Origin of the sequence: Haloechinothrix salitolerans (genome assembly GCF_042662605.1) — a bacterium.
Lineage (GTDB): Bacteria > Actinomycetota > Actinomycetes > Mycobacteriales > Pseudonocardiaceae > Haloechinothrix_A > Haloechinothrix_A salitolerans.
The window spans coordinates 4,276,923-4,333,883 of record NZ_JBHSXX010000001.1 but is presented as its reverse complement, the minus strand read 5'-3'; the positions used below and the strand labels follow the sequence as shown (position 1 = coordinate 4,333,883).

Below are 56,961 nucleotides of genomic sequence, written 5' to 3'. Positions count from 1 at the left end.
GTGCCGAAACGCGCCAACGCGCTCGCCACCGGGCGGAAATGCCGAACACAACGGCAGGAATGTCAGACACGGTGTCGGGAACGTCGGACACAACGTCGGGAACGTCGGACACGGTGGCGTGGGTGGGGGACACGGCTGGGCTTGAGGCAAAATGGAGGCGTGAGTACTCAGGTTCTTCCCGATGTCGATACGCGGCCGGAAGGTACGGACGTCACCGACGACGACTCGCCGGAGATGTTCCACTACGTGAAGAAGAACAAGATCGCCGAAAGCGCGGTCATGGGCAACTTCGTGGTGGCGCTCTGCGGTGAGACGTTCCCGGTGACGAAGTCGGCCAAGCCCGGCTCGCCGGTGTGCCCGGAGTGCGAGAAGATCTACAAGGGCTTGCCACCCGGCGGCGACGACAACGATTGAGCCCGCGCGTCCGGGTTCGCGCTGGGCGTCACCGGCGCGGACCCCGCCCCGGGCTTCGTGGCTGTGGGACGGTCATCCTCGCCGTCCCGCGCTGGCGGTTGCCCGTCGCCAGCGCGAGACGGGTCGCGGTCAGACTGGCCATCGTGAGATTCGCCACGAGACCGCTCGCCGCGCGAGTCTCCCTCTGGATGGAGCGCGCGATTCGCCCGCTCCAGCTCCAGTCGCCGCCACTTGCGTTGCTGTCTGCGGGTCGGCTTGGCTGGCCATAGCTCCTCGATGGCGGCGTTGAAGTACGCCCCGCCGACCACGGCGAGTCCGATGAAGAACAGGAACAACAGGAACGCCACGGGCGTGGCCAGCGCGCCGTAGGTGTAGCCGGTCGCCGAGATCCCGCCAAGGTAGAACCGGAGCCCGGCACTGGTCAGCAGGAAAATCGCCATCGCGAGGATCGCGCCGGGCACACCCCTGTGCCAGGGCAGCTTGCGCGGTAGTGCCACCTTGTACAGGGTGGCGAGCGCGACGACGAGCAGCACACCGAGGGTGGGGTAGTACAGCACCCGCACCCAGAAACCGATCATGTCCTGCCAGGACTCCGGGAAGAACCGGGGCAGCAGGTCGGGCCCGATGGCGATCAGCGGCAGCCCGACGATCAGCAGCACGAGACTGCCGATGTAGAGCAGCAGGGCGAAGAGCCGCTGCCACACCTCGTTGCGGATGCCGTGCTGATCGTGCGCCACCGTGATGGCGTCAACGAACGATGACATCGCCGAGGACCCCGCCCACAGCGCGATCACGAAGCCCACCGAGGCGATGGCCCCCTTGCCTTCGGTGAGCATGCCCTCAACGGTCGGTTTGACCATGTTCTCGACGACCTCGGCGCTGAACGCCTTATCGCTGAAGCTGATGATCTGCTCACTGGCGCGTGCCGCGACGCGGTGGCCGAACCAGTCGCTGACGTATCCGAGCAGGCCTAACAGCCCGAGCATGAGTGGCGCCAGGGACAGCGCTTGCCAGAACGCGGCTTCCGCGGACTCGGAGAAGATGTTGCCGCGCCAGGCTTTGCTCAGGGTACGCCCGATCAGGCGCAACGGTCCTTTCCTCGGCCGCTCGCCCCTGGGGCCCGTCGCGTTGTCGTGAGCAGTCATGTCACTTCCCAGCATGGTCTATTTCCGTGATTTTGGCTTGTCGCTCGCGTGGTGTGTCTCTGTGCCCGGTCACCCGCACCCGCCAGGTACCCTCAACGGGCGCCCTCACCGCGTGCCGCGACGCTTGCGGCATGGCTCTCGTGTGGGCGCATTCGTCTGTCCTGACCGTGCGGTGGTCCGCCGTGCCGACAGCGGAGAGAGGAGCCTCGAGTTGCCGGAGACGTTCGTCGCGCCAGAGCCGGAACAGGACGCGACAGCGAAGCCGCTGCGTGCGTGGCAGCGGAGGGCGCTGACGAAGTACCTCACGCGCAAGCCGCAGGACTTCCTCGCGGTGGCTACACCGGGTGCGGGTAAGACCGTGTTCGGCCTGCGTATCGCCGCTGAGCTGCTGTCCGACCGCACGATCGACAGTGTCACGATCGTCACTCCCACTGAGCACCTCAAGCACCAGTGGGCAAGCGCGGCGGCGAGCGCGGGCATCGCGATCGACTCGAACTTCCGCAACGCCGACGGCGCCGTTTCACCGGACTTCCGAGGTGTCGCGCTCACCTACGCGCAGGTCGCGGCGCATCCGACGTTGCATCGGGTGCGCACGGAGAACCGCAAGACGCTTGTGATCCTTGACGAGATCCACCACGGTGGCGACGCGAAGTCCTGGGGTGACGCGATCCGCGAGGCCTTCACCCCCGCCACGCGACGGGTGGCGCTGACCGGGACGCCCTTCCGCAGCGACGACTCGCCGATCCCGTTCGTCACCTACGAAGAGGACGGCGACGGCGTCCAGCGCAGCAAGGCCGATCACTCGTACGGCTACTCGGACGCGCTGGCGGACGGCGTCGTGCGCCCTGTCGTGTTCCTCGCCTACTCGGGTGAGGCGCATTGGCGGACCAACGCGGGGGAGGAGTTCACCGCTCGGCTCGGGGAACCCCTGACGGTGGAGCAGACAGCGCGGGCGTGGCGCACCGCGTTGGACCCGAGTGGTGAGTGGGTACCGTCGGTGCTGCACGCCGCACACGTGCGGCTCACCCAGCTGCGCTCCGGCGGAATGCCGGACGCCGGTGGCCTTGTCATCGCCAGCGACCAGGACGCGGCCAGGGCGTACGCCAAGATCTTGCGCGATGTCACCGGCACCGAGCCGGTGGTCGTGCTGTCCGACGACCCGCAGGCGACCAAGCGCATCGGCGAGTTCGCCGAGTCGGACGACCACTGGATGATCGCCGTGCGGATGGTCTCCGAGGGCGTGGACGTGCCCCGGCTCGCGGTGGGTGTTTACGCGACCAGCGCCTCGACGCCGCTGTTCTTCGCGCAGGCCATCGGTCGGTTCGTGCGGGCACGACGGCCGGGGGAGACCGCGAGCGTGTTCCTGCCCAGCGTGCCGACGTTGCTCGAACTGGCCAGCCAGCTGGAAGCCGAGCGTGACCACGTGCTCGGCAAGCCAGATCGCGAGAAGGACGGCTGGGACGACGAACTGCTCGCCGCCGCCAACCGCACCGAGGACGAGCAGACCGACGACGACAGAGGTTTCCAGTCGCTGCACGCCTCCGCTGAGCTGGACCAGGTGATCTACGACGGCAACTCGTTTGGCACCGCCGTCTTCGCCGGATCGGAGGAGGAGCAGGAGTACCTGGGGCTGCCCGGCCTGCTGGAGCCAGAACAGGTGCGGGCGTTGCTGCGCAAGCGGCAAGAGGAGCAGCTCGCCGATGAGAAGCGCAGGAAGCCGAAGGAGCCGGAACCGGAGCCGAGGCAGCAGGCCGCGCCCGCCAGCATGCGGGAACGGCGTGCCGCGCTACGCAAGGAGCTCAACGCGCTCGTCGGCATGTATCACCACCGCACGAACAAACCGCATGGCGCGATCCACAACGAACTCCGCCGGGTGTGTGGCGGCCCGCCGACCGCGATGGCGACGGTGGAGCAACTGGAGGAGCGCATTGCGACATTGCGCTCCTGGTGAACACCGCACGATGGGTTCCTGACGGGCGTCGTTGCCGAATCGTGTCCTGACGTCGGGAACTAAATCGATACAGATGGTCTTCCGCATCCTCGTGCTCGGGAATATGTTGTCGCTCACAACATTTACGAGTGCGGGACCTCGGCGCAGCCGGGTAAGCCGCCAGCTTAGACCGAAAGGTTCCCAGTGATGCGGACCAAGAGACTTCTCGCGACCGCCGCGGCGGCCAGCGTGTTCGTGCTCAGCGCGTGCGGGGCGAACACCGCACCGAGCGACGACGGCGCCGCCGCCGACACCGGTTCGAACGAAGCGACGAAGGGCACGGTGGGCGTGATTCTGCCGGAAACGGCCACGTCGTCACGGTGGGTGGGCTTCGACAAGCCCCTGCTGGAGAAGGCACTGCGCGCGGAAGGCTTCGAAGCCGACGTGCAGAACGCCCAAGGCGAGGTACAGAAGTTCACGACGCTCGCCGACGGCATGATCGCCAAGGGCGTCGACGTCCTCGTGCTCGCCGCGATCAACAGCGAGGTGGGCAGCGCTGTCGTGTCCAAGGCCGAGGCCGCTGGCATTCCCACCATCGATTACGACCGGCTCAACCTGGGTGGCGGTTCGGACTACTACGTCTCCTTCGACAACGTCCGCGTCGGCGAACTACAAGGCGAAGGGCTCGCCGAGGCGCTCGAGGGTGAGAAGGGCGCCGAGGTCATCGAGATCGAGGGCGCGCCGACCGACAACAACGCGACACTGTTCCACGAGGGACAGCGCAACGTGCTGCAACCGCTCTACGACTCGGGCGAGCTGGAGCTCGTGCAGAGCCAGCCCATCGACAACTGGGACAACCAGAAGGGCGGCACGGTCTTCGAGCAGATCCTGACCAGCAACGGCGGCACGGTCGACGGCGTCGTGGCCGCCAACGACGGCCTCGCGGGCGCCATCATCACCGTGTTGAAGAAGAACGGTCTCGCGGGCAAGGTCCCGGTCACCGGCCAGGACGCCACGCCCGATGGTCTCAAGGCGATTCTGCGTGGCCACCAGTACATGACGGTGTTCAAGCCGATCGAGAAGGAGGCGGAGGCCACCGCGAAGCTGGCGGCGGCGCTCGCCGAGGGTGACACGGCCGCGGCCGACGAACTGGCATCGGACACCGTGCACGATCCGGAGGGCGACCGCGACGTCAAGTCGGTACTGCTCGACCCGGAGCTGATCACCAAGGAGAACGTCAAGACCGTGATCGACGCGGGCTACGTGCCAGCCAGCGACGTCTGCGTCCGCGACGTCAAAGACGTCTGCGACAAACTCGGCATCTCCTGACCGACCTCGACCCGCTGGGGCTGGCGGCGCGGCCAGCCCCAGCACCACGGAGACAACCATGAGTGAGCCCCTCCTCGAACTGCACGGACTCAACAAGAGCTTCGGGCCGGTACACGTGCTGCACGACGTCGACCTGAAGGTGCGCGCCGGTGAGGTCACCGCGCTGGTCGGTGACAACGGCGCTGGGAAGTCCACGCTGGTGAAGTGCATCGCGGGAATCCACGCCGCCGACTCAGGCGAAGTGTTGTTCCAAGGCGAGCGGGTGCACATCCGCAGCCCTAAGGACGCCGCGAGGCTCGGCATCGAGGTCGTGTACCAGGACCTCGCGCTCGCCGACAACCTCGACATCGTGCAGAACATGTTTCTCGGCCGCGAGCGGGGCAACGGCTGGCTGCTGGACGAGGCGAGCATGGAACAGGCCGCGAGGGAGACGCTGGCATCGCTGTCGGTGCGCACGGTGAAGTCGGTGCGCACGCCGGTGTCATCGCTGTCAGGTGGGCAGCGCCAAACCGTGGCGATCGCCAAGTCGGTGCTCTGGGACAGCAAGGTCGTGCTGCTCGACGAACCGACCGCCGCACTCGGCGTCGCGCAGACGCGCCAGGTGCTCGACCTGGTGCGCAGGCTTGCCGAGCAGGGGCTCGGCGTCGTGCTGATCAGCCACAACATGGCCGACGTCTTCGAGGTCTCCGACCGGGTCGCCGTGCTCTACCTCGGCAGGCTCGCCGCCGAGGTGAACACCAAGGACGTCACCCATGGCCAGGTCGTCGAACTGATCACCGCGGGCCGTTCCGGGGAGCTTGGCCTCGCCCGCCCCGACACCGCCGTCGTGTGAGCGAAGTGAACAAGGAAGAAACCACCATGACGCAGACCTCTTCCGCGCCGTCCGGTGCGGCGATCACCGACTTCGGCATCGACACCACCGCGATGTCGACCACCGAGGCGATCGGCGACTACTTCGCCCGGCTGCGAGGTGGGCAGCTCGGCTCGCTGCCCGCCGCGCTCGGCCTCGTCGCGCTGTTCGTGCTTTTCTCGTCGCTGTCCGACGTCTTCTTCTCGCTGCACAACGTCGCGAACCTGCTCGCCCAGGGCGCGGGGCAGACCATGCTCGCCATGGGCATCGTCTTCGTGCTGCTCGTGGGCGAGATCGACCTGTCGGCGGGCACGGCTTCCGGCGTGGCAGGTGCGGTGCTCGCGATGCACTACGCCGAGAACGGCAACCTGCTCGGTGGCATGGGCACCATGGTGTTCATCGTGTTCAACGCCGTGCTTGTACTCGCCGCCGTGCTCGCCGCGCTGCTGCGGATCTGGCCCGGGGTGGTGATGTCACTGGTCGCCGTGGCCATCTCACTGTCGGGCATGGCCGCGAACCCGTGGCTGGAGATGCTGCTGGCGCTCTCGGTCGGCACCGCGATCGGCTGCATCACCGGTTTTCTCGTCGCTAAGATCGGCATGCCGTCGTTCGTCGTGACATTGGCCCTGTTCCTCACGTGGCAGGGCGTGATCCTGCAGTTCATCGGCGAGGGCGGTGTGATCGGCATCAGCACGTCGGACGTGCTGAACAAGGTCGCGAACGGCAACCTGTCCACTGTGGGCAGTTGGTTGCTTTTCGTTGTCGCGGCGGGCGGATTCGCCGCGATAACGCTCGGCCAGCATTTCCGCAGGCTCAAACGGGGCCTCGTCACCCAGCCGACGCCGCTTGTGCTGTTCAAGGTTGGCATCGTCGCGGTGCTAGGCCTGGTGGCGACGGCACTGCTGACGGTCAACCGCTCGCCCAACGAGAGCATCGAGATCTCCGGCGTGCCGTACGTCGTGCCGATCGTGCTCGGTTTGCTCGTCATCGGCACCTATGTGCTCAACCGCACCCGCTACGGCCGCCACATCTACGCCGTCGGCGGCAACAAGGAGGCCGCGCGCAGGGCGGGCATCGACGTCACCAAGGTCAAGGCGAGCGCCTTCGTGGTGTGCTCCTCGATGGCCGCGCTCGGCGCGATCGTGTACTCGTCGAAGGTCGGTTCGGTGGACCCGCAGGCCGGTGGTCTCAACACGTTGCTGTTCGCCGTCGGCGCCGCCGTGATCGGCGGGGCGTCGCTGTTCGGCGGCAGGGGCAAGGTGATCGACGCCGTCATCGGTGGCACCGTGCTCGCGACCATCGCCAACGGACTTGGCTTGCTGCAGCAGCCCGCCGCCGTGGTCGCCATCGTGACCGGCCTTGTCCTGCTGCTCGCCGCGACGGTCGACGCGCTCTCGCGGAGGCGCGCGGTGACGGCGGCACGGTGATGCCGCACGGGGGAACCGGTACCGGCGGTGCTGGCCATGGTGTGCTGGGGGGCACCGTGGCCGGCGCTGTGGCCGGCACTGTGGTTGGTGCTGTGACGGGTGGTGGCACAGGGAGTGAGACGATGCTCTCGTGACCAGCACATCCGTTGCCCGACCCGACGAGGTGCGCCGGTATAACCGATCCAGCCTGCTCCGCCTGCTGCACGTCACCGGGCCGTGCACGCGGGCGGTGCTCGCGACGGAGCTCGGGCTCAACCGCAGCACGATCAAGACGCTGGTCGACGGGCTCGCCGAGTCGGGCGTCGTCGAGGAGCGCGTCCCGCGCTCAGGCAGGGGAGCGGCGGGCCGTCCCTCCCTGCTGGTGCTGCCGCAGCCGCAAGCCGCTGTTGTGCTCGCCGTCGACGTCCAGGTCGAGCATGTCGCGATCGCGCTGGTCGGCCTTGGCGGGCAGATCCTTGGCCGCAATCGGTGGAACCTGCATGGCCGCATGGGCGAGCCGAGTGAGGTCATCACGCACGTGATCGAGTCGACACAGCTGCTCGCGGCCGACCTCGGTGTACGCCCGGTGGCGGCGGGCATCTCTGTGCCCGGGGTCGCCCGGCGTTCGGACGGCTACATCCACGAGGCGCCAAACCTACGTTGGCAGGGCGTGCCGCTCGGTGAGTCCATGAGCGCGGGTCTCGGCATCCCCGTCACGGTCGGCAACGACGCGGAGTTCGCCGCGCTCGCCGAGCACCTGCGCGGGGTGGCGCGTGACTCCGACGACGTGGTGTTCGTCTCCGCCGACGTCGGCGTCGGCGGCGGGGTGATCGCTCAGGGATCGTCGCTGCGCGGTGGGGGCGGTTACGTCGGCGAGATCGGCCACATGATCGTGCGGCCCGGGGGCAGACGGTGTTACTGCGGCAACGTCGGTTGCTGGGAGACCGAGGTGGGTGAGGCCGCGCTGGCGCGAGCGCTCGACCTGCCCGACGACAGCCCACGCGGAGCGATCGTCGCTGAGCTGCGGCTGCTCGGGGAGGCGGGCACCGCTGGCGAGCACCTGGCGGAATTCGCGGAGTGGCTCACGCTCGGGCTCGTCAGCATCGTGAACGTGCTTGGTCCGGAGCTGGTCGTCCTCGGTGACCTGTTCGCCGCGCTGCCGCGACCGGTGCTGGACGACGTCGGCGAGCAGGTGCGCCAGCGCAGCATGGTCAGCCGCGCCGTTGGGGGAGTGCGGGTGGTCACCTCCGCGCTCGGCGCCGACGTGAAGCTTCTTGGAGCGGCGGAGTCGGCGTTCGAGGGCGTGCTGGACATGGTGTGAGGTGTCAGGCTCCTGACGTGTTGATCTGACGACGTTGTGGTCGTTGTGACGACCGAACTGTCTTCAGATCAACTCCTCACGTGGGTCCACCGTCCTTAGATACACCTCGGGCGGGAATCCCGGCTGTGGATTCCCGCCCGAGGGCGTCTAGGGGGCAAGCTACGCCTTACTCGGTCTCGTCGCGTTGGATCTCGGCCTCAAGCTCCTTGAGCCTGTTCTCGTGCTGGCGGGCGTGGTGACCGCAGAAGAGCAGTTCACCACCGGTGGGCAGGATCGCACGGACCTGTGCCGCCGCGCTGCAGCGATCGCAGCGGTCCGCCTTGGTCAACTCGGGGCGGGTGAGCGTTGCGCTCATTGGAGTCTCCCTCCGTCCCAGCATCGTGAGCCCGATGCCACTCGATTCAACGCCGTTATGCGTTGCTTCTACTGTTGCAGACGATTCCACCACCGCAAGTGTTCCCGCCAAGCTGGGATGTCAGTCACGCCGAATTCGTCCGGATGTCGCAGCCGAAGATCACGATCAAGTAGCCGACCGTCATGGAAACTCGTTTGCGCACGTCAGGCACTATGGCATGGTGACTGGATCGCGTGTGGCACCCCGGCTGGCGCAGGCGCCCGCCCCGGTGCTGTTCGCCATCAGCGGAACGTCGATGTACGTCGGCGCGGCGATGGCGGTATGGCTGTTCGACGATGCCACTCCCTCCGGCGTGGCCTGGCTGCGGTGTCTCGGCGCGGCGCTGGTGCTGCTGGCGTGGCGCAGACCACCGCGCGCGGCGTGGCGCGGCAAGGCGCTGCTGCTCGCTGGCGCGTTCGGCACCGTGACGGCGGGCATGAACGTGGTCTTCTACGAGGCGATCGCTCGGCTGCCGCTCGGCACGGCGGTCGCCCTTGAGTTCGTCGGACCGGTGGTGGTCGCCGCGTTCGGCTCCCGGACCCGCCGAGATATCGCCGCGCTGTTGATGGTCGCGCTCGGCGTGGTGCTCATCGCCGACGTCCAGCTCGCGGGCGAACCCCTCGGCGTGGCGTTCGCGCTCGCGGCGGCGGCTGCCTGGGCGGGCTACATCGTGCTCGGCAACCGGGTCGCGCTCGCCGACACCGGTGTGTCGGGTTTCGACAGCCTCGCGGTCGGTTTCGCGGTGGCCACCGTGGTGCTCTCGCCGCTCGCGCTTGGCACCGGCGAAGTGTGGGGCGCACCTGATCTGTTGGCGCTCGGTGTCGGGGTCGGCGTGCTCTCCACGGTCGTGCCTTACACGCTGGACCAATTCGTGCTGCGCAAGGTCGGTCGAGCCGCGTTCGCACTCTTGCTCGCGCTGCTGCCGGTGACGGCGACCGTGATCGGGCTCGTCGTGCTGGCGCAGGTACCGACCGGTATGGAGGCGCTTGGCATTCTCGCCGTCGTCATCGGCGTGGCGCTGCGCTCGCGTGAGGACGGCCAGCGGACGGCTGAGTCGCCGCAGGAACCGCCGTGAGGTGCCATGAAGGGCATCTTACTGGCGCCTGACGCCAGTAAGATGCCCTTCATGGCACCTCAGGCCGTCAGCTCCGGCGGCCTCCCGCTGCGCTCCACCAGCAGCCGTTTGAGGATCTTTCCCGTGGTGTTGCGTGGCAGCCGCGTCAGGAACGTGACGTCCCTCGGCACGGAGAAGCGGCTCAACCGGTGGTGGATGTAGGAGCGCACCATCGCGGGGTCGAGCCGCGATCCCGTCCTCGGCACGATGAACGCGGCGAGGCGCTGGCCGTACTCGTCGTCCGGTACACCGACCACGGCCACCTCGCTGACCTGCGGCAGCGCTGCCAGGGCCTCCTCGACTGGCCGAGGGAACACGTTCTCTCCGCCGGAGATGATCATTTCGTCATCGCGGCCGGAGACGAACAGCCTGCCGTCCGCGTCCACGTAGCCGAGATCGCCCGTGTCCATGAAGGTGTCCTTGACCTCGGCCGAGTTGCCGTCGGTGTAGCCGTCGAACAGCATCTCGTTGCCGACGAAGATCCTGCCGACCGAGCCGCGCGGCACTCGCAGCCCGTCTTGGTCAAGGATCGCGATCTGCGTGCCAAGCGCGGGATACCCCGCGGTGGTCGGCGCCGCCCGCAGATCCTCGGGAGTCGCCACGGTCGCCTGCGACACCTCGGTGGAGCCGTAGAAGTTGTAGAGGATGTCGCCGAAGGCATCCATGAACCCGGTGACGAGCGGACCAGGCAACACGGAGCCGCTGCTTGCCGCGATGCGCAGGCTCGACGTGTCGTATTTGTCCCTGACTTCGGCAGGCAGGTTGAGAATGCGTTGCAGCATGATGGGCACCGCGATCAGCGTGGTGGCCCGGTGCTGCGAGATCGCTCGCAGGCACTCCTCGGCGTCGAACCTGTCCTGCAGGATCACGGTCGCGCGCAGCGGGGTGCTGAGCTGCAGCGTCGCGAGCCCCCAGCTGTGAAAGATCGGGGCGGCGATCATCATGCGTTCCCCGGTGCGCAGCGGCAGCCGCGACAGGATCGCCGCGATGGTGCTCCAGCCCTTCGCCGCGGGCCGTTTGGCACCTTTGGGTGTGCCGCCGGTGCCTGAGGTGAGCACGACGAGTCTGCCTTGCTGTTTCGGCGGGGTGAGGGTGCGCTCTGGCGTGGAATCGATGATCTCGTCCGTCGTCTCGCGCCGCGTGGCCGTACCGCCTGGCGTGGTACTGATCTGGTCCACTGTCTCCGGCAGGTACTGCACCAGCGGCGCGAACTCGTCGTCCACGAACAGCGTGTGCAGTTCGTGCGCGTCGGCGATGTCCTCGATCTGCCTGCTGGACAGTCCGGTGTTGAGCAGGATCAGCGTGGCGCCGATGATGCCGCACGCCGTCATGCACTCGACCATCGCGCTGTGGTTGCGTGCCATCACCGCGACAGTCGTGCGCGGGCTGACGCCGCGGTCGATGAGGCCCGCGGCCAACAGTTGGGCGCGCTGCCACGTCTCGGCGAACGTACGCGGCTGGTGTTCGTCGATCAGCGCTGGCACGTGTGGGTCGCGGGCGGACGCCTGTGCGTAGCCGCCGACCAGGTTGAAGCCCCACCGGTTCAGCTGGTTGAGCTGCCGGATGCCGACGTTGGGCCGCGTTGGTTTGAGAATGCCGGACGTCACCAGCGTGCGTGCGATGTTGACTCGCGTCGACCCGTCCTGTGGGTGCGTCACGGCCTGGTCGGGGACGCGCCCCAGGTAGTGCGACACGCGGTCGAGCCCTTGCTGAACCCAGCTGCGCAGTACCGACTTGCGCGGCGTGAACTCGGCCGGCAGTCCGATCGGCGTCGACATCACGAACGCGACCTTGGTTCTGCCCGGCCGCGCGTCGCTGAGCGTCACCGAGATCCACTTCCCACTTTCCGGCACCGGCGCGAGCACGAACTTCTCGTGCTTGCGCCGAGTCACCGTTCGCAGTCGCAGATCGGTGGCGCCATATCCCGCCCGCGTGACCCGGACGGTGTATTCAGTCGTTTTGTCGGGGTTGGCGGGCGGGATCTTGGTGCAGACGCTTAGCCCCCGGAAGAAGCGCGGATACAGCTCAGGCCTGCTGAGCAGCTCCCACAACTCGCTTCGGGGGTGGTCGAGAACCGTTTCGTACCTGACGTAGTCAGACGACGTGCCACGCTGTCGTGACTGCTTCACCCTTTACCCATCCCCGCTGTGACGTAGTGTGCCCTCTTGTGTAGCGAGAGGGACAACACATGGTCAAGTACTAGTGCGGGCGGGTTAGTAAATGGCGTCCGTGATGATCCACCGGTACCGCTGAACGGCCGACCGCATACGCCATTCGGCCGAACTCGACGGTACGGCGGAGATGGACGATTCGGGCTTAGTCGAGGTAGTCCCGCAGCACCTGCGACCGAGACGGATGGCGCAGCTTGGACATCGTTTTCGACTCGATCTGCCGGATCCGCTCTCGCGTGACGCCGTAGACCTGGCCGATCTCGTCCAGTGTGCGTGGCTGGCCGTCTGTCAGGCCGAACCGCAGCCGAACCACACCGGCCTCGCGCTCGGACAGCGTCTGCAGCACCGACTGGAGCTGGTCCTGCAGCAGCGTGAACGACACCGCGTCGACGGCGACAACCGCTTCACTGTCCTCGATGAAGTCGCCGAGTTGCGAGTCGCCCTCGTCGCCGATGGTCTGGTCAAGCGAGATGGGCTCGCGAGCGTACTGCTGGATCTCAAGGACCTTCTCCGGCGAGATGTCCATCTCCTTGGCGAGCTCCTCGGGGGTGGGCTCGCGGCCGAGGTCCTGTAGTAGCTCACGCTGGATGCGGCCGAGCTTGTTGATGACCTCGACCATGTGCACCGGTATACGGATGGTGCGCGCCTGGTCGGCCATGGCACGTGTGATGGCCTGCCGGATCCACCACGTGGCGTAGGTGGAGAACTTGTAACCCTTGGTGTAGTCGAACTTCTCCACCGCGCGGATCAGGCCGAGGTTGCCTTCCTGGATCAGGTCGAGGAAGGCCATGCCGCGGCCGGTGTAGCGCTTGGCGAGCGAGACGACCAACCGCAGGTTGGCCTCGAGCAGGTGGTTCTTGGCCCGCTCGCCGTCACGGACGATCCAGCGCAGGTCTCTGCGCATCTGGGTGGCGAGCTTCTCGCCCTCCTCCTCGGCGACGCGCAGCCGCTCCGAGGCGTAAAGGCCTGCCTCGATGCGCTTGGCGAGGTCGACCTCCTCGGCGGCGTTGAGCAGCGCGACCTTACCGATCTGCTTGAGATAGGCCCTGACAGAGTCCGCGGACGCGGTCAGCTCGGCGTCCTTGCGGGCCTGCCGCAGCGCCTCGGACTCTTCCTCGTCCCAGACGAAGTCCCCGTCGGCCTTGACCTTGCCCGCCGGCTTCTGTTCCGCGGCCTCTTCCAGCTCCTCCGTCACGGTCGCGTCGACGACGTCGACCTCGACCGCCTCGAGATCAGCGAGGTCGGGGGAGTCCTTCTCCTCGGCGGCTGCCTCGATGGCCTCGGCGGCGTCAGCGACGGTGCCAGCCTTCTTGCTGGCTTTCTTCTTGCTTGCCGCCTTCGTGCCGCCCTTGCGACCCTTGGCCGTTTTCGGAGCTGACTCAGCGTCGGCGACACCCGACGCCGCGTCGGTCGTGTCGTCGGCGCGCTCTGTCTTCCCTGCCTTGGACCCGTGCCGGGTTGCAGTGTTTGCGGCTGCCACGTATGCCCTTTCGCAGCTCGTGAATCTGCTACGCCGAGGATTAACGACCTCAGCTGCCTTAAGTTTCGGGATAACGGCTCCTGCCTGCGGTTTCGTGTTCCGGAAGCGGGGGCCGTGTTCCATTGTAACGAGGAAGCCGCACTTGGCTCCGAAGCGATCATCGCCGACGCCGATCGTACCGTGTCCTCATCACCCAAACGGACTGGAACACGCCGCCCATCGTCGGGCACGAATCTACTCTCCGTCAGTGCGCGAGGCCCTCATTGGCCGCGACGGCCGCGCCGACGATACCAGCGTGGTTCTTGAGCGAGGCCACCGCGATGGGCGTGCGCACGGTCAGTAGTGGCACCCACCGCTCGGATTTCTTGCTGACGCCGCCGCCGACGACGATCAGATCTGGCCACAGCAAATTTTCGAACACGTTCAGGTAACGGGATACGCGTTCAGCCCATTCGGGATAGCCGAGGTCCTCGTTGTCCCGTGCCGACGCCGCGGCGCGGGACTCGCCGTCGACGCCATCCACCTCGATATGGCCGAACTCGGTATTGGGCACCAGCGTGCCGTCAACGAACAGCGCGCTGCCGATGCCGGTGCCGAACGTCAGGAACGCCACGACACCATTGCCGGCGCGCTCATCGCCGAAACGTACCTCCGCGAGCCCGGCGGCGTCGGCGTCGTTGAGCACGCCGATGTCGTCGACGTCGCGGCCTAGCCGTTTCGCCAACAGTTCGTCCGCGTCGGTGCCGATCCAGGCCTTGTCGACGTTGGCCGCGGTTTGCGTGACGCCTTGCTTGACCACGCTGGGCAGCGCGACCCCGACAGGGCCCGACCAGTCGAAGGTCTCGACCAACTCGGCGACGACGTCGGCGACGGCGTCAGGTGTGGCCGGCTGGGGAGTGGGGATGCGAATCCGGTCGCCCGCGAGGGAACCGGTGGCGAGGTCGACAAGCGCGCCTTTGATGCCGCTGCCGCCGATGTCGATACCGAAGCCGAGGGAGGTCATCTGGACGGTCGTCCCTTCCTGTCATCCATAAGCCGATGATGTGACTCTAGAGGGTCAACGCGTCGAGTTCGGCGTTGTGTCTGTATCAATTCCGAGAGGCTCTCCTGGAGCGTCGCGCACCCTCCGCCCGCTACATGCCGCGGTTGTGGTCGGATGGCGTCGTGACAGACGAACGGAGCTTGACCGAGATCGCCGAGACCGTCGCCGTTGACGCGGCCGAGTTGGTGCGCCAGCGCAGCGCCGACCTGCGGGACGGCGGAGCGATGAGCGTGGGGACCAAGAGCAGCGCGACCGACGTCGTGACCGCCGCCGACACCGAGTCCGAGCGGCTGATCCGGTCGCGGCTGGCTGAGCTGCGCCCCGGCGACGCCGTGCTGGGCGAGGAGGAGGGCAGCGGCGCGGCCGACGGCGATGCTGGCGGCGTGACCTGGGTGGTCGACCCGATCGACGGCACCGTGAACTTCCTCTACGGCTATCCGGCTTTCGCTGTCTCAGTGGCCGCGCAGGTCGACGGCGTCTCCGTCGCGGGTGCTGTCGTGGACCCGGTCAGCGGCAGGCGCTGGACGGCAACCAAGGGAGCTGGCGCATGGCTCGACGGCGTGCCGTTGCGCTGCGGCAGCCCGGGCAGCCTCGATCTCGCGCTGCTCGCGACCGGGTTCGCCTACCGATCGGACCGCAGGCAGCGGCAAGCGCGACTGATCTCGGCGATGCTAGGCAAGGTACGAGATATCCGCCGCGGCGGCTCCTCTGCGCTGGACCTGTGCGCGGTGGCGGCGGGCTGGGTGGACGCCTACTGCGAGCATGGGCTTTCTCGCTGGGACTGGGCGGCGGGCGCGCTCATCGCGGCGGAGGCCGGTGCTCAGGTGACGTTGCCCGGCGACGATCGAGAACTGGGCGCCGACGCCATCATGGCGGCAGCGCCGACAATCGCGGAGCCACTGCGGGCCGCCCTGATCGACTGCGGGGCCGCAGCCGTCTGAGCGTTCCTCAGCAGGTCTTCGGACGCGCTGCCTCGAGCAGTTCCTCGTCGATGTCAGGGCCGCTGTTGCTGGCCAGCTCACTGGTGCCCCTGCCGGAACCGCGTTTCGCCCACGCGCTGAGCTGGTCCAGCACCTCGATCGCCTCACTGCGCGGCATCACGTCGGTGAACTGGGTGCCGATGGCGAGGTCGACCGTCGCGTCCTTGCGACCGTCGTTGATCAGCTCGAGGCAGGTGTCGATCAAGCTCAACGTGCGCGCGGCGGCCGCGCCGTTGTCGCCGAACCGGATCTGCCCCTCACAGTTGGCGGTGCGGTCCTCGTAGGCTGGGTCGTTCGCGGGTTCGGCGACTTGGGTGAAACCGAGCTGCCGGAGTTCCGCGGTGGTGATGGCGGCTTCGCCGCGGAGGTCACCCGCGTTGAGTACCCGCACGGCGACCTTGCTCGGCGGGATCGGGGTGACGTCGTCCAGCGCGTCGTGGCCGACCGACGTGTACTGCCTACCTGGTGGTGCCGATGCCGGTGGGTGGCAGCGGATGGCCTCGTTGATGTCGTCAGCGTCCTCGAATACCGAGAACCACACGTAGAGCGACGCGGCGCCGAGCAGGGTGACAAGCAGGACCGCAGGCAGCGGACGGTGCTTCCGGTACGGGCGCGACTTACGTCCCGAGAACCCGATCCCCGATGGCACCTGCCTGTCCTTTCCGCTCAGCCAACCGCTACTCACGCCCCGTATATCGTCAATCAAGCGTAAGTCTTACGTCCCAGGGCCACCGGCTCAGGCATGGGATGCCGTGAGCCGGACTCAGCATAAGACCGCCGACAGGGTGACCTACCGGCGGTTAACCAGCTGAAATCGGATCACGATTGGGACAACCAAGGCAAGTTGACACGTCGATGGTTGGCGTGGAATTTGCGTGACCGTTACCCGAAAGGGGTAAACTCGACGTGACTTGCGTATCACTGCCGCGTGAGTAGTTGCGTGTGGGCACCTGCCATGGGCTACCCTCTGCGGGCTCCGGAGCGTGGAGGGATTCCACCAGGTATGAGGCGTTCTTCGCCGCTGACCCACGATTTCCCTTGCGATTCGGGCACAAATCTGGGTGCTGGATCGTTGTCCAGCGAAAACGGCATACCTGGTCGCAGACCGGGTATCCAGGTAACCGATGAACGATGCTGAGCGCAGGGGTGAGGGACCATGGCGACTGACTATGACGCTCCGCGCCGCAGTGAAGCCGACGAGCTGGCCGAAGACTCGTTGGAGGAGCTGAAGGCGCGACGAAACGAGACGCAGTCCGGCGTCGTCGACGTCGACGAGGACGCGTCAGCCGAGAACTTCGAGCTGCCAGGCGCTGACCTGTCCGGCCTTTCCGGGGAGGATCTGACGGTCAAGGTCGTGCCGAAGCAGGCGGACGAATTCACGTGTTCGGTGTGCTTCTTGGTGCACCATCGCAGCAGGCTCGCCGAGGAAAGCGGCGGCAAGATGGTGTGCAGGGACTGCGCCTGAGCAACGTGACGTGCGTGCGGCGGGGTGATGGGACTCGCGTCTGGTCACCCCGCCGAGCTGTCTTTGGAGGTTGTTACCGCTGGCTGTCGGTGTCGTCGCGGCTCGCCGCGATAGTGCTGTCGCGGCTCGCCGCGGTGGCCAGGAGCTCGGCCACTCGCTCCGGCTTGCGGGTGCTGAACAGCCAGTACGGCGTCGGGTCGTGCTCATCGACGACTTCGACCCTGACCAGCGTGCCGATCCAGCCCCGGTGAACGACGAACGCGGCCGGGTCGAGGCCGGGCCCAAGCGCGACACGCTTGTCCGGCTGCGCGATCACCTCGACCTCGCCGATGTAGCGGGCTGGCAGGCGCGCGTTCCCCACGTGTAATGCGGTTTCGCCGTCGTCCATCGTGGTGATCCGCACTGTCGTCTTGCCGAGCGCCAGCAGCAGGGCGAGCGCCAGCGGCAGCGTGACGGCGTAGGGCACCCAGTCCGGAATGGCCCCGTAGGCCAGTCCCACCTCGAAAGCGAGTAGGACCGCGGCGGTCAGCGGCAGCAACCAGCCCCACCAGGCGACGTAGAGCCGCTCCGTATACAGCACGCCGGGGGCGGTGCCCGCTACCGGACGCGACGGTTCACCAGACTCCGAGGAAACTCCCACAAGGTTCCAGAGTAGTCTCGGCTGCCGTGCCAGATGTTCAGGTCCCCTTGTCACGACTCGATCCCGATGTGCCGCTGCCGCGTTACGCGCGGCAAGGAGACGCCGGTGCCGACCTTGTCACCACCAGTGACACGGTGCTCGCACCGGGAGAGCGAGTGGTGGTCGGTACCGGGGTGGCGATCGCGCTGCCGGTGGGATTCGCGGCGTTCGTGCACCCGCGTTCCGGCCTCGCGGCCCGGTCGGGCTTGTCGATCGTGAATGCCCCGGGCACGATTGACGCGGGATATCGCGGTGAGATCAAGGTTTGTCTGATCAATCACGATCCGAGGGAGTCCATCAAGCTCCTGCGGGGTGACCGGATCGCGCAACTGATCGTGCAGCGTGTCGCGAAAGCTGAGTTCGTTGAGGTCGACGAGCTTCCGGAGTCCGAGCGGGGTGCCGGTGGTTACGGATCCACCGGCGGCCACGCGACCCTCTGATGGGACCACTCGTGATACACCAGGTGACGGACCCGGACGACGCGCGCGATGCGATGCGCGTGCGAATGATGGAGAAGTGGGCTAGTGGGAATTTTCGGTCGGAAGCGTAGCGGCGAGCCCGCCAAGCGGGGGCGTCACGCGCTGCCCGAACCGGGCGATGCCGACTACGTCGAGGATGAGCCACTCGAGTACGACGATGGCTACGGCCGTGGCGGCTTTGCCGGCTACGAGGAGGCGCCGCGCGGCGCGACGTTCGCTGACACCGACGGCCCCTACGACATCGCCGACGCGCCGGACGACAACGTGGCGCGGATGGACCTCGGCTCGGTGCAGGTGCCGGTGCCCGAGGGCGCGCAGGTGCAGGTCGAGATGGACCAGGAGACGCAGAACGTGCGCGCCGTCCACGTCGTCACCGCGCACGGCCAGGCCACCATCAGCGCCTACGCCGCACCGCGCACCGGGCATCTGTGGCCGGACGTGGCAGGCGAGCTCGCCGAACAGCTGCGCTCCGACGGCGCTACGGTGCGGCGGCTGCGCGGCGTGTGGGGCATGGAGCTGTCAGTGCGCATGGGCGACACGGCGCTGTTCTTCGTCGGTGTCGACGGGCCGAGGTGGATGCTGCGCGGCGTCATCGCGGGGCCGCAGCAGGCCGCGGAGGGTGCGCCGGAGATGCTGCGCGCGCTAGTCAGGGGCACGGTGGTGAACCGGGGCGACGGCCCGATGCCCGTGCGCAACCCGCTGCCGATCACGCTGCCACCCGCCATCGCCGAGCACATCGCGGCACGCCAGGGCGAGTAAGCGGCTACCCGGCGACGGCCAGGTACGCCGACACGGCCGCATGGCCGAGCCGCGCCGGGTCCGCGCCAATCGCGGCCAACGACGTCTCCCGCACAGCGGCCACCGGCAGTGCGTCCGCCCAGGCATAGGCGACATCGGCGGGGTGGACGTCGTCATCGAGGCACGCCGCGATCCCGGCGGGGACATCGAGGGTCGCCAAGGCCGTCAGCTCCGGCGCGGGGTGGGACGCGGCCGCGTCGAGGCCGTCCGCGAGGCCAGGGCCCGCGCGGTGCCACGCGCGGGTGAGTTCGGCGGCCAGCCAGGGCGCGACGTCCGCTGTCGCGATGTCGAGCGCTCCAGCGAGACCGTGGCCGCGCACCAGGCTCGCCGACGAGCGTGCCGCCAGCGCCGCTGGTGCCGCGTCCGCCGCGCCGTTCCACGCGGGCAGCGCCGCGAGCAGTCCGGCGCAGTGGCGCTGGTTGCGCAACGCCCATGACGCCGCGACGTGCGCGCCGAGAGAGACGCCGCCGACCAGCACGGGTTCGCCCGCCTCGCCCGCCGCGACGTCCAATGCCCTGCTGGCGGCGTGCACCAGGTCCGCACCCGGCTCCGGCGGTGGCGCGATGAGCCGGATCCCATGCTCGGCCAGCGGCCGCTCGAACGCCGCCGTGACGAACACCTCATCCGATCCCGTCCCGGGCAGCAGGATCGCGGTGCGCGCGGGCGGGCTCGCGGGAACGTCCATGCGCCTTATCATCGTTGACCACATCGGCGTCCACGCCGCTGGGCGCTACGCTGGCAGGAGTACCAGCCCAGAAAGCCGCACCACGACAGAAACGTGAGACCCGCGTGGCCGACCGAGTAGAGCAGGCACAGGCCGAGGCCGAATCCGCTGACGCGCCCAGTGACACCGGCGCGCATTCCGACGGCACCGATACGCAGCCGGACGGCACGGGCGTCACCCGCGAGGACGCCGCCGCGGACGCGCGGCGCAAGCTCGACGAGAAGTCGCTGCTGGAGCAGATGGGTGGTGTCACCGGAATGGTGTATTCAGCCATCCCGGTGATCGTGTTCGTGGTGGCGAACTCGCTCGGAAACCTCACCATCGGCATCTGGAGCGCACTCGCCAGCGCCGCGATCATTACCGTCGTGCGCGTCGTGCGCAAGGAGACCGTGCAGCCCGCGATATCGGGTTTCCTTGGCGTCGGTATCGCGGCGTTCATCGCGTACCGCACCGGCGAAGCGCGCGGATTCTTCCTCTGGGGCATCTGGGTCAGCCTGGTCTACGGCGGCGTGTTCGTAGCCTCCGTGCTGGTGCGCTGGCCGCTGGTAGGCGTCGCCTGGAACCTGCTCAATGGCACGGGCACGGCGTGGCGCAAGGACAAGCCGTCGCTGCGGGCCTACGACATCGCCACGCTTGCCTGCTCGGTGGTGTTCTTCGCTCGCTACACCGTGCAGCAGTGGCTCTACGACGAGAACCTGACCGGCTGGCTCGCGTTCACCAAGATCGCCATGGGACTGCCGCTGTTCGGGCTCGCGCTGATCGTGGTGATCTGGGCGATCCGCCGCTCTGACCGCCGCCTCAAGGCACTCGCCGCCGAACGGGAACAGGCCGAGGTCGACGTCGAACAGCGGCTGCGGGAGAAGTACTCCTAACGCGGAACACGGCGTCGGGAGCGGGGGACACGACGCGGCGGGGTGCTAACCAAGCGCCTGCCTGAGCTGGGACTCGGTCTCGGCGCGCGCCACGAACAGCAGCTCGTCGCCCGCATCGAGCCGGTCGTCCGGCTGGGGTGCGATGGCGGTCGGCCCGCGCAGGATCGCGACCAGCGTGGCGCCCGCGGGCAGCGCGAGGTCGCGTACCAGCTTGCCTGCCACCGCCGCGTGCTCCGACAGCGTCATCTCCACAAGGGCCGCCTGGCCTTGCCGGAACGTCATCAGCCGCACCAGCTCGCCGAGCCCGGTGGCTTCCTCCACCATCGCCGCCAGCATTCGTGGGGTGGACACCGCCGCGTCCACGCCCCACTGCTCGGTGAACAACCACTCGTTGGCTGGCGCGTTGACGCGCGCCACGACGCGCGGCACCTCGAACTCCTCCTTGGCCAGCAGCGATACCACGAGGTTGACCTTGTCGTCGCCGGTCGCGGCTATGACGACGTCGCAGTCGTCCAGCCCGGACTCCTCGAGCGTGGACACCTCGCAGGCGTCGCCGAGGATCCAGTCCGCCCGATCAACGCTCTCCGGCTCGAACGAGCCCGCGTACCGCTCGATAAGGATCACCACGTGGCCAGCACCGGTCAACTCGGTGGCGATGGACCGTCCGACGGCGCCAGCACCCGCGATGGCGACGCGCATCATGTTCCCTTCGGTTCGTTGGCGATCAGCGCGGTGATGTCGCGGGTCGCGGCCGATGACGTCGCGACGTAGACGTCGTCGACCATGCGCAGCGAGTCATTCTCGGCTGGCACCGCGGTGACACCGGAGCGGCTCACGAACGCGACGCGAGCACCGGTCATGTCTTGAAGCTTGGCCACGCTGTGTTCCTTCCAGGAATCGTGCAGTGGCAGCCGCAGCAGTGTGACCGTGCCGGTTGGGTCGCGCCACATCTCGGTGTCGCCGTCCGGCACCAGTAAGCGCAGGAACCGATCTGTCGTCCACGGCACCGTCGCGACGGTGGGAATGCCAAGCCGCTCGTACACGGCGGCGCGCTTCGAGTCGTAGATGCGGGCGACGACGCGTGGTACGCCGAACGTCTCGCGAGCCACCCGCGCCGAGATGATGTTCGAGTTGTCCCCGCTGGACACCGCCGCGAACGCGCTCGCTCGCTCGATTCCGGCATCGATCAGCACATCCCGATCGAAGCCGGTGCCGATAACCTGGTCGCCGTGGAAGTCGCTGCCGAGCCTGCGAAACGACTCCAGGTTCTTGTCGATGACCGCTACCTCGTGCCCAAGGCGTTCCAGCGCGCCCGCGAGCGAGGCGCCGACCCGTCCGCACCCCATGATGATCACGCGCACGCCGCTACCTCCCAACACCGTCTTGTCTGCCGACCAGGCTACTGTTGACGTCTCATGTCTACCGACCGACAGTCCGCATCGGGTTCCGATGTTGCCGACGCCGCGAACTGGCGGGGACAGCATCTCGATCTCACCATCGACGCCGTCGCGCACGGCGGCCACTGCGTCGCCCGGCACGATGGCAGGGTGATCTTCGTCCGGCATTGTCTCCCAGGGGAGCGCGTGCGAGCCGTGGTGACCGAGGACAACGGCGGGTCGTTCTGCCGAGCCGACGCCGTCGAAATCCACGAGGCCGCGCCAGGCAGGGTGACGCCACCGTGCCCGCTGTCCGGGCCGGGTGGTTGCGGTGGTTGCGACTGGCAGCACGCATCGCCCGCAACGCAACGCGAGCTCAAGGCCGCCGTCGTCGCCGAACAGCTCAGGCGGCTCGCCGGGATCGAGTGGGACGTCGAGGTCGAGGAACTACCCGGGGGGTCGTTGGGCTGGCGCACCCGTACCCGGCTCGTCGCGGGTAAGGACGGCCGCGCGGGACTGCGCGCGCACCGCAGCCACCAGGTGATCCCACTGGAAGGCCACGGCTGTGCGATCGCGGCGCCTGGCGCGCTGGACGACGTCCTTGCTCGCCGTTGGCGGCCAGGCGCTGACATCGAGGTGACCAAGGATGGCGCTGGACGCGTGCACGTGCGGTCCAGCGAAACCGTGCGAGGCAGGACGAAACACCGACAGCACGCCGGCGGGCAGGCGCGCGAGCGCGCGGCTGGACGCGACTGGCGGTTCGACGCGCACGGATTCTGGCAGGTGCACCCGGCCGCCGCGGACGCGTTCGCGGGCGTCGTGGCCGAGTGGGCGCGAGCGGATGCGGGCGCACTGGCCTGGGACCTCTACGCGGGGGTTGGGCTGTTCACCGCTGTGCTGGCCGAACAAGTGGGCGCGGACGGTCACGTCGTCGCCGTCGAGTCGTCCCGGCGGGCGGTCGCTGACGGCGAACGCGTGTTGGCCGACCTGTGGCAGGTGGAGTGGCGGCAGGGCGGCGTCGCGCGGCAGCTCGACCGCCTCAGCGGGCTGCCCCAAGTAGTCGTGCTCGACCCGCCCCGCAAGGGCGCGGGCAAGGCCGTCATCGACGCCATCGCGACCCGCGAACCCGAACGGATCGTCTACGTCGCGTGCGATCCGGCGGCGCTCGCCCGGGATGTGGCGCTACTCGCCAGTCACGGCTACCAGCTATCCGAACTGCGTGCGTTCGACGCGTTCCCGCGGACTCACCACGTCGAGTGCGTCGCGCTGCTGACACCCCGCCTTTAGCACCGCGTAGTGGGCCTCACAACGGCCGGGTGGCAACGTGGGGTGGGGTCGCGCTCCTAGACTGGTAGAACGGTTCCCAGGACATGGGCTGGAGACGAGGTGGAGCGTGACGTTGCTCGAAACCGTGCAGGAACCCCGGGATCTCACCCGGCTCAGTGAGGACGAACTGATTCAGCTCGCGGCTGAGATCAGGGAGTTTCTCATCGACAAGGTCAGCGCCGCCGGTGGGCACCTCGGCCCGAACCTCGGCGTCGTCGAGCTGACGCTGGCGCTGCACCGGGTGTTCGAGTCGCCCAAGGACGCGCTGATCTGGGACGTCGGGCACCAGAGCTACGTGCACAAGATGCTCACCGGCAGGCTGGACGGTTTCGACCTGCTCCGGCAGCGCGGCGGTGTCTCCGGCTATCCGGCGCGCGACGAGAGCGAGCACGACCATGTCGAGAACAGCCACGCTTCCACCGCCCTGTCCTACGCGGATGGCATGGCGAAGGCGTTCGAGCTGTCCGGCGCCGACGGCCGTACCGTCGTCGCCGTCGTGGGCGACGGCGCGCTGACCGGCGGCATGTGTTGGGAGGCGCTGAACAACATCGCGGCGTCTGAGCGCCCCGTCGTGATCGTCGTCAACGACAACGGCCGTTCCTACCTGCCCACCATCGGCGGTATCGCCGAGCGCCTCGCCTCGCTGCGGTTGCAGCCCGGCTACGAGCGGTTCCTGCGACGCGGCAAGGAGCTGCTGCAGCACACCCCAGTGGTGGGCAAGCCGATGTACGCGGCCGCGCACGCCGCCAAGGCGGGTCTCAAGGACGCGCTGAGCCCGCAGGCGCTGTTCTCCGATCTCGGGCTCAAGTACCTCGGCCCGGTCGACGGGCACGATCTTCACGCGCTGGAGTCCGCGCTCACGCGCGCGAAGGCGTTCCGGCAGCCGGTGATCGTGCACGCGGTCACGCAGAAGGGGCATGGCTATGAGCCCGCCGTCAACGACGAGATCGACCAGATGCACCAAACGGCCGCCGTGGATCCGGCGACCGGCAAGCCCCCCGCCAGCAAGGGCACCAGCTGGACGTCGGTGTTCGGCGACGAACTGGTGCGGGTCGCGGAGAACCGCTCGGACATCGTCGGCATCACGGCGGCGATGCTGCACTCCACCGGCCTGCACAAGCTCGCGGAGGTGCACCCGGAGCGCGTGTTCGACGTTGGTATCGCCGAGCAGCACGCGGTGACCTCGGCGGCGGGACTCGCGATGGGCGGCATGCATCCGGTCGTGGCGCTCTACTCGACGTTCCTGAATCGGGCGTTCGACCAGATGCTGATGGACGTCGCGCTGCACAAGCAGGCGGTGACGTTCGTGCTGGACCGTGCGGGCATCACCGGCCCGGACGGAGCGAGCCACCACGGCATGTGGGATCTGTCGCTACTGGGCATGGTGCCCGGCATGCGCGTGGCCGCGCCGCGTGACGAGCCTACGCTGCGGGAGGAACTGCGCGAGGCGGTCGCGGTCTCCGACGGACCCACCGCACTGCGGTTCTCGCGCGGCAAAGTGGGCGCGCCGATCGAGGCGGTGCGTCGGGAAGGCGCCGTCGACGTGCTGCGGGAAGCCACAAGCACTGCCTCCGAGTCCGGCACCGACGTCCTCCTTGTCGTGGTTGGCGCGTTCGGCCAGCTCGGTCTCGACGCCGCCGACAAGCTCGCCGACCAGGGCATCGGCGTCACCGTGGTAGACCCGCGCTGGGTGCTGCCGGTTCCGGAGGAACTGGTCGCCCTCGCGCGGCGGCACCGGCTGGTCGTGTCGGTGGAGGACAGCGGGCGGCACGGCGGTTTCGGCACGGCGTTCGCGCAGGCGCTGCGGGACGCCGACGTCGACGTCCCGTTGCGCGACATCGGTGTGCCGCAGCGGTTCCACTCCCACGCCTCACGGGGCGAGGTGCTCGCCTCGCTCGGTCTGACCGCGCAGGACGTCGCGCGTCGGGTGACCGAGTGGGTGGCTGACCGGCTGGACGGCGTCGTCGCCGATGCGGAACTGGACAACCGCGCCGTGGTGGACGAAACCACTCCGGAGAGCCCGAACTGAGCCCCCTCCGTGACCTGTGGCACGGTAACGACGTGCGAGTACTGGTAGTAGAGGACGAGGAGGCCCTGGCCGAAGCGGTCGCGCGGGGTCTGCGACGCGAGGGCATGGCCGTCGACGTCGCGCTCAACGGTGACGACGGCCATGAGAAGGCGATGATCACCCGCTACGACGTGATCGTCCTCGACCGCGACCTGCCAGGGATGCCGGGTGATGAGCTGTGCCGGGAGATCGTGGCCTCGGGCCAGCTCTCGCGCGTGCTGATGCTGACCGCGAGTGGCACGGTGGAAGATCGCGTTACCGGTCTCTCTCTCGGCGCGGACGACTATCTCGCCAAGCCGTTCGCCTTCCCCGAACTCGTGGCTCGGGTGCGCGCGCTCGGCAGGCGTTCCACTCCAGCGAAGCCACCGCTGCTGACGGCGGGTGACGTCCGGCTCGACCCAGCCAAACGCACCGTGCACCGCGACAGCGGCCCGATCGAGCTGACTCGCAAGGAGTTCGGCGTGCTCGAGGTGCTGCTCGGCGCTGGCGGCGCGGTCGTCAGCAGCGAGGAACTGCTGGAGCGGGTTTGGGACGAGAACGCCGACCCGTTCACCACGACGGTGCGGGTGACCGTGATGACGCTACGGAAGAAGCTTGGGGAGCCAGGCATCATCGAGACCGTCGTCGGCTCTGGCTACCGGGTGCCCGGAGCCGGGACCGCCGCGAACGCGTGAGCGGCTGGCGGGGGCTGGCTCCCGCCCGCGGACTCCGCGGGCGTATCACGTTGCTCGCCGTGTGCCTTACGGCCGGTGTCAGTGCCGCGTTGCTGGTACTGGCGTGGCTGCTGGTGCGTGACTCCGTTGCCGCCGTGCCGCAGATGCCGCCTGGCACGATGGTGGAGGTCGACGGCGTCCAGGTGGAGGCGTCCGCGCTGGCGGATCATCTGCGTGAGCAGGCGCGCGAGCGGGTGCTGCTCGCCGGTGGGCTGGCGTTCGGATTCGTGGTGCTCGCCGCTGGGATTCTGGCATGGACGCTGACCTCACGGGTGCTACGCCCGCTCGCGGAGATCGCGGGCACGGCGCGCCGTCTGTCCGCCGAGTCGTTGGACGAGCGGATCGGGGAGCTGCGACCGCGCGATGAGTTGGCCGTGCTGGCCGAGACCATCGACGACATGCTGGACCGGCTCGCCGGGGCGTTCGACGCGCAACGGCGGTTCGTCGCCAACGCCAGCCACGAACTGCGCACGCCGCTGACGGTGATCCGCACCGAGCTGGACGTCACCCTCGCCGACGCCACAGCCGACGAAGCCGAACTGCGGCGGATGGCGGAGGTGGTGCGTACAGCCACCCGGCGCGCCGAGCAACTGGTCGGCGCGTTGTTGCTGCTGGCGCGTACCGACGCCACCGGGCTGGCCGTGCGGGAGCCGGTAGACCTCGGCACGGTGCTCAGCACCGCGTGGCGGGCGGTATCCGAGGAAGCAGAGCAGCGCGGCTTGCGGGTGGAGCTGTCAGCCGCGCCCGCGCCCGCGGTGGGTGATCCGGCGCTGCTGGAGCGGGTGGCGGGCAACCTGCTGGAGAACGCCGTCCGGCACAACGTCGACGGTGGCTGGATCACCGTGCGCACCGAGGCATTCGCCACGCACTCGACGTTGACCGTGCGCTCGTCGGGTCCGCTGATTGACCCGGCCACGGTGACCGAACTGTTCGAGCCGTTCCACCGAGGTGGCGGAGGCCGCACTGGGCGCTCAGGCGCGGGTCTGGGGCTTTCCATCGTGCGGGCCGCCGTGGACGCTCACGAGGGCACGGTCGCCGCGGAGCCGGTGGTCGGCGGTGGGTTGGCGGTGACGGTGGCGCTACCCAGCACGTGAGCGCAGCGCCTCACTCAGCAGCTCCGCGGTCTGTTCGATCTGCCACGGGCGGGCTCCGCGCGCGGCCAGCTCCGCCGCGACGGCGTCGGGGGAGACGTCGTCGGGCGGCTCCCAGCACAGTCGGCGGACCAGGTCTGGCAGTAGCAGGTTCTCCACCGGCAGCTGAAGCCGCTCAGCCAGTTCGGTGAGCCCGGTGCGGGCGGCGGAGAGCCTGGCCGCGGCGTCCGGGTCGCGGTCGGCCCATCGGTTCGGCGGCGGGGGACCGCCGTTGTTCTGCGCCGCGCTGGGCAGCTCCGCTTTGGGCAGGCCCCGCGCGGCCTGGATGTGCCGTAGCCACATCGGTGACAACCGTCGCTGCATTTTGCCGCCGAATACCGGCAGCGCGCGTAGTTGTTCTACGGTGCGCGGATCGGCGCTGGCGGCGGCGATGATGGCGCTATCGGGCAGCACCCGGCCCGGCGCGCGGTCACGCTTGCGGGCGAGCTGGTCCCGCGCGTGCCACAGCGCCCGGACGGTGGCCAACGCCCGTGGCGTGCGGATCTTGTGGATGCCTGACGTACGTCGCCATGGTTCGGCTTTCGGCTCTGGCGCGGGGGCGGTGCGGACGGCCTCGAACTCCTGCTCCGCCCACGCGAGCTTGCCCTGCCGCTCCAGTTCCTCGGCGAGCCGGTCACGTAGCGCCAGCAGCAGTTCGACGTCGAGCGCCGCGTAGTTCAACCAGGCGGCGGGCAGCGGGCGAGTGGACCAGTCGGCCGCGCTGTGACCCTTCTCCAGCCGGTAGCCAAGGAGCTGCTCGACGATTGTGCCCAGCGCCACCCGCTGATACCCGGCGAGCCGTGCCGCGAGTTCGGTGTCGAACAGCGCGGCCGGATACAGGTCGAGTTCGGCGAGGCAAGGCAGGTCCTGGGACGCGGCGTGCAGCACCCACGGGGCGTCGTTGAGGACGTCGGCGAGCGGGGTCAGCTCGCCGTCCAGCGCGATGGGATCGATCAGGTGCGTGCCAGCGCCTTCGCGGCGCACCTGAATGAGGTAGGCCTTGGGCCAATAGCGGTAGCCGGATGCCCGTTCGGTGTCGACGGCGATCGCGCCGCTGCCCTCGGCGATCCGTGCGCAGGCGCGCCTCAGCGCTGTGTCGTCGTCGACGACGTCGGGTATGCCATCCCTCGGCTGGTGCAACGGGGTCACCGTCACCTGGTCCGCGAGATCGTCACCGCCCATGCCGTCAGCGCCGGGTGCGTCCGAGAAGTCCGTCACGGACTGAAACCCTACGGGACGGACGGATGTGCCGTCCGTCCCGTAGGGCCCGTGATCAGCGAATGACGCCCGCGCGCATGGCGAGGGCGACCATCTGCGCCCGGTCACCGGTGCCGAGCTTGCGGCCAATCCGCGACAGGTGAGACTTCACCGTGAGCGCGGAGAGGTTGAGCTCCTCACCGATTTCCTTGTTGGACTGTCCGTCCGCGACGAGCTGCAACACCTGCACCTCACGCGAGGACAACTCACGCGGGGTGTTGTCGGTGCCAGGCACCCTCGTTCCGGTCGCCAGTATCGGAGCGACGCCGGGATCGGCGTACACCCCACCTTCGAGCACCCTGCGGACGCCGTCGGTCACCGCGACTGGTGATGCCGATTTCAGCAGGTACGCCTGGGCACCTGCCTGGAACGCAGCCCGTACCGCGTACGGGTCATCGGACGATGCGAGCACCACGACGCGAGGCCACCCGTGGCTACGGAGCTCCGTAACCAGCTCGATGCCGCTGCCATCAGGCAACCCGAGGTCGAGGATCGCGAGATCGCACGGCCCAGTGGCCGACGCCCGTAACCTCGCCTCGGCCACCGTGGCGGCCTCGTGAACGGTACCCGCACCCATTTGTGCGAGTCGTGCGGAAATCGCCTCTCTCAGCAACGGGTGGTCATCGACCACGAGCACCGAGAACAGCTCTTCCCGCGGATGCGGAACCATGCTTGCCGGCAGGTTGCCGGCTGGCGTGGATCGAACGGCCTGTGTAAAGCCGACGGTAGCCACGTCACTACCTCCCTGGAGTCGGTCGTGCCCCCCGACCGGCACAGGCACTCTCGGCCATGTAGCCGCGCCAGCTATGGACCGAAAGTGGTGTCGTGGAGAGCACTCTAGCCGCCCGAGAGGGTCAGTGGGGGGATCGATTGGGTAAGTATTTGAACGAATTCATCACTGTCTGCCATCGATGTCCCACAAACGGGGTATTGAGTGCCAAATCTGTAACACTCACGACGTGGCACGCGATGTAACAGGATTAACCATCGTGAGATGAGCTTGCGAGTGCATGTGCATACCGCTCTCGCAGGCGGGGGCGCGCCTGCGAGAGCGGGCCTGGACGGGGCACCGTGGCCGCCCGTTCGGGCGTACGCGCGGGCGGTAGGGAGGAACCGATCTTCGCGCGAAACCACGAGTCCAGGTTGCTATAAGGGGGACGCGCGGGTGCCGCGCCGCGTTGCGTCGGATGGCAGCGGGATCCGCGCACGTTCGGGTGAATGTCACTCACCGGGGCGTGCGTCGAGGCTCGCCTGGGTTGTTCAGGAGCTATCGCGTTGCCCGAACAAGGTAACCCCAACCGGTGGCAGGCCCACCACACTGGCCATGAGCTGACAAAACGCCTCACCGTGTGGTCTCAGGTCGCTCGATAGCGGTGTCCAGGACGCGCGCAGTTCGAGGTCCTCGGTCTGCGACGGTCCCGCGATGTCACCGAAGCGAGCCGACGACGTCTCGGTCACGGTGCCGCCGAGAGCGGTGTAGCTGGCCTCGCTCGAATCGAGCGCCTCGGTGAGCCACGACCAGCCTACCGTGGGTAGAAACGGGTCGGACGCCAGTTCCGCGTCGAGTTCGGCGGTGACGTACGCGACGAGCCGGAGGACCCCGTGCCAGGCGTCCTGGCCATCCGGATCGTGCAGCAATACGAGTCTGCCCGACGCCAGTACCTCGGCGGGCCCAGTGACCTCGCAGCTCAACGCGTAGGACCAGGGCGCGAGCCGTTGTGGCGGCCGGACCGGCTCCAGTTCGATCTCCGGCCGGGACTCCACCGACCGCAGGGCCGCCACTGCTTCCTGAAACTCAGCAGGCGCTTGGGTCATCGCAGACACGACGCTGACTGTAGGACGGAACCGTGCCGGGTGGGCCGCAGCCACGCCGGGGACGGGGCAAGCGGACAGTACGAGGTGGCGGTCGGCCATGTGAGGGCGCGGGTGACGGCTGGCGACGCGAAACCGTGACATGGATCGCAGGCCTGCGGAATCAGTGGTGAACCGCCGTGTGGGACCATAAGAGTGATGCCCTCACTGACTGAACCAGCCCTGGCAGGCGCTCGGCGCGTTCTCGCGGAGTCGCCGTTCCTCGCCGCCGCCCGGGGAGAACGCCCGAGCCACATCCCAGTCTGGTTCATGCGCCAGGCCGGGCGCTCGCTGCCAGAGTACCGCGAGCTGCGCAAAGACACCCCGATGCTGGACGCCTGCTTCGAGCCGGAGTTGCTCGCCGAGATCACGATGCAGCCGGTGCGCAGGCACGGCGTGGACGCCGCGATCTTGTTCAGCGACATTGTCGTGCCGCTCAAGGCGGCCGGGGTGGAGATCGACATCGTCGCGGGCACCGGGCCAGTTGTCGCCTCGCCGATCCGGAGTGTCGCCGATGTCCGCGCGTTGCCGCCGCTGCTGGAGGGACAGGTCGATGCGGTCGCGGCCGGGGTGAAGCTGCTGGTCTCGCGGCTGGGGCAGACACCGCTGATCGGCTTCGCCGGGGCGCCGTTCACGCTGGCCTCGTATTTGATCGAGGGTGGGCCGAGCAAGCACCACGAGCGCACCAAGGCGCTGATGCATTCCGAGCCGCGGGTGTGGCACGAGCTCATGGACCGCCTGTCCGACGTCGCGCTGACGTTCCTGCGCGCACAGCTCGCCGCGGGGGTGGACGCTGTGCAGCTGTTCGACTCCTGGGCGGGCGCGCTGTCCGAGCGGGACTACCGCGAGTACGTCATGCCGCACTCGGCGAAGGTGTTCGAGGGCATCGCCGACGCGCGGGTGCCGCGCATCCACTTTGGCGTTGGGACATCCGAGCTGCTGCCGTCGATGCGTGAGGCTGGCGCCGACGTCGTGGGCGTGGACTGGCGCGTACCGCTAGACGTCGCGGTGAGCAGGCTCGCCGCCGCGTGCCCCGCTGGCAAGTACCGGCCGATCGTCCAGGGCAACCTCGACCCCGCCGTGCTCTTGGCGTCCTGGGACGGCGTGGAGCGCGAGGTGCGCCGCATCATCGCCGAGGGCCGCTCGGCTGCGGGTCACGTGTTCAACTTGGGTCATGGCGTGCTGCCGGAGACCGATCCCGACGTGCTGACCCGCATCGTGGAGCTGGTGCACAGTGAGCCGGTGCGCTGAAAGACGCTTTCACCGCGTTAGATGCAGCGAAAGCGTCTTTGGCCGCGTTGAGTGCGGTGAAGGTGTCTTTCGCCGCGGGAGCCTGGCATGAGGATCGCCGTCGTCGGCGGCGGGATCGCCGGACTCACCGCCGCCTACCGGCTGCGGCAGGCGCTGGGGGACGACGCTGAGCTCACGGTCTTCGACGCCGCTGACCGGCCCGGCGGCAAGCTGCGCACTGAGTCGCTCGCTGGCGTGGACGTCGACGTCGGCGCGGAAGCGTTCCTGGTCCGCAGGCCGGAGGCCGTGGCGCTGGCCGAGGAACTCGGTTTCGGTGAGCGAGTGGTGCATCCGACGTCGATGCGGCCCCTTGTCCGCGCGGGCGGGCGCACCGCCACGCTGCCGACCGGCACGCTGATGGGCATTCCCGCGTCGGCCGAGCAGGTCGCCGGGGTGCTGTCCGAGGACGGCGTGGCGGCGGTGGCGGCCGAGCCCAGCCTGCCGCCGCCGGAGCCGCTGGATCACGACGTCTCGCTGGGCGCGCTGTTGCGGGAGCGGTTCGGCGACGAACTGGTCGATCGGCTGGTGGACCCGTTGCTGGCGGGTGTCTACGCGGGGGGAGCGGACTCGCTCGGCCTTCTGGCGGTGCTGCCCGCGCTAGCGGAGCGGATCGACGCCGGCACGGCCTCGCTCACCGAAGCCGTCGCGGGGCTGCTGCCGCCCGCGAGTACATCGAGCGAGGCTCCGGTGTTCGGCACCCTGCCCGGCGGGTTGGGCGTCCTCGTGGACGCGCTCGTCGACGCCACTCGCGCCGAGGTCGTCACCGGCGCCGTGGTGCGGGAGCTGCGCCGCACCGAGCCGGGGTGGACCCTGTCCGTCACCTCAGCCGCGGGCACGAGAACCGAGGACTGCGACGCCGTGCTGCTCGCCGTTCCCGCGCCCGCCGCCCGCAAGCTGTTGGCCAGCGCGGGCGCCGAGCGCGCCGCCTCTGACCTCGCCGACATCGAACTCGCCTCCATGGCCGTCGTGGCCCTGGCGCTGCCGTCCGGCACCGCGCTGCCAGAGGCGAGCGGCATCCTCATCGGCGTCGGGGAGACCTGGGACGACGGCACGCCGTTCACCGCGAAGGCGTTCACGCTCTCGTCGCGGAAGTGGGCGCATCTCGAGAGCGACCACGACGGCCCGGTGCTGCTGCGCGGCTCAGTTGGGCGCTTCGGCGAGCAGGGCACGTTGCGCGCCACCGACGACGAGCTGATCCGCCGGGTCCGAGCCGACCTGGCCGAGCTAACCGGCATCACCGCGCAACCTGTCGCCGCCACGGTGTGTCGCTGGGGCGGTGGATTGCCACAGTACGGCGTCGGACACCTTGAGCGCGTCGCCCGCGTTGAGCGAGACGTCGCCGCGCTGGGCCGGATCGCGCTCGCCGGAGCCACCTGGCACGGCGTCGGCATTCCGGCATGTGTCGGCACCGCGAGTGCCGCGGCCCACGAGCTCGCCGACCAACTGCTGTCCGCGTCCGCACTGGTGGGAGACTAGAACCATGGCCGAATCGAATCCCAACGCCGCCCGCATCCGCGAGCTCAACGAGACCATCCGCTACACCATGTGGTCGGTGTTCCGGGTGCGGCCGGGCACGCTTGCCGACGACAGGGGACCGGCAGCCGCCGAGACCCAGAAGTACCTCGACGCGCTCGATGGCAAAGGCGTCACGGTGCGCGGCGTGTACGACGTCGCGGGACTGCGCGCCGATGCCGACTACATGATCTGGTGGCATGCCGAGGAGATCGAACAGCTCCAGGACGCCTACACCGGTTTCCGTCGCACCCCGCTCGGCCGCGCGTCGGACCCGGTGTGGAGCCAGGCCGCGCTGCATCGGCCAGCCGAGTTCAACAAGAGCCACATTCCCGCGTTCCTCGCGGATGAGGAGCCGCGTAAGTACGTCTGCGTGTACCCGTTCGTGCGCTCCTACGAGTGGTACCTGCTGCCCGACGAGGAGCGCCGCGCGATGCTCGCCCAGCATGGCATGCAGGCCCGCGACTACCCGGACGTGCGCGCCAACACGGTGGCGTCATTCGCGCTGGGCGACTACGAGTGGATGCTGGCCTTCGAAGCCGACGAGCTGTACCGCATCGTCGACCTGATGCGCGCGCTGCGGGCTAGCGACGCGCGTAGGCATGTCCGTGAGGAGGTGCCGTTCTACACCGGCACCAGGGTCCCCGCCGCCGATCTCGTCACCGGTCTGCCGTAAGTGCGCCGGGCGCTCGCCACTGTGTCGCGGGCACTCGACGTCGACCCGCCGCATGGCGCCGTCGACGGCAGGCAGGACTGGGACCTGTGGGCGCCGCTGTCCGGGCTCTACCGGCCGGCGGACGTCCTCACTCCTCGGCTGGGCGCAGCGTCAGCGCCACGGAGTTGATGCAGTACCGCTGGTCGGTAGGCGTGTCGTAGCCCTCGCCCTCGAACACGTGCCCCAGGTGGCCGTGGCAGGTCGCGCACAGCACCTCGGTGCGCGGACGGCCCGGCAGGCTGCGGTCCTCGCGCGTGATCACCGCGTCGGAGTCGGCGGGGTCGTAGAACGATGGCCAGCCGCAGTGGCTCTCGAACTTGGTGTCGCTGGTGAACAGCTCGGTGCCGCAGCCCCGGCAGGAGTAGACCCCGACCGTCGTGGTGTCGGTGTACTTGCCGGTGAACGGGCGTTCCGTGCCCGCTTGGCGAAGCACGCTGTACTCGTCCGGCGAGAGTTCCTCCCGCCATTCCTGATCAGATTTGACGACTTTGGGGGTAGCGCCAACAACTGGTTCCATGCCAGCCACGGTACCCGCCGGGCTCAGCCCCCGAGCCAGGTCAGTGCCATGCGCAGCGTCTCCCACGCGCCGAAAAGCACACCGAGCAGGATCAGCGTGACGACGAGCCAGGCGAAGTGCCTGCGCACGCCGCCGATGCGGTTCGTGGACTCCGCGAAGTCGGCCACACCAGCCAGCGAGGACTCGATCGTGAACTTCGGACCGCTGCGCTCCATCCGGTCTAGGTGTGCCGCGAACGCGCGCGCCTCCGGGTCATCGGGGTCGAGGCCGATCAGGTCGTCGGTGAACCGCGAGTTGGGGCCTGCGTCGTGTTCGTCACGCGCCATGGTTCCACCGTATGGCAATCTCGCGGGTTTTCCTACGTCGGCTGTTAGCGTGGATCGGAGTCGATTAGCAGCGACCCGTTGGAGCGGACCACCCGCAGTTGTCTGCGTTCACTGTTCTGGTCGTCACCATCCTCGATCTCGGTGACCGTCGTGCTGATCGTGACGGAGCCGTCGTCGTTGTACTCGCCCCTGGCCTTCTCCGCGTAAACTTGGCTGAACTCCGACCAGTGCTCTTCGAACTCCTCGTAGCTTCCGAACTCCTCCTGCGCCCGCGGCGTGAGCATGTCCCATGACCTGCTCATGCCCGCGGGGAAGGTGTAGAAGTCGATGACGAGCTGACCGGCCTGTGAGAAGGGGATCGGGTCGTTGCCCGCGTTGCCCTCCGTCGTCTCGTCCGGGGGTTCTGACGTCGTCGGCGGCGCGGTCGTTGTGGTCGTCTCCTGACCGCTGCCCTGGTTCGGTGCCGCCGTGCCCGGCTGATCGTCGCCGGACAGCAGCGCGAACGAGATGCCGACGAGCGCGAGCAGGGCGACCACGCCCGCGACTAGCGCGATGGTGCGCTTGCGGTCGTCGCGGTTCCGCCCGCCGGTTCGCTGCCCGGGTGGCGGGCCAGGCTGGTGTTCGGTCTGGGTCGCGCCGTTCATGCCATTGGTGCCGTTCACGGCGGTGAAGGCGGCGGTGCCGTGCGGGGACTGTTGCGGCGATGGCTGGTGCGCCGCTGCCGGTGCCACGGCCGTCCTGGTGCGCTGCCAGGGCGGGTTCTGCCCGTTGTTCGGCGGCTGTGGCTCACTCGGTGGCTGGGCAGGCATCACCGGCGGGGGAGGAGCTGGCACGCCACCACCCGAGGCGACAGCGGCGAGGCGTTCCGCGGCCTGCTGCATGCTGATGCGGTCGCCCGGCTCGGGACGCAGCATAGCCATCAGTAGCGCGGTTGCCGGACCGGCGACGCGTGGCGGGGTGATCTTGCCGCTCGCCGCCGTATGCAACAGCGCGAGTTGGTTCGGGTTGCTGCCGTACGGCGACTGGCCCTCGATCGCGTGGTAGAGCGTCGCGCCGAGTGCGAAGACGTCCGACGACGGCGCCGGGTCGGCCCCGCGCGCCAGCTCGGGCGCGATGTACGCCGGAGTGCCGCCAACGAGGCCGGTCTGGGTGAGTGTGATGTCACCCTGCGCACGGGAGATGCCGAAGTCGGTGAGCTTCGCCACGCCGGATTCCTCGATGAGGATGTTGCCCGGCTTGACGTCGCGGTGCACGATCCCGGCGTGGTGGGCGGCGACCAGCGCGTTCGCCACCTGCTCGCCGATACGGCACGCCTCGGCGACCGACATCGTGCCGTGTTGCGCGAGCAGCTGCGACAGGCTCCGCGACGGCAGGTACTCCATCACAAGGCACGGATCGCCCTCGTGTTCGGTGATGTCGTAGACGACGATGGCGTTGGGATGCTGGAGCCGTGCCGCGATCTTGGCCTCGCGCATCGCGCGCCGGTGCAGGTCGGCGCGATCGGCCTCAGACAGCCCTTGCTGACCAACGACCTTTTTGACCGCGACGGATCGCTCTAGTCGCTCGTCGACGGCGCGCCAGACGACGCCCATCGCGCCGGTGCCGATGTGCTCGACGAGTCGATAGTGCCCTGCTACCAGTTGCCCTGTTTCGATGACGAACGCTCCTAGCGAGAGGGTTTCCGCGCCAGAGTTAACGATGTGTGTCTCGGGTGTGCGCTACCGCGTGTCACCACGGCGCGGGGGATGACACCGCCGCAGGACAGCATCGCGAACGCCCGATCGAGTGTACTGGCGAGTGCCCGCGGGTCCTATGTCGGCCGCCACTCACTCACTTGGGCGTGTCGCGGTCAGGCCGTCCGGTGTTACCCGCATGGCGGCCGGCGATGCGGGCCTCCGCACGATGCGATAGACGCCGACCCCGCCAATCAGGGCGAACGCGGCGTAACAGGCGATCAGGGTGGGCGGGGTTTGGCCGGTCAACGCGTCACCGAGAACGACGACCGCCGCCGTACCCGGCACGCTACCGAGCGCGGTGCCCAGTAGGTATGGGCGCAACGGGATGGACGACAGCCCACAGCAGTAGCTCATCGGCGCGAACGGGATCACCGGGATGAGTCGTAGGGAAGCGACGCCGAGCACCCCGCCGCCGGTGAGTTTCGCGTCGACGGCGCGCACCGCGTCGTGGTCCAGGTGCCGATGGAACAAGCGGGTGCCGACAGGTCGTGCGAGAGCGTAACCGAGCGCGCCGGACGCCATTGTCGCCGCGAGCGCGACACCGATGCCAAGCACGTTGCCCAGCAGCAGTCCGGAGGCCAAGTTGAACGCCGTCCGCGGCAGCGGCAGCGCTACGCAGACCGCGTATACGCAGAAGAACACCAGCGGCGCGGCCGGCCCTGCCGCCACCGCCATCTCTCGCACCTCGGTTGGGCTGGGGATCGGCGCGGTGAACGCGAGCACCACACAGGCGATGAGCACGCCAAGCGCCACAAGCAGCCGTGTCCGATCCCGCACTCGGATAACGGTAAGCCACCTCGGTCGGCTGGCCGCTGGGAGGTGGTGTGGCGACGTGACGGCGCCCGCGGCCATCGAAGGTGGAAAGTTGATCAACCTTGCTCCTTGAGTGACGAAGAATATCTGACAAACCGGGCAAAATTTGGTCGCCCGGGGAGTAAGGCTGATCAACTCAGTCGCGATCGAGGTCTCGGATTTGACGCATGCCGATATGGGTATATGATTGCGGAATGGCACGAGCAGCGACGACGTCGGACGTCTTCAACGCGATCGCTGAGCCGCAGCGCCGGGAGATCCTCGTGCTGCTGCAATCGGGCGAGCGGCCGGTGACCGAGTTGGCGCGGGAGCTGGGGATGACCCAGCCAGGGGCGTCCAAACACCTGCGGGTTCTCCGGGAGGTCGGGCTGGTTCGTGACCGCAAGGCAGGCAAGCAGCGCCTGTACGGCCTTGACGCTCGCGGGTTACGGCCGGTCCACGAGTGGGTCGGAGGGTTTGAGCGGTTCTGGAACGAGAGCTTCGACCGGCTGGACGCCTATGTGCGGGACCTCAAGCAGGCAAGGAATGAAGGAGTAGCTGAATGAGCACGACGGGATCGAATACGCCGGCGCAGTCCGCGACCGCGGACCGCGAGATCGTCATTTCCCGAATTATCGAGGCCCCACGGGAGCTGGTGTTCGAGGCGTTCACCGAGGTCCGGCACCTGTCGCGGTGGTGGGGGCCGGAGGGGTTCACCACCACCACGCGGGCGTTCGAGTTCCGCGTCGGCGGAGATTGGGATTTCGTGATGCACGGGCCGGACGGGACGGACTACCAGGAGTGGATCACCTGGACAGAGATCGTCCCGCCGGAGCGGATCGCGATGATCCACGGCGAGCGACGTGACGACCCGAATGCGTTCGAGTCGGTCCTGACTTTCGAACCCGCCGGGGACACGACCCGGATCGAGATGCGCACGGTATTCCGCACCAAGGCGCAGCGCGACGAAGCGGTCGAGAAGTTCGGTGCGGTCGAAGGTGGCCAGCAGACCTTGGGCAACCTGGCTGGCTATGTCGCGCGGCTCGTCCTCACCCGCTCCGGGGCACCACGATCGGGTCCTCGATGCGAGTTGGGGTGAGTGGCGGGCCGTCCGGACGCAGGAGCGGGTCGCTGGGAGCGCCGTCTGGATCCCCGCGCCACGTTCGGCACACCTGGCCAATCGCGATCGGGTGGATGGTCAGCGTGCCGTCGGCGCCGATGTGCAGCCGCAGGAACCCCTTGTGGTCCTCGATGCTCTGACCCGCCATCAGCTCATTGAGGTTGATGCCGAATCGGCTGGCGATCATCAGGTACGCCGCGACCAGCTCACTGTGCGCGAAGCCAAGCACCAGCGGCGTGCCGACGACGATCAGCAGCAGCGTCGCCCAGTTCGTCACCAGGTTGTGCGGCACAAGCCGGTACAGCTCAATGACGCCTAGTGCCCAGGTGACGTTCAGCGCGATGTGCGCGACGCCGTGCAGCGAACCGGCCACGGTCGCCGGTCTGCGTGGCGTGTGCGCGTCCATCCTGGCGAAGAAGATCCCGGCCAGCACCAACAGCCCACCGAGGATCACCGCGGGCGTCCAGCTGGCGACCAGTGCGAAGAACCCGCGTTCCTCGCCGCCGAACGGGCCCGCGATGCCGAACAGCACCGCCAGCGTCACGGCCGACTGCATCAGTCCCGTCATGCCCCAGAATCCGGGGTTGCGCCACGGCAGCCGGAAGATGCCCGCCGCGAACAGCCGTGACTGCCACTTGCTCGGGTAGCGCCCCGCGAGGTCGTAGGTCCCGCGTGGCTGCTCCTCCCGCTCCCGTGTCGTGGGTGGTGGCAGCTCCACCCGTTCCGGCAGCTCATGCGTCGCGGCGAGGTACGCACCGCCCAGCCCGCAGGTGATGTTCTGGCGCGAGCCGTCGCGCTCGGCGTAGCGGGCGTAGTGGTGCTTGTCGCCGGAGAGCATCACCCGGATCGACGCGCCGGCAGGGCGAACGAACTCGGCGTCGAAGAACTCGATGATGTCGTAGGCCGCCGCACCGGGTGGTGATGCCGCGTACACCCAGGCTGGCGACGGCGTGCACAGGATCACCGCGTCACCGGGTTCCAGCAGTGCCGCTGCCTCGGCGAAGTACGCGAGCTGGGGCGCGTCGATGTGGTCGTCGAACTGGGTATCGATCGCGAACAGCCACCAGCGCTGCGGTAGCTGGATCGCGAAGTAGCTGCGCGTCTGCTCGGTACACCACGCCCCGAACGACCGCTGCTGCGCGAACACCCGCAGGAACGCCGTCAGCCCGTCGTACCAGTCGTGGTTGCCGGGCAACGCGAACAGCGCTGGCCTCGGTTCGCCGTCCGGTTCCGGGAACGCGGCCTGGTACACGCCTCTGGTGCGGTCCCGGTACGTCTGGATCGATGCCGCCGGGTACACCTGATCGCCGCCCATGACCAGCAGCCTGCCGCGCGGCAGTGACGCGTCGCCGACGTCGATCTCCTGTCGGGCCAGCACGGTGGCGACCGAGTAGGTCGCGTCGAAGCCGTCGCCGAGGTCGGCGACATAGTCCAGCCACAGCTCGTCGCCCTCGGTGTCGGTGTCGTCCCCGATACCTGTGACGGCGTTGGAGTGACCGCCGGTGTAGCGATACACCTCCCACGGCAGGCTGCCCTGCAGCTCCCGCTTGTCGGCGTAGGCGCCGAAGATCGCGGCCAGCAGGGCCTTCGCGCCGGTCGTGATGAGTACCCGAGGGGCTAGCCATCGCACGGCGTGCTGTCGGGTGAAGCCGAGTTCGTGCGGAGAACCATCACGGGCACGGGCATGGGAAGGCGGCGCTGCTGTCATGGGAGCGCATCGTAACCAGTGCGATAGGTGACGAGCTGCTGCCGCGCGGCCGTCACGGCGGACAGGTCACGCCCTGACTGGGCACGCTCCCGTCGACAAGAAATCCGGTGACTTGCTCGGTGACGCAGTCGGACCTGCCGACGGCCCCGTGTCCCGCGCCTTCCCAACCGATCCGCACCGAGGACGGCATCTGCTGCGCGGTGCGCTTCGTGCCCAGCTCGGGGGTGCGCGGGTCGGTCGCCGTGCTGACCACCAGCACCGGTGGGGCGCCGCGCATCGCGGGATCGGCCACCGGCTCCCGGCGCACCGGCCACTGGCTGCACCACACCAACCGCTGCGCGAGCAGTCCGCCGAACACCGGATGCTGCTGCCGCCAGTCGTCGGCCAGCTCGGCGATCCGCTGCGGCGCGAGCCGGGTGCCGGTGTCGTTGCAGGTCGTGGCCAGCGTCGCGTCCAGCACTGAGGGGTAAGGGTTGCCCATGCTCAGCGGCCCGACGAACTCGGCGAGCGGTCGGACGTCGCCGTCCCGCGCGTCGCTGATGGCCTTCGCCAGCGCCGACCAGCGGTCCGGCTCACCCAGCCCGGCGAGGATCGCACGGGCGGCGAGGCCGGGCGGCAGCGCGCCGTCCTGGCGCAGCGTGTCAAGTAGCCGTAGCACCGCGCCACGCGGGTCGTCACCGAGCGGGCAGTTCCGGGAACGGCAGTCGCGCGCGAAGGCGTCCAGTGTCGCCTCAGCGCCGGCCGCCCTGCCCTCCAGCACCGTCTGGGCCTGCTGGGAAGGGTCAGGGGTGCCGTCGAGCACCACCCTGCCCAACTTGTCGGTGAACCGCTGCGCGTATGCCTGCGCCACCCGAGAGCCCTCCCCGCGCGCGAGCACATGCAGGAACGGCGAGCCGAGCTGCCGCCGTATCTCGTCGAGGTCACCGGCGGTGCGCCAGGTGTCGAGCGCGCCCTGCTGGTTCTTCAGGATGAGTGCGCACTCCTGGCCAGCTTCGCGCGCCGCGTCGAACAGTGGGTCGAGGTCGGTAGCGGCAGGGTCGAATCCCAGCATGTCCCCACGTACGCCTGGGGGGACGCAGTCGGTCGGATTAGACTCCCCAGTCCCCCTTCGGTCGAAGCCGACGAGCGCGAACCGTTCCAGCACCTCATCGGGCAGCTGAGCGGCGAGACGTGCCGCGAACACCGTGCCTGGTTCGCCGTCGATGTCGTTGACGACGAGCAGCGGAATCTTGTCGCCGCCGCCCGACTCGGCCTTGAGGACGGCGATCCGCAGCACGCCACGTTCCGGGAGTTGCGGCGCGTCCAGTGTGCTGGCGATCGTGGCGCACGAGTAACGCACCGCGCGCGCGTCCCGTCGCCGCGGTGTGTCGAGCGCGCGGCGGGTGCCCTGGTCGCAGTCGTTCCAGGACACGAGATCATCGCTCTGCGTGCCGAGCGGTGGCAGCGGGGCCTCGTCACGAGACGTCGTGCCGCTCGGCTGTGGCCCGCCGTCACGAGCGAGCACGGCTGGCCGGTCGGACGGCCCCACCGTGCAACCCGCGAGCAGCGCGGGCAACACGGCGGCGAGCAGCACCGCGCGCCGCGCGGTTCCTGTCCGCGCGCCCAGCATGCCGGGCCGAGCTCGAGCCACGGTCGTCCCCTCCGCGTTGTGGTCCGGTTCCCTCGAGCATGGCACGGCGGGAGTGAGTGCGCGGTGAGACTGTCACCGCCTGCGGTAACGCAGCATGAGAAAGCCGTCTTCGTGGAGCACCGAGGCCAGTGTCAGTTCGCGCGGCACGTCGGTGACCGCGCCAGCGACGATCCGCTCCGCGCCAGCACCCGCCAGCACCGGAGCGAGCGTCAGGCACAGCTGGTCCACCAGGTCGCCCGCCACCATGCTGGCGAGCAGCCGAGGGCCGCCCTCGCAGTTCACCCGCCGCAGCCCGCGCGCGCCCAGCTCATGCAGCACCGACGGCAGGTGTACCTGACCGTCCCCCGCGACAACGACCTCCGCGCCCGCGTCCGCAAGCGCGGTGCGGCGCTCGTGCGGCGCGGCGTCGGTCGTGAACACGATCGGCGGGACGAGGGTGTCGGTGAGCAGTGGGCAATCAACCGGCAGCGAACACCGCGCGCTGACCACCGCGATCGGCGGGATCGCCGCGAGCCCGAAGCGCTGCCTGCGCTCGCGACGGCGCTCGCCGCGTTTCACCCCGGTGTATTGCTCCGCCGTCGCGGTGCCCGCACCGACCAGCACGACGTCGGCGAGGTCGCGGCCAAGCGCGAAGATGCGCTTGTCGGCGGGGTGCGACAGCCCTTCGGACAACCCACCGAGCGCTGCCGCGCCGTCCGCGGAGCTGACGAAGTTGACCTGCACCCATGGCCGGTCGAGATCATCGGGGTAGGCGTAGATCCTTTCCAAGTCGGCGTCGGAGATGGGCGCCGGTGCGGGTCCATCCGACGCCGGTTCGGGTGTTAGGGGCCACAGCGCATGCACGGTTCCATCTGACCACATCGTCCGCGCGGTTACGCTCGGACGGTGCCAGGTCAGCTGATCGATCGCGTGCCAGAGCTGGCGGCGGACGACCTCGTCGCCGCGCTCGTCCCGCCGCCCCGGTTCGACGTCGTCCGATTCGACACCTACGTGCCGAACCCGGACGAGCCGAGCCAGGCCACCGCCGTCGCCGAGGGCCAGGCGTTCGCGGAGCGCGTCAGCGCGGGCTCCGGCAAGCGCGGGTGGCTGCGGTCGCTGCTCGGTGGTTCGCGCGGGGATGGCACCGCAACACGTGGTCTGTACTTCGACGGCGGCTTCGGCGTCGGTAAAACCCACCTGCTCGCCTCGCTGTGGCACGCGGTGCCAGGCCCCAAGGCATACGGCACGTTCGTCGAGGTCACCAACCTGGTCGGCGCGCTCGGTTTCGCGGAGACCGTCCGCAGGCTGTCGGGCCACACCCTGCTGGCTATCGATGAGTTCGAGCTGGACGATCCCGGCGACACCATGCTCGTCACGCGGCTCCTGCGGGAGTTGATGGCGGTAGGCGTCCACGTCGCCGCGACGTCGAACACCCTGCCGGACAAGTTGGGGGAGGGCCGGTTCGCGGCCGAGGACTTTCTCCGCGAGATCCACTCGCTGTCCGCGCGGTTCGACGTGGTGCGTGTCGACGGCCCCGACTACCGGCACCGTGGTCTCCCGGACGCTCCGGACCCGGTCAGCGAGGAGGAGCTGACCGCGTCGGCCGCGCGTGAGGACGCCACACTGGATGACTTCGACGAGCTGTGCGGACATCTGGCACGGCTGCACCCGTCCAAATACGGCGCGCTCGTCGATGGCGTCAGCGCGGTGCACCTGCGAGACGTGACCGTCGCGCCGGATCAGGGCGTCGCGCTGCGGCTGGTGGCGTTCGCCGACCGGCTCTACGACCGCGCGATCCCCGTCGTGACCTCGGGCAAACCGCTCTCGGAGCTGTTCACCGACGAGATGCTGCACGGCGGTTACCGCAAGAAGTACCTCCGCGCCATCAGCCGCCTCACCGCGCTCGCTCGCGACGCCGCCTGAGCGCGAGTCCCCACTTCAGGTGCCGTGTGTTCTTGCTTCCGGTCCGAACCGCCGCAGCGCCAACGCCACCAGCGGCACCACCGTCAGCGCGAAGGCGATGCCGCCGAGGACGTCGGTGGGGTAGTGGAAGTCCAGCGTGACAAGCGCGACGCCCACGCCGAGCGATACCACCGAGCCGACGACGGCAACGACCCACCGTGCGACCCCTGGCCGCGCCAGCAATACGACCACCGCGCTGACGGTGACGATGCTGACGGTGTGGCCGCTCGGATACGCGAGATGGCCGTCGGAGAGCCTGCCGAAGGCGGGCTTGAGTACCCAGGTGTTGAGCGCGACCGCTAGCAGGGGAGCGGCGGCCGCCAACATCGCGCCGCGCCACCGGCGCTGCACCAGACATACCGCCACGATGAGCGCCGCCAGCGGTAGCACCACCCGCGGCTCAGAGGGTGCCACCAGCAGCCATGCCAGGTCGCCAGACCCGACGGCGCTGACCAGGACGTCCTCGATGGCGGCGTCCACCGCGCTCGCCTCATGATCCCCCGCGTAGCGCAGCCCGATCAGCGTCGTGATCAGCGCGCCCACCACCGCAACCACCAGCACGCCCCGATCATCCCGCATCAACATTCCGGTGGGCGGCGCCCGCCCCCACGGCGGGCGCCACCGTCGACCCCCGGAATCGTGGTGCGGCTAGCCGCGCGCGACGACGTCGGCGACGGCGTCGATGCCGCGGTCGAGGTCGTCCTTGCTGATTACAAGTGGTGGCGCGAGTCGCAACGTCGAGCCGTGCGTTTCCTTGCACAGGACCCCGTTGGCCGCGAGCGCCTGTGCGGCCTGCCTGCCGGTGAGTCCGCCCTCGGCGATGTCCACCCCGGCCCACAGGCCACGTCCGCGCACCTCGGACACGCCGTTGCCGACCAGCTCATCCAGCCGGGCGTGCAGGTGCGCGCCCAGCTCCGTCGAGCGCCGCTGGAACTCGCCGGTCGCGAGCAGCTTGACCACCGCGCGGCCGACGGCGCAGGCCAGCGGGTTGCCGCCGAACGTCGAGCCGTGCTCACCCGGCCGGAGCACGCCCAAGACGTCGTGGCTGCCGACGACAGCCGACACCGGGAGGATGCCGCCGCCGAGCGCCTTACCGAGTGTGGTCAGGTCCGCCCGCACGCCCTCGTGCTCCAGCGCGAGCAGCTTCCCGGTGCGGGCGAGGCCGGACTGGATCTCGTCCGCGATGAACAGCGCACCTCGGTCGTCGCAGATGCGCCTGACCTCGGCGAAATATCCCGACGGAGGGACGTTGACGCCCGCTTCGCCCTGGATCGGCTCCAGCAGTACGGCTGCGGTGTCGTCCGTGACGGCGGTGGCTAGCGCCTCGGCGTCACCGAAGGGCACCGTGACGAATCCCGGTGTGTAGGGGCCGTAGTCCGCACGGGCCTCCTCGTCGTCGGAGAACGAGACGATGGTGGTGGTGCGGCCGTGGAAGTTCGAGCTGGCGACGACGATCCGTGCGGCGTCGGCGGGCACGCCTTTCACCCGGTAGGCCCACTTACGTGCCACCTTGATGGCTGACTCGACGGCTTCCGCGCCCGAGTTCATCGGTAGCACCATCTCGGTGCCGGTCAGTTCGGCCAGTTCGCGACAAAACGCGCCAAACTGGTCGTGGTGGAACGCGCGCGAGGTCAGCGTCACGCGGCCCAGCTGCGCGGTGGTGGCCTCGACGAGCGCGGGATGCCGGTGTCCGAAGTTCAACGCCGAGTACCCGGCGAGGAAGTCCAGGTAGCGGTTGCCCTCGACGTCGGTGACCCACGCTCCCTCCGCTGCTGCGATGACGACGGGAAGTGGGTGGTAGTTGTGCGTCGACCACCGCTCGTCGGCGTCGATGAACTCCCGCGTGAGCGGCGATGTGGTGGCTGCGGTCATCGTCATGAGGCCAGATTATGCGGCCGGTGGGCGTTCGATCATCCGGGCATCGTTGCGCATTGCCATGATTCGTTGTGTAGTTGTCCGTAAAATTCGTCGATTCGTTGCGCACCGACGAGACGCTATTCGCGGGCGACACCGATCCGCGCTGGTAGTCGTGCGTAGCCGTTCACGCGTCTGACAGAGTGCACCCTGTGACAGCAGATCTCTCGTTTCTTCGTAGGCTCGTCCGTACCCAGCGGTTCACCCTTGGTGCGCCCAAGGAGTTCCAGGTCGCGCCAGACGGTTCGCGCGTGTTGTACCTGCGCAGCGGGGGCGGTTACGACCGCATGCACAGCCTCTGGTCGCTGGACGTCGTCAGCGGGATGGAGTCGAAACTGGTCGACGCGGAACAACTGCTGCCCGGTGAGGAAGAGCTGTCGCGGGAAGAGCGCGCTCGTCGCGAGCGCAGCAGGGAATCCGGCGGCGGTGTGGTGCGCTACGCCGTCGACACCGCGTGCGAGACAGCGGTGTTCTCGCTGGGCGGCACGTTGTACTCCGTCGACGTCGCCACCGGGAAGGTGGTTGAGCGCGTCTCCGGTGCGGTCATCGATCCCAGGCTCAACCCGCAGGGCACACACGTCGCCTACGCGTCGGGCGGCGCGCTGCGGGTGATCGAGCTGGCCACCGGCACGGACACCGTGCTCGCGGACGAGGACGACGCGGAGATCACCTGGGGTGTCGCGGAGTTCATCGCCGCCGAGGAGATGAGCCGCTCCCGCGGGTACTGGTGGTCGCCGAACGGTGACGCCGTACTGGCGCAGCGCACCGACAGCACGGGCGTGCCGCGCTGGAACATCGCCGATCCGGCTAACCCGGCCATGCCGGTAAACACCGTCGCCTACCCGGCGGCGGGGGAGCGCAACGTCGGCGTGTCGCTACGGATCATTGGACTCGACGGGTCCACTGTGGATGTCGAACGCGGCGACTGGGAGTACCTCGTCTCGGCCCAGTGGTCGGCGGGAGGGCCGCCACTGATCACGGTGCAGCCGCGTGACCAGCGCAGGCTGGACGTCCTCGCCATCGACGTCACGGATGGAACGACCTCGTTGGTGCACAGCGAGACCGACCCGGCGTGGGTGGAGATCATCACTGGCGTGCCCGCCTGGACACCGGATGGCAGGCTGGTGCGGGTCGAGACATCAGAGGACTCCTACCGGCTGGTCATCGACGGCAAGCCAGTGACCGACCCCGGGTTGCGAGTGCGCTCGGTGCTACACGTCGGCGACGAAGTTCTGTTCAGCGGCTCCGAGGCCGATCCGACGCAGATCCATGTTTACCGCACGGACGCGGGCAGCGTGGTACGGCTGTCCGAGGGCGACGGCGTGCACGTCGGGGCGGGTACGGCCGAGACGTGCGTGCTGTCGTCGTGGTCGCTGGACTATGCCGGGCCTCGCGTCAGCGTCCGGCGCGACGGCACGTCGGCCGCGATCGCGAGCCACACGGCCGATCCCGGCATTACCCCGAATCTGCGGATGCTCACCGTGGGGGAGCGGGACCTACGCTGTGCGCTATTGCTGCCGACCGGGTACCAGCCGTCCGACGAGCCGCTACCGGTGCTGCTCGACCCGTATGGCGGGCCGCACTCGCAGCGCGTGCTTTCCACCCGCAACGCGTTCCTGACCTCGCAGTGGTTCGCTGACAAGGGCTTCGCCGTGCTGGTCGCTGACGGTAGGGGCAGCCCGGGGCGCGGACCGGAGTGGGAGAAGGAAATCGGCGGTGCCCTCGCCGAGACCAGCCTCACCGATCAAGTGGACGCGCTGCGCGCCGTCGCCGCTGAGCGGTCCGAATTGGACACCTCTCGGGTGGCGATCCGGGGCTGGTCCTACGGCGGCTACCTGTCGGCGCTCGCGGTGCTGCGCAGGCCGGACGTCTTCCACGCCGCCGTCGCGGGTGCTCCGGTCACCGACTGGTCGCTGTACGACACGCACTACACCGAGCGTTACCTCGGCCACCCTGCCGACAACGCCGAGTCGTACCGGCGGAACTCGCTGATCGACGACGCGGCGAGCCTGGAGCGTCCGCTGCTGATCGTGCACGGGCTCGCGGACGACAACGTGTTCGTCGCGCACGCGCTGCGGTTGTCCTCGGCGCTACTCGCTGGCGGGAAGTGGCACGATTTCCTGCCGCTGGTCGGCACGACGCATATGACGCCGAGCGATGAGGTCGTGGCGGAGAACCTGCTGCACCTGCAGGTGGACTGGCTCAAGCGCCAACTGGGCTGACCGGTCTCAGAAGGCGGCCGCCAACAAGAGGCCCGCACCAGCCGCCGCGAAGCCCGCCAGGATCGTGCCGACGACGTTGACCACGGCCTGCCGCCGGGCGCCATCGGTGAGCAGACGCACGGTCTCGTAGCCGAACGTCGAATACGTCGTCAGCGATCCGCACAGGCCGATGCCAACCAGGGAGCGGACCGCGTCGCCGCTTGCGCCGTCCAGGGTGAGCCCAGCGAGCAGGCCGAGCAGCGCGGAGCCGAGGACGTTGACAGTCAACGTGCCGTAGGGGAAGCCGCCATCGCTGCGCCGCTGCACGGCGTGATCGATGAGGTAGCGCAGCACGGCGCCGAGCGCGCCACCCGCCGCGATAAGCAACGCCGTCACGTCGACTCGCTCGTCCGGTTCCGGCGGAGCGCGGCGCGGGTGAGCATGAGCCCCGCCACGACGGCGAACAGCGCGGCGACAACGGTGCCGATGCCGTAGAGCACCGCGACGACGGGTGCGCCCGCCGTGCCCGCGTCGAAAACCTCAACGACGTACGTTGACAGCGTGGTGAACCCACCGAGGAGCCCGATGCCGAAGAACGGCCGGAGCAACCGGTGCGGGCGCCCCGCTTCGGTGAGTGCGGCCATGAGCACGCCGATCAGCAGGCAACCGATGACGTTCGCCAGCAGCGTCGCCCATGGGAACTCACCAGGCGCCGCCGGGAGCGCTACGGCGAGCCCATAGCGCGCGAGGCTGCCGATGCCGCCACCGGCAGCCACCCCGAGCACGACGTCCCACCGGATCGTGCGAGGGGCGACAGTGGCGGCGGACGTCGTCTGTGAGGGCGACGTTCGCACGTCAGCCACCCGCGCTCACCGCCTGCGGTTGCCGCGCACTCGACGTCCGGGGGCGCAGCGCGATCGCGCAGCCGATGATCCAGGCGATGCCCGCGAGTATGTAAAGGTCACCCACGAAGTGTTGCAGCGGCGACCAGGTTAGTTCGATGTCGGGGACACCGGTGGTCCAATCGTGGTTGCCAGGCAGGAATTGGAACGGCGCGATGACGAACAGCAGCAGCGTCGCGCCGGTCGCGGCGGTTAGTGGCCAGCGGGCGCGTGAGCCGTCCCCGAACGCCCGAGCGGTCGCCGTGAGCATCACGACGGACCCCGGCACGATCCACACCCAGTGGTGTGACCACGACGTCGGTGACGCCAGTACGAGGAAGGTCCCCACCAGAGCGAACGCCGTCGCGGGGCCGCTGTGCCGGATCGTGCGCACCACGAGCGCTAGCAGCGCGAGCACTGAGAGGGCGACAAGCACGGTCAGCAGCGGCTTCTCGATGCCGAACCGCGCCAGTGCGGCCGTGACGGTCTGGTTCGCGCGATACGTCGAGCCGGTGATGCGTGCGGTGTCCCCGAACCCGCCGAACCAGTACTCCACCGACGCCGAAAAGCTGGTGAGGAACCCGATGACGGTAGCAGCGGCACCGGTGATCGCGGCGACGAGCGCGGCGCGGTAATCCTTCCGGACCAGGAAGAACAGCACGAACACCGCCGGCGTGAGCTTGATCGCCGCCGCCAGGCCGACCAGCATGCCGCGCGGCCAGCGCGGCGCGCGGGCCAGGCAGTCGGCCGCGACGAGCCCCATGAGCAGCAGGTTGATCTGGCCGAACGAGAACGTGTCCCGCACCGGCTCGAACGTTAGCGACAACGACAGGCCCGCCGCGGCGATCACTGCCGCGCCGCGCGAGCCGCCTTCGGGCCACACCCGCCTGCCGACGAGATACAGCGTGCCCGCTACCGCCACGATGTTGAGCATGAACAGCAGCACGAACGCCGCTTCGATCGGCAGCAGCGCGAACGGGATCGCGGGCAGGATCGCGAACGGCGGATAGATGTAGGGCAGTTCCAGGTCGACGTCGGTCATCGGCAGCGGGCCGTAGATGTCGCCGTTACCGAACCAGACGTCCACGGCGAACCGGTACACCTGGAGGTCGATGTGCGGGATGCCGAGTTGGAGTATGAGGAAGATCACGACGTGCACCGCGACGCCCACGGCGAGCACCACGCGGAACCGCGTGCTGTCGAGTAACCGGTGGGGGATGCTCTGTGTCACGGATGCCTTTCGTCGACTACGGCATGCCTACGTCAGAACACTGAGCTGCGGAGATGAGTGCGCGATACTGGGATCGAACCAGTGACCTCTTCGGTGTGAAATCCGCGCACCCGGTGCTGTGCTGGTCAACGCCGAGCGTACGACACATATGTTTCATCATCGTAGCCACCCTGGGACGGGGCTGTTGCTGTACTTTGGTGCTGTACTACTGCATGGCAAGCTACCTTGACGCCGTCAAGGAAACCTGTCATGGTTGAGGTAGCGGACAGCGCCCGCAAGCACGGCGTCTCTGACGGAGACATGTTGCATGCGTTGCGGGTGCCGCTGCGATTGGTCCGCCAGGGTGACGACCGGGTGCTCTACATCGGCGCCGACGCCGGTGGGCGACTGCTGGAGGTTGTGGTGATCGATCCGGATGGCGAGCAACCGGCGATCATCCACGCGATGCCGCTCCGTCCGAAATTCTATCGATTTCTTGCGAGGTGATGACCATGCCACGGACCCGACAGGAACTGGAGCAGGCAGCGGCTGATGCTGAGGCTTGGCTCGATTCGCTCGACCCGGCCACGGTCCCGGCTGAGGACACCTCCGACCTGCGCGAGATCGGCCTCGCTCTCGGTGAGCTGGTCAATCAGCAGAAGCGCCTTGACGAGGCGGTCGTGGCGGCGCGCCGCAACGGCCGCAGTTGGGGTGAGATCGGGCTCGTGCTCGGCATCAGCAAACAAGCCGCCCGAGAACGCTATGGACAGCTTGTCAACCGCTGACCAGCTGCGCGGTAACGCGGCCACGGCACGCTCGATTGCTGTCGTGCGGCCACGCAGGCGCCTGCCATTCCCGTTGTCCTTGCCGCCACTTGGCGGTGCCGTGTGGAGTCAACCCGGAACCCCGATCCCGGTCGGTGACCATCTACGCAACGTGAGCATGGATTCCTACGGTGAGTGCGGCCGGGATCGGGCGCGACAGCGGGGTTGACCCGACACGGTGCCGTAAAGATCATAGCGGCACAGCGGGGATGCACCCTAGGTGAGTGGCAATGTTGTGGTGACGAATTGATCCCGCTTTCGCACGTACGGCGCGTACGCCGACGGCATGTCTTGTGAGCCCCAGCCAGCGAAGCGGTCGGCTGGGGCTCACGCCTGTTCGGCGCGCGTCCGTCCCCGCGACCTGCGGGAGCGGCTTGAAGACGTACAGAAAGTCATCACGAACTCGACACCGATCACACGACACGATGCACGGCTGCGCGACGCGGCCCTGGTTGCAGCAAACGCGCCCGTTTTCAGAGACCGCTACCCCACAAAATCGCCACACATGGCCATGCGTGCCGTAACGCAGGCCCCGCCCCCGGAGTCCTAGGTGCCAGGGGCGGGGCCCACTGCGGACGCGTGACCTTCGCTTAGCCCAGCGCCCGCGCTTGGGGAGAGAAGTACCCAGTTTAGTAGTCGTCGCCTGGCCTGTCATCCTTGCACGGCTCGTCGCCGTCGAACCTTAGGAGGTCGGTGAGTTGCTCCGGGCTAAGTAGCGTCCCGGCCCCGCTATATGGCCACAGATGCCGAGCACACGACCTCGTCCGGCTTGAGTAGGTGCCGGCGATCTCCACGTCGACGTCCAGCAGCTCGTCGTTGCCGACTGCGGTAGCGCGTCAGTTGGGATGGCCGTGCTCGCCGAACCAGCGGGCGAGTCGGCCGCGCCGCGCGACGGCGCGGAGTCGTTGTTCGGTGGCGTCGCGTTGCGCGGCGGTGGTAACGATGAGCAGTTCGTCGCCGGTCTTGAGCCAGGTTTCGGGTCGCGGGACGAGCACGTGTCGGTCGCGGATGATCAAGCTTATGACGCTGGTGCGCGGCAGTCTAAGTTCCATGATCGACACGCCGTGGAGGCGGGAGGCTTCGGGGACGGTGAGGGTAAGTAGTTCGGCGTCGATGGTGTCCAGTGGTGCTGCTTCGATCTGGACTTCGCGGGCGGTGTCGGCGCTGGTCAGCCCAAGCGCGCGTGCCACTGGGCGGAGGCTGGGGGCCTGCACAAGCGTAAAGATGACCACGAGGACGAACACGATATCGATTAGGCGGTCGCTGCTGGGGACGTTCTGCACCACCGGGAAAGTCGCCAGCACAATAGGAACTGCTCCGCGTAGCCCGGACCAGGACAGGAAGAGCTGGTCGCGCCAGGGTGTCTTGAACCAGCTCACCGACAACAGCACGGACAGGGGCCTGGCGAGCAGGAGCAGGACCAGCCCGACGACCAACGCGGGTACCAGCTCGGCCAGCAGCTCGCTGGGTGTGACCAACAATCCCAGCATCACGAAGAGGCTGATCTGGGCGAGCCAGCCGAGTCCTTCGGCGAAGGATCGGGTGGCGGAGCGGTGGGATAGTCCGCTGTTGGCGAGCACGATTCCTGCCAGGTAGGCGGAGATGAACCCGCTCGCTTGCGCGGCGCCAGCTGCGGCGAACGCGACGATACCGAGTCCGAAGATCGCCAAGGGGTACAGGCCGGTTGCTGGTAGTGCCATGCGTCGCAGGATTTCGGCACCGACACGACCGAGCACGAGTCCGATCAGGGCGCCGACCGCGAGCTGGTAGAGCAGGCTCCCGGCAAGACCGAGCGGGTTGATGTGGAGTGGGGTGCTGCTGAACAGGAGCACGAGGATGACGGTGGGCGCGTCGTTGAAGCCGGACTCGGCTTCCAGCAACCCGGCCAGTCGCCGTGGGAGCGGCAGAATACGGAGCACGGAGAACACGGCCGCGGCGTCGGTGGAGGACACGATCGCCCCCAGCAGCAGGGCGAGCTGCCAGTTGACGCCTAGGAGGAAGTGGGCACCGGCTGCAGTGATCGTCACGCTTACCGCGACGCCAACAGTGGCCAAGAGCCCCGCGGGCGCGAGGAGATTGCGGATGTCGGACCATTTGGTGCTCAGCCCACCTTCGACCAGGATGACCGCGAGTGCGGTCGTGCCGATGTTCTGGGCGAGTTGGGCGTCGTCGAAGTCGATGCCGATGACGTCCTCGCCGAGCACGACGCCCAAGGCGAGGAACAGCAGCAGGCTGGGCAACCCGACGCGGGTCCCGATGCGAGTGGCGATGACTCCGGCAAGCAGGACGACACCAGCGACGAGCAAGGTGGCGTAAAGCTGCTGAAGGGTCATCGCACCACCTCTCGGGCTCCTTCATCGCTGGGTAGCGGATCGCCACCGGAACGATGTCTCGTGTCATACGACGGCTCCGCTGTCCGTGCGTACGTCCGGGCGTTGTGGACGTGGAGACGTGGGCCGTCCAGCTCCGGGGTACTTCTTGTCCAGTAGGATGGCGACGGGACCGGCGGTGGCGACGGTAGACACGGTACCGATGATCAATCCAAGTAGAAGCGCAAGCGCGAAGTCGGCGAGAGATCCGTCACCCAGCACCAGCAGCGCGCCGAGCACGAACAGTACACCGATTCCGGTGTTGACGGTGCGCGGCAGGGTCTGCAGTACCGCGGCGCCGACGATGTGGGCGAAGGATTCTTGTCGTCGGGTTCGGCGGAGTTCGCGTACCCGGTCGAATACGACGACGGAGTCGTTGACGGAGTAGCCGATCACGGTCAGCAGTGCGGCTAGGAACACCCCGTCGTAGGTCTTGCCGAGCCAGGCGAACGCGCCGAGCACGAGTAGGACGTCCTGGGTGAGCGCGACTACGGTGGCTACACCGAGGCGCCAGTCGAAACGTACCGCCAGGTAGAGAAGTTGGGCTGCCACGGCCAGCCCGAGCGCGATGAGTGCCTTGGTGCGCAGTTCCGAACCGAGGCTGGGTCCGATCTTCTCGTCGCTGAGTTGCTCGGTGGACCCACCGGTTTCGGCCACGGCCGCCCGAATCTGTTCGACGGCATCCTGCTCAACTGGTTCGGTCCGCACCGTGAGGGTGTCCTCACCGGAAGCCTGCACCACCGCTACGGGGTAGCCGGCGTCGGCGAGCGAAGCCCTCACCTGTTCGACGTCGACCCCAGCCGAGGTTCGGTATTCGAGCATTCGGCCGCCGGTGAACTCTACCCCGAGGTGTGGTCCGATCACGACCAGCCCGGTCAACGCCAGCCCGACGGCGACACCGGCACCGACGAGCCACCGCTTGGGCCGGGACAGGAAACCCGGCTCGCGTCGGTTGACCCACCGCCTCACCCGCCCTTCGTGGGTCAACCCACTCCACCGGGGCTTTTTGCCGAGGACCGAGCCGGAGGTCGTCTGCAGCAGCACCCGTAGCAGCACCAGGGAAGTGAACATCGACGCGATCACACCAATGGTCAGCGTGACACCGAAGCCGCGCACCGGCCCGGAGGCCAGCACGAACAACAACGCCGCGGCCAACAGCGTTGTCACGTTGGAGTCCACAATGGCCGATAGAGCCCCACGGAAGCCTTTCTCCACCGCCCGTGGTAATCGTCCGCCCGGTTTGGCGGTGTGTTCTTCACGAGTACGTTCGAACACCAATACGGTGGCATCTACCGCCATACCGATGGCCAGTACGAACCCCGCTAGGCCAGGAAGAGTCAAGGTCGCTCCGAGCGCGAGCAGGGCCGCATAGGACACCCCGGCGTAGGCCAGCAGCGCCAGTACCGACAGCAGCCCCGCCAACCGGTACACCGCCATGAGGAACAGCGCGGTTAGCGCGAGCCCGATCCCGGCGGCCCATGCGCTCGCATCGATCGCGGCGGCACCCAAGGTTGGGCCGATCGTGCGTTGCTCGATGATCTCCACCGGGACTGGCAGTGCGCCTGCATTGATCAACAGCGCGAGTTCTTTGGCTTCGGCGTCGGAAAACTGGCCGGTGATGCTGGTGCTGCCACCCATGATCCCGGCTCCGCAACCCACGCCCTGGTCGACCTGCGGGGCAGAGATGATGTCATTGTCCAGCACGATCGCAACCCGCCGTTGCGGGTCACCCAAGGGTGAGCACGCCGCCTGACCGGTCAGCTGGGTCCAGGCATCGGCGGCGTCACCCTTGAACTCGACGTTGACGGACCACCCCACCCCGACCTGCGATGTGCCGTGGGTGGCTTCGTCGACGCCGTCGCCTGTGAGTGCGGCGGGACCTAGTCGCAGCGGCTGGCCGCTTTCGTCGGGCAGCACCCGACTCCCGTCGGCGGAAGGTTTGTCCGGCTGCGTGCCGGGGGGTCCGACCCCGAGTACGGGGTGGAAGGTGAGTTGGGCGGTCCGCCCGATCACCTCCACGGCTTCCTTCGGGTCTTGCAGGCCGGGTAGCTCAATGATGATCCGGTTCTCACCGGAGCGGGCCAGCATCGGCTCGGCCACCCCGAGGGCGTCGACACGGCGGCGCAGTGCCTCGATGGTGCGGTCGGTGGTTTCCGCGTTCGCGGTGACCGTGGGCGAATCGTGGGCTTGTAACATGATCTGGGTGCCCCCGCGCAGGTCGAGGCCGAGGCGCGGGGTGGAGGTCAGGATAAGGAAGACAGAGGCGGCGAGCACGGCCAGACATGCGAAGGTGCGAGTCAGCAGTTCTCGCCGCGCGGCATCACGCGGCACGATGGGTTTTCCTATTCGGGTGAGACCCAGCTGCAATGCAAATGCGCTGCCGGGCGGGACTGCTGGCGCGCTCATGCGCGCCGGGGGACCTGCTACACGCTCACCCAGCCAGGAGGTGCCCGGCCCTGGGCGGTGAAGCCCCGCCACACCTCAGGCAGCGCGGCGCTATCGCTGTCGGCGATGCCCGCCAGCGTCGGCATCGGCACAACCGGGCCCGACGGGGGCGTCGTGGACGGCAGCGATTGATCGAGATCCCCACCCCGAGCAATCGCCGGGGTCGCGATCACGCGCGCCGTAGGCAGTGGCTGCATCTCGGGCTCGCCGTGACGGTCCGCGCGCGACTCAACGGGTGCGGTCTCAGCGCCCGCAGTGGCCAGAACCGTGGCGGGGATAGCCGACCCGCCGCCCCACAGCAACGCAGCCAGCACGAACAGAGCCCATACACCGGGCCGACGTGCACTGGCGGGTGCCATAACACTCCCTCGGGGACGCGTCGCGGTCACCATACTGTCATATGCTGCGGTGACCGTGGTCGGCGACTAGAGCGTGTCTCCCGATTCATCGGGCGAGCATGACGGTGGCGGCGAGGAGTACGCCGCCGAAGTAGGTCCGCGCGTACTTGTCGTAGCGGGTCGCGATTCCGCGCCACTGCTTGAACCGGCCGAAACCGCGCTCGACGGTGTTGCGCTGCTTGTAGAGCTCGGGGTCGAAACCCGGTGGCCGACCACCGGCGGACCCCTTGTCCTTACGGCGTTTGGCCTGGTCGGAGCGCTCGGGGATGGTGTGCCGGAGGCGTCGCCGCCGCAGTTCGCGGCGAGTCGACGGGTGTGAGTAGGCCTTGTCCGCCAGCAGGCGATCCGGCCGGTGCCCGGTCGCGGCCAGGGCCTCGAGCAACGGCGCCAGGCGCGGATTGTCCCCGGCTTGCCCGGCGGACAGCAGCATGGCCACCGGGCGGACACCGGAGGTGACCAGGGCGTGGACCTTGGTGGTCAATCCGCCGCGCGAACGACCGATCGCGTGGTCGTCCGGCTCGGAAATCTTGTCATTCGACCTGGCCCCCTGTGTGGTCCGCGGAGGGCGCGCCGGCGGCATGCTGGTGCGCCCGCACGACGGTGGAGTCCACCGACAGCAACCAGTCCAGCTTGCCCGTATCGGCGTGGTCGGACAGCACATGCTCGAAGATCCGCTCGTACGTGCCGTCGCTTGACCAGCGGCGATGCCGCTTCCACAAGGTCTGCCAGGGGCCGAACTCAGCGGGCACATCACGCCACGGCGATCCGGTGCGAAAGCGCCACGCGATCGCTTCCAGCACCTGACGGTGATCACGCCAGCGCGCACCACGCCGCCCAACATCAGACGGCAACACCGGCTCGATCGACTCCCACAACTCGTCCGTGATCACACCAGTTCTGATCATTCACCGATCATCAGCGAACCACCGGCCGATATTCGGGAGACACGCCCTAGACCGTCGACGGGCCCGACAGCTGCTGAGGTGCCGCGCGAGTTCCGCTGCTCGGTCCCGCGGAACTCCTTCGTCAGTGAGCCATTGGACGGCCATGGCTTCGAACTCGTCGTGTGGGAGTATCGACTCAGCCTCGGAGCAAGCAGGGGCATTCTGGTCATAGCA

General features: G+C 68.4%; 53 protein-coding genes and 1 pseudogene. 25 read left to right on the top strand and 29 right to left on the bottom strand.

All coding sequences use genetic code 11. The features are described 5' to 3' along the window. Positions 1–159 precede the first annotated feature (159 nt). Positions 160–414 carry a DUF3039 domain-containing protein gene (locus ACFQGD_RS20600; RefSeq protein ID WP_345397197.1) on the top strand — a complete coding sequence of 85 codons (255 nt, stop codon included), beginning with the start codon at positions 160–162 and terminating at the stop codon, positions 412–414. Here ACFQGD_RS20600 and ACFQGD_RS20595 read toward each other — a convergent pair. Next, complete coding sequence (locus ACFQGD_RS20595) at positions 375–1,559, bottom strand: YhjD/YihY/BrkB family envelope integrity protein (protein WP_345397194.1); 1,185 nt, start codon at positions 1,557–1,559, stop codon at positions 375–377. The two genes, ACFQGD_RS20600 and ACFQGD_RS20595, sit on opposite strands and share 40 nt — an antisense overlap. Before the next feature lie 211 nt (positions 1,560–1,770). On the opposite strand from ACFQGD_RS20595, the gene ACFQGD_RS20590 reads away from it, so the two are divergent. The 5 genes from ACFQGD_RS20590 (at position 1,771) to ACFQGD_RS20570 (ending at position 8,395) form a co-directional block, all read left to right on the top strand. Then, positions 1,771–3,510, top strand: coding sequence for a DEAD/DEAH box helicase (locus ACFQGD_RS20590; protein ID WP_345397191.1), 1,740 nt, complete (start codon positions 1,771–1,773; stop codon positions 3,508–3,510). 186 nt (positions 3,511–3,696) lie between these two features. Next, positions 3,697–4,818 carry a sugar ABC transporter substrate-binding protein gene (locus ACFQGD_RS20585; RefSeq protein ID WP_345397188.1) on the top strand — a complete coding sequence of 374 codons (1,122 nt, stop codon included), beginning with the start codon at positions 3,697–3,699 and terminating at the stop codon, positions 4,816–4,818. A gap of 58 nt (positions 4,819–4,876) precedes the next feature. Continuing rightward, positions 4,877–5,650, top strand: a complete 774-nt coding sequence (locus ACFQGD_RS20580) for an ATP-binding cassette domain-containing protein (protein WP_345397185.1) — start codon at positions 4,877–4,879, stop codon at positions 5,648–5,650. A 26-nt stretch (positions 5,651–5,676) separates the two neighbouring features. Continuing rightward, a complete protein-coding gene (locus ACFQGD_RS20575; RefSeq protein WP_345397182.1) occupies positions 5,677–7,095 on the top strand; it encodes a sugar ABC transporter permease in 1,419 nt (472 codons plus the stop codon). Positions 7,096–7,225: 130 nt separating this feature from the next. Beyond that, entirely contained in the window at positions 7,226–8,395 is a 1,170-nt protein-coding gene (locus ACFQGD_RS20570) for an ROK family transcriptional regulator (RefSeq protein ID WP_345397179.1), read from the top strand. A 166-nt stretch (positions 8,396–8,561) separates the two neighbouring features. Here ACFQGD_RS20570 and ACFQGD_RS20565 read toward each other — a convergent pair whose 3' ends face one another. Then, positions 8,562–8,750: a DUF7455 domain-containing protein gene (locus ACFQGD_RS20565; RefSeq protein ID WP_034272747.1), complete on the bottom strand. Its 189-nt coding sequence runs from the start codon at positions 8,748–8,750 to the stop codon at positions 8,562–8,564. A gap of 295 nt (positions 8,751–9,045) precedes the next feature. Here ACFQGD_RS20565 and ACFQGD_RS20560 point away from each other — a divergent pair, with 295 nt between their 5' ends. Continuing rightward, on the top strand, positions 9,046–9,864 hold the full coding sequence (locus ACFQGD_RS20560) for an EamA family transporter (RefSeq protein ID WP_345397861.1): 819 nt from the start codon (positions 9,046–9,048) through the stop codon (positions 9,862–9,864). A 59-nt stretch (positions 9,865–9,923) separates the two neighbouring features. On the opposite strand, the gene ACFQGD_RS20555 is transcribed toward ACFQGD_RS20560, so the two are convergent. From ACFQGD_RS20555 to ppgK, 3 genes are all read right to left on the bottom strand, one after another. After that, positions 9,924–12,032: an AMP-binding protein gene (locus ACFQGD_RS20555; RefSeq protein ID WP_345397169.1), complete on the bottom strand. Its 2,109-nt coding sequence runs from the start codon at positions 12,030–12,032 to the stop codon at positions 9,924–9,926. A 187-nt stretch (positions 12,033–12,219) separates the two neighbouring features. Beyond that, positions 12,220–13,626 carry an RNA polymerase sigma factor gene (locus ACFQGD_RS20550; protein ID WP_345397858.1) on the bottom strand — a complete coding sequence of 469 codons (1,407 nt, stop codon included), beginning with the start codon at positions 13,624–13,626 and terminating at the stop codon, positions 12,220–12,222. A 172-nt stretch (positions 13,627–13,798) separates the two neighbouring features. Beyond that, positions 13,799–14,557 carry a polyphosphate--glucose phosphotransferase gene (gene ppgK, locus ACFQGD_RS20545; protein WP_345397166.1) on the bottom strand — a complete coding sequence of 253 codons (759 nt, stop codon included), beginning with the start codon at positions 14,555–14,557 and terminating at the stop codon, positions 13,799–13,801. A gap of 134 nt (positions 14,558–14,691) precedes the next feature. Here ppgK and ACFQGD_RS20540 point away from each other — a divergent pair, with 134 nt between their 5' ends. Beyond that, positions 14,692–15,537: an inositol monophosphatase family protein gene (locus ACFQGD_RS20540; RefSeq protein ID WP_345397163.1), complete on the top strand. Its 846-nt coding sequence runs from the start codon at positions 14,692–14,694 to the stop codon at positions 15,535–15,537. Positions 15,538–15,544: 7 nt separating this feature from the next. Here the strand turns inward: ACFQGD_RS20540 and cei are convergent, their stop codons facing one another. Next, positions 15,545–16,225: an envelope integrity protein Cei gene (cei, locus tag ACFQGD_RS20535; protein ID WP_345397160.1), complete on the bottom strand. Its 681-nt coding sequence runs from the start codon at positions 16,223–16,225 to the stop codon at positions 15,545–15,547. A 507-nt stretch (positions 16,226–16,732) separates the two neighbouring features. On the opposite strand from cei, the gene ACFQGD_RS20530 reads away from it, so the two are divergent. Then, complete coding sequence (locus ACFQGD_RS20530) at positions 16,733–17,041, top strand: DUF4193 domain-containing protein (protein WP_345397157.1); 309 nt, start codon at positions 16,733–16,735, stop codon at positions 17,039–17,041. Between the two features lie 73 nt (positions 17,042–17,114). Here ACFQGD_RS20530 and ACFQGD_RS20525 read toward each other — a convergent pair whose 3' ends face one another. Next, positions 17,115–17,681, bottom strand: coding sequence for a DUF3093 domain-containing protein (locus ACFQGD_RS20525; RefSeq protein ID WP_345397154.1), 567 nt, complete (start codon positions 17,679–17,681; stop codon positions 17,115–17,117). Positions 17,682–17,707: 26 nt separating this feature from the next. On the opposite strand from ACFQGD_RS20525, the gene dut reads away from it, so the two are divergent. Together dut and ACFQGD_RS20515 are read left to right on the top strand one after the other, a co-directional pair. Next, positions 17,708–18,160: a dUTP diphosphatase gene (dut, locus tag ACFQGD_RS20520; RefSeq protein ID WP_345397151.1), complete on the top strand. Its 453-nt coding sequence runs from the start codon at positions 17,708–17,710 to the stop codon at positions 18,158–18,160. Positions 18,161–18,244: 84 nt separating this feature from the next. After that, positions 18,245–18,958: a DUF3710 domain-containing protein gene (locus ACFQGD_RS20515; RefSeq protein ID WP_345397148.1), complete on the top strand. Its 714-nt coding sequence runs from the start codon at positions 18,245–18,247 to the stop codon at positions 18,956–18,958. A 4-nt stretch (positions 18,959–18,962) separates the two neighbouring features. On the opposite strand, the gene ACFQGD_RS20510 is transcribed toward ACFQGD_RS20515, so the two are convergent. Continuing rightward, positions 18,963–19,682 (bottom strand): alpha/beta fold hydrolase, encoded by a 720-nt coding sequence (locus ACFQGD_RS20510; RefSeq protein WP_345397145.1) that lies wholly within the window; start codon positions 19,680–19,682, stop codon positions 18,963–18,965. A gap of 266 nt (positions 19,683–19,948) precedes the next feature. Here ACFQGD_RS20510 and ACFQGD_RS20505 point away from each other — a divergent pair, with 266 nt between their 5' ends. Further along, positions 19,949–20,593: a DUF3159 domain-containing protein gene (locus tag ACFQGD_RS20505; RefSeq protein WP_390183345.1), complete on the top strand. Its 645-nt coding sequence runs from the start codon at positions 19,949–19,951 to the stop codon at positions 20,591–20,593. 45 nt (positions 20,594–20,638) lie between these two features. Here the strand turns inward: ACFQGD_RS20505 and ACFQGD_RS20500 are convergent, their stop codons facing one another. Together ACFQGD_RS20500 and ACFQGD_RS20495 are read right to left on the bottom strand one after the other, a co-directional pair. Beyond that, complete coding sequence (locus ACFQGD_RS20500; protein WP_345397852.1) at positions 20,639–21,292, bottom strand: potassium channel family protein; 654 nt, start codon at positions 21,290–21,292, stop codon at positions 20,639–20,641. Next, positions 21,292–21,954, bottom strand: coding sequence for a potassium channel family protein (locus ACFQGD_RS20495; RefSeq protein WP_345397142.1), 663 nt, complete (start codon positions 21,952–21,954; stop codon positions 21,292–21,294). Before ACFQGD_RS20495 ends, ACFQGD_RS20500 begins: the two co-directional genes overlap by 1 nt. Before the next feature lie 54 nt (positions 21,955–22,008). Between ACFQGD_RS20495 and ACFQGD_RS20490 the strand changes: the two genes are divergently transcribed. The 4 genes from ACFQGD_RS20490 (at position 22,009) to ACFQGD_RS20475 (ending at position 27,170) form a co-directional block, all read left to right on the top strand. Next, on the top strand, positions 22,009–23,256 hold the full coding sequence (locus tag ACFQGD_RS20490; RefSeq protein ID WP_345397139.1) for a class I SAM-dependent RNA methyltransferase: 1,248 nt from the start codon (positions 22,009–22,011) through the stop codon (positions 23,254–23,256). Between the two features lie 106 nt (positions 23,257–23,362). Next, positions 23,363–25,324 carry a 1-deoxy-D-xylulose-5-phosphate synthase gene (gene dxs / locus ACFQGD_RS20485; RefSeq protein ID WP_345397136.1) on the top strand — a complete coding sequence of 654 codons (1,962 nt, stop codon included), beginning with the start codon at positions 23,363–23,365 and terminating at the stop codon, positions 25,322–25,324. A 32-nt stretch (positions 25,325–25,356) separates the two neighbouring features. Further along, positions 25,357–26,037 carry a response regulator transcription factor gene (locus ACFQGD_RS20480; protein WP_345397133.1) on the top strand — a complete coding sequence of 227 codons (681 nt, stop codon included), beginning with the start codon at positions 25,357–25,359 and terminating at the stop codon, positions 26,035–26,037. Beyond that, the gene (locus ACFQGD_RS20475) at positions 26,034–27,170 is read left to right on the top strand and encodes a sensor histidine kinase (protein ID WP_345397130.1); all 1,137 of its coding nucleotides are present in this window, start codon (positions 26,034–26,036) and stop codon (positions 27,168–27,170) included. The genes ACFQGD_RS20480 and ACFQGD_RS20475 overlap by 4 nt, the downstream gene beginning before the upstream one ends. Here ACFQGD_RS20475 and ACFQGD_RS20470 read toward each other — a convergent pair. The 3 genes from ACFQGD_RS20470 to ACFQGD_RS20460 all read right to left on the bottom strand — a co-directional run bounded on the left by ACFQGD_RS20470 (position 27,156) and on the right by ACFQGD_RS20460 (position 30,287). Next, positions 27,156–28,388: a ribonuclease D gene (locus ACFQGD_RS20470; RefSeq protein WP_345397849.1), complete on the bottom strand. Its 1,233-nt coding sequence runs from the start codon at positions 28,386–28,388 to the stop codon at positions 27,156–27,158. The two genes, ACFQGD_RS20475 and ACFQGD_RS20470, sit on opposite strands and share 15 nt — an antisense overlap. A gap of 91 nt (positions 28,389–28,479) precedes the next feature. Then, on the bottom strand, positions 28,480–29,196 hold the full coding sequence (locus ACFQGD_RS20465; RefSeq protein ID WP_425557337.1) for a response regulator: 717 nt from the start codon (positions 29,194–29,196) through the stop codon (positions 28,480–28,482). A gap of 527 nt (positions 29,197–29,723) precedes the next feature. Further along, positions 29,724–30,287 carry a DUF3000 domain-containing protein gene (locus ACFQGD_RS20460; protein WP_345397123.1) on the bottom strand — a complete coding sequence of 188 codons (564 nt, stop codon included), beginning with the start codon at positions 30,285–30,287 and terminating at the stop codon, positions 29,724–29,726. Positions 30,288–30,482: 195 nt separating this feature from the next. Between ACFQGD_RS20460 and hemE the strand changes: the two genes are divergently transcribed. The 3 genes from hemE (at position 30,483) to hemQ (ending at position 33,792) form a co-directional block, all read left to right on the top strand. Continuing rightward, the gene (gene hemE / locus ACFQGD_RS20455; RefSeq protein WP_390183344.1) at positions 30,483–31,565 is read left to right on the top strand and encodes a uroporphyrinogen decarboxylase; all 1,083 of its coding nucleotides are present in this window, start codon (positions 30,483–30,485) and stop codon (positions 31,563–31,565) included. 87 nt (positions 31,566–31,652) lie between these two features. Then, positions 31,653–33,080 carry a protoporphyrinogen oxidase gene (gene hemG / locus ACFQGD_RS20450; protein ID WP_345397117.1) on the top strand — a complete coding sequence of 476 codons (1,428 nt, stop codon included), beginning with the start codon at positions 31,653–31,655 and terminating at the stop codon, positions 33,078–33,080. Between the two features lie 4 nt (positions 33,081–33,084). Next, positions 33,085–33,792: a hydrogen peroxide-dependent heme synthase gene (hemQ, locus tag ACFQGD_RS20445; protein WP_345397114.1), complete on the top strand. Its 708-nt coding sequence runs from the start codon at positions 33,085–33,087 to the stop codon at positions 33,790–33,792. Between the two features lie 127 nt (positions 33,793–33,919). Here the strand turns inward: hemQ and msrB are convergent, their stop codons facing one another. The 4 genes from msrB to ACFQGD_RS20425 form a co-directional block, all read right to left on the bottom strand. Continuing rightward, positions 33,920–34,348, bottom strand: a complete 429-nt coding sequence (msrB, locus tag ACFQGD_RS20440; RefSeq protein WP_345397110.1) for a peptide-methionine (R)-S-oxide reductase MsrB — start codon at positions 34,346–34,348, stop codon at positions 33,920–33,922. Positions 34,349–34,371: 23 nt separating this feature from the next. After that, complete coding sequence (locus ACFQGD_RS20435; protein ID WP_345397107.1) at positions 34,372–34,674, bottom strand: hypothetical protein; 303 nt, start codon at positions 34,672–34,674, stop codon at positions 34,372–34,374. A gap of 44 nt (positions 34,675–34,718) precedes the next feature. After that, positions 34,719–36,314 carry a serine/threonine-protein kinase gene (locus ACFQGD_RS20430; RefSeq protein ID WP_345397846.1) on the bottom strand — a complete coding sequence of 532 codons (1,596 nt, stop codon included), beginning with the start codon at positions 36,312–36,314 and terminating at the stop codon, positions 34,719–34,721. A gap of 186 nt (positions 36,315–36,500) precedes the next feature. After that, entirely contained in the window at positions 36,501–37,187 is a 687-nt protein-coding gene (locus tag ACFQGD_RS20425) for a TVP38/TMEM64 family protein (protein ID WP_345397104.1), read from the bottom strand. 230 nt (positions 37,188–37,417) lie between these two features. Between ACFQGD_RS20425 and ACFQGD_RS20420 the strand changes: the two genes are divergently transcribed. Both ACFQGD_RS20420 and ACFQGD_RS20415 read left to right on the top strand, forming a co-directional pair. Further along, entirely contained in the window at positions 37,418–37,768 is a 351-nt protein-coding gene (locus tag ACFQGD_RS20420; RefSeq protein WP_345397101.1) for an ArsR/SmtB family transcription factor, read from the top strand. Next, the gene (locus ACFQGD_RS20415) at positions 37,765–38,301 is read left to right on the top strand and encodes an SRPBCC family protein (protein WP_345397098.1); all 537 of its coding nucleotides are present in this window, start codon (positions 37,765–37,767) and stop codon (positions 38,299–38,301) included. The genes ACFQGD_RS20420 and ACFQGD_RS20415 overlap by 4 nt, the downstream gene beginning before the upstream one ends. Here the strand turns inward: ACFQGD_RS20415 and ACFQGD_RS20410 are convergent. The 3 genes from ACFQGD_RS20410 to ACFQGD_RS20400 form a co-directional block, all read right to left on the bottom strand. Further along, on the bottom strand, positions 38,252–40,030 hold the full coding sequence (locus ACFQGD_RS20410) for a metallophosphoesterase (RefSeq protein WP_345397095.1): 1,779 nt from the start codon (positions 40,028–40,030) through the stop codon (positions 38,252–38,254). The genes ACFQGD_RS20415 and ACFQGD_RS20410 overlap by 50 nt on opposite strands. A gap of 52 nt (positions 40,031–40,082) precedes the next feature. After that, complete coding sequence (locus ACFQGD_RS20405; protein WP_345397092.1) at positions 40,083–41,660, bottom strand: alpha/beta hydrolase; 1,578 nt, start codon at positions 41,658–41,660, stop codon at positions 40,083–40,085. Between the two features lie 72 nt (positions 41,661–41,732). Then, complete coding sequence (locus ACFQGD_RS20400; RefSeq protein ID WP_390221087.1) at positions 41,733–42,521, bottom strand: pyrimidine reductase family protein; 789 nt, start codon at positions 42,519–42,521, stop codon at positions 41,733–41,735. 24 nt (positions 42,522–42,545) lie between these two features. Here ACFQGD_RS20400 and zapE point away from each other — a divergent pair, with 24 nt between their 5' ends. Further along, positions 42,546–43,562: a cell division protein ZapE gene (gene zapE, locus ACFQGD_RS20395; protein WP_345397086.1), complete on the top strand. Its 1,017-nt coding sequence runs from the start codon at positions 42,546–42,548 to the stop codon at positions 43,560–43,562. 15 nt (positions 43,563–43,577) lie between these two features. Here the strand turns inward: zapE and ACFQGD_RS20390 are convergent, their stop codons facing one another. Next, positions 43,578–44,180 (bottom strand): phosphatase PAP2 family protein, encoded by a 603-nt coding sequence (locus tag ACFQGD_RS20390; RefSeq protein ID WP_345397083.1) that lies wholly within the window; start codon positions 44,178–44,180, stop codon positions 43,578–43,580. 69 nt (positions 44,181–44,249) lie between these two features. Further along, positions 44,250–45,479, bottom strand: coding sequence for an ornithine--oxo-acid transaminase (gene rocD / locus ACFQGD_RS20385; RefSeq protein ID WP_345397080.1), 1,230 nt, complete (start codon positions 45,477–45,479; stop codon positions 44,250–44,252). A 188-nt stretch (positions 45,480–45,667) separates the two neighbouring features. Here rocD and ACFQGD_RS20380 point away from each other — a divergent pair, with 188 nt between their 5' ends. Then, positions 45,668–47,737: a S9 family peptidase gene (locus tag ACFQGD_RS20380; protein ID WP_345397077.1), complete on the top strand. Its 2,070-nt coding sequence runs from the start codon at positions 45,668–45,670 to the stop codon at positions 47,735–47,737. 6 nt (positions 47,738–47,743) lie between these two features. On the opposite strand, the gene crcB is transcribed toward ACFQGD_RS20380, so the two are convergent. The 3 genes from crcB to ACFQGD_RS20365 are packed head-to-tail and all read right to left on the bottom strand — an operon-like array spanning position 47,744 to position 49,828. Next, a complete protein-coding gene (crcB, locus tag ACFQGD_RS20375; protein ID WP_345397075.1) occupies positions 47,744–48,112 on the bottom strand; it encodes a fluoride efflux transporter CrcB in 369 nt (122 codons plus the stop codon). Then, positions 48,109–48,570, bottom strand: a complete 462-nt coding sequence (locus tag ACFQGD_RS20370) for a fluoride efflux transporter FluC (protein WP_345397844.1) — start codon at positions 48,568–48,570, stop codon at positions 48,109–48,111. Before ACFQGD_RS20370 ends, crcB begins: the two co-directional genes overlap by 4 nt. 1 nt (position 48,571) lies before the next feature. Further along, positions 48,572–49,828 carry a glycosyltransferase family 87 protein gene (locus tag ACFQGD_RS20365; protein ID WP_345397072.1) on the bottom strand — a complete coding sequence of 419 codons (1,257 nt, stop codon included), beginning with the start codon at positions 49,826–49,828 and terminating at the stop codon, positions 48,572–48,574. 249 nt (positions 49,829–50,077) lie between these two features. Here ACFQGD_RS20365 and ACFQGD_RS20360 point away from each other — a divergent pair, with 249 nt between their 5' ends. Further along, positions 50,078–50,314, top strand: a complete 237-nt coding sequence (locus tag ACFQGD_RS20360; protein WP_345397069.1) for a hypothetical protein — start codon at positions 50,078–50,080, stop codon at positions 50,312–50,314. 5 nt (positions 50,315–50,319) lie between these two features. Then, positions 50,320–50,592: a sigma-70 family RNA polymerase sigma factor gene (locus ACFQGD_RS20355; RefSeq protein ID WP_345397066.1), complete on the top strand. Its 273-nt coding sequence runs from the start codon at positions 50,320–50,322 to the stop codon at positions 50,590–50,592. An 875-nt stretch (positions 50,593–51,467) separates the two neighbouring features. Here the strand turns inward: ACFQGD_RS20355 and ACFQGD_RS20350 are convergent. The 4 genes and pseudogenes from ACFQGD_RS20350 to ACFQGD_RS20335 all read right to left on the bottom strand — a co-directional run bounded on the left by ACFQGD_RS20350 (position 51,468) and on the right by ACFQGD_RS20335 (position 56,748). Beyond that, complete coding sequence (locus ACFQGD_RS20350) at positions 51,468–52,964, bottom strand: potassium/proton antiporter (protein ID WP_345397063.1); 1,497 nt, start codon at positions 52,962–52,964, stop codon at positions 51,468–51,470. A 63-nt stretch (positions 52,965–53,027) separates the two neighbouring features. Continuing rightward, complete coding sequence (gene secD / locus ACFQGD_RS20345; RefSeq protein WP_345397060.1) at positions 53,028–55,331, bottom strand: protein translocase subunit SecD; 2,304 nt, start codon at positions 55,329–55,331, stop codon at positions 53,028–53,030. Positions 55,332–55,423: 92 nt separating this feature from the next. Beyond that, positions 55,424–55,804 carry a hypothetical protein gene (locus tag ACFQGD_RS20340; protein WP_345397058.1) on the bottom strand — a complete coding sequence of 127 codons (381 nt, stop codon included), beginning with the start codon at positions 55,802–55,804 and terminating at the stop codon, positions 55,424–55,426. Positions 55,805–55,889: 85 nt separating this feature from the next. After that, a pseudogene (locus tag ACFQGD_RS20335) lies at positions 55,890–56,748 on the bottom strand (IS5 family transposase). Positions 56,749–56,961: the final 213 nt, after the last annotated feature.

Coding starts and splice junctions, on each gene's coding strand:
- ACFQGD_RS20350 (WP_345397063.1), bottom strand. CDS start 52,964: ATGACCCTTCAGCAGCTTTACGCCACCTTGCTCGTCGCTGGTGTCGTC.
- ACFQGD_RS20390 (WP_345397083.1), bottom strand. CDS start 44,180: ATGCGGGATGATCGGGGCGTGCTGGTGGTTGCGGTGGTGGGCGCGCTG.
- ACFQGD_RS20340 (WP_345397058.1), bottom strand. CDS start 55,804: ATGGCACCCGCCAGTGCACGTCGGCCCGGTGTATGGGCTCTGTTCGTG.
- ACFQGD_RS20540 (WP_345397163.1), top strand. CDS start 14,692: ATGCCGCGGTTGTGGTCGGATGGCGTCGTGACAGACGAACGGAGCTTG.
- msrB (WP_345397110.1), bottom strand. CDS start 34,348: ATGGAACCAGTTGTTGGCGCTACCCCCAAAGTCGTCAAATCTGATCAG.
- ppgK (WP_345397166.1), bottom strand. CDS start 14,557: ATGACCTCCCTCGGCTTCGGTATCGACATCGGCGGCAGCGGCATCAAA.
- ACFQGD_RS20575 (WP_345397182.1), top strand. CDS start 5,677: ATGACGCAGACCTCTTCCGCGCCGTCCGGTGCGGCGATCACCGACTTC.
- ACFQGD_RS20420 (WP_345397101.1), top strand. CDS start 37,418: ATGGCACGAGCAGCGACGACGTCGGACGTCTTCAACGCGATCGCTGAG.
- ACFQGD_RS20595 (WP_345397194.1), bottom strand. CDS start 1,559: ATGACTGCTCACGACAACGCGACGGGCCCCAGGGGCGAGCGGCCGAGG.
- ACFQGD_RS20360 (WP_345397069.1), top strand. CDS start 50,078: ATGGTTGAGGTAGCGGACAGCGCCCGCAAGCACGGCGTCTCTGACGGA.
- ACFQGD_RS20560 (WP_345397861.1), top strand. CDS start 9,046: ATGTACGTCGGCGCGGCGATGGCGGTATGGCTGTTCGACGATGCCACT.
- rocD (WP_345397080.1), bottom strand. CDS start 45,479: ATGACGATGACCGCAGCCACCACATCGCCGCTCACGCGGGAGTTCATC.
- ACFQGD_RS20500 (WP_345397852.1), bottom strand. CDS start 21,292: ATGCGCGTCGCCATCGCGGGTGCTGGCGCCGTCGGACGGTCCATCGCC.
- ACFQGD_RS20490 (WP_345397139.1), top strand. CDS start 22,009: ATGTCTACCGACCGACAGTCCGCATCGGGTTCCGATGTTGCCGACGCC.
- ACFQGD_RS20410 (WP_345397095.1), bottom strand. CDS start 40,030: ATGACAGCAGCGCCGCCTTCCCATGCCCGTGCCCGTGATGGTTCTCCG.
- ACFQGD_RS20400 (WP_390221087.1), bottom strand. CDS start 42,521: ATGTGGTCAGATGGAACCGTGCATGCGCTGTGGCCCCTAACACCCGAA.
- hemG (WP_345397117.1), top strand. CDS start 31,653: ATGAGGATCGCCGTCGTCGGCGGCGGGATCGCCGGACTCACCGCCGCC.
- ACFQGD_RS20355 (WP_345397066.1), top strand. CDS start 50,320: ATGCCACGGACCCGACAGGAACTGGAGCAGGCAGCGGCTGATGCTGAG.
- ACFQGD_RS20435 (WP_345397107.1), bottom strand. CDS start 34,674: ATGGCGCGTGACGAACACGACGCAGGCCCCAACTCGCGGTTCACCGAC.
- ACFQGD_RS20510 (WP_345397145.1), bottom strand. CDS start 19,682: ATGGACGTTCCCGCGAGCCCGCCCGCGCGCACCGCGATCCTGCTGCCC.
- ACFQGD_RS20415 (WP_345397098.1), top strand. CDS start 37,765: ATGAGCACGACGGGATCGAATACGCCGGCGCAGTCCGCGACCGCGGAC.
- ACFQGD_RS20565 (WP_034272747.1), bottom strand. CDS start 8,750: ATGAGCGCAACGCTCACCCGCCCCGAGTTGACCAAGGCGGACCGCTGC.
- ACFQGD_RS20580 (WP_345397185.1), top strand. CDS start 4,877: ATGAGTGAGCCCCTCCTCGAACTGCACGGACTCAACAAGAGCTTCGGG.
- ACFQGD_RS20530 (WP_345397157.1), top strand. CDS start 16,733: ATGGCGACTGACTATGACGCTCCGCGCCGCAGTGAAGCCGACGAGCTG.
- hemQ (WP_345397114.1), top strand. CDS start 33,085: ATGGCCGAATCGAATCCCAACGCCGCCCGCATCCGCGAGCTCAACGAG.
- ACFQGD_RS20585 (WP_345397188.1), top strand. CDS start 3,697: ATGCGGACCAAGAGACTTCTCGCGACCGCCGCGGCGGCCAGCGTGTTC.
- ACFQGD_RS20470 (WP_345397849.1), bottom strand. CDS start 28,388: ATGGGCGGTGACGATCTCGCGGACCAGGTGACGGTGACCCCGTTGCAC.